This is a genomic window from Lentzea alba, assembly GCF_011067745.1.
Classification (GTDB): Bacteria; Actinomycetota; Actinomycetes; order Mycobacteriales; family Pseudonocardiaceae; genus Lentzea; species Lentzea alba.
The window spans coordinates 1-56,034 of record NZ_JAAMPJ010000018.1; the positions used below are offsets into that span (position 1 = coordinate 1).

Annotated in this window: 58 protein-coding genes, 1 tRNA gene and 1 pseudogene (1 of these 60 only partly in view); 33 read left to right on the forward strand and 27 right to left on the reverse strand. The window is 69.1% G+C overall.

The window, feature by feature from the left end; translation table 11 throughout:
- Positions 1–136 precede the first annotated feature (136 nt).
- Positions 137–991 (forward strand): hypothetical protein, encoded by an 855-nt coding sequence (locus tag G7043_RS43590; RefSeq protein ID WP_166054906.1) that lies wholly within the window; start codon positions 137–139, stop codon positions 989–991.
- Complete coding sequence (locus G7043_RS43595; protein ID WP_166054908.1) at positions 988–1,818, forward strand: hypothetical protein; 831 nt, start codon at positions 988–990, stop codon at positions 1,816–1,818. The genes G7043_RS43590 and G7043_RS43595 overlap by 4 nt, the downstream gene beginning before the upstream one ends.
- On the opposite strand, the gene G7043_RS43600 is transcribed toward G7043_RS43595, so the two are convergent.
- A complete protein-coding gene (locus G7043_RS43600; protein WP_166054910.1) occupies positions 1,806–2,387 on the reverse strand; it encodes an acetoacetate decarboxylase family protein in 582 nt (193 codons plus the stop codon). The genes G7043_RS43595 and G7043_RS43600 overlap by 13 nt on opposite strands.
- Before the next feature lie 120 nt (positions 2,388–2,507).
- Between G7043_RS43600 and G7043_RS43605 the strand changes: the two genes are divergently transcribed.
- A complete protein-coding gene (locus G7043_RS43605; protein WP_166054912.1) occupies positions 2,508–3,779 on the forward strand; it encodes a hypothetical protein in 1,272 nt (423 codons plus the stop codon).
- A 50-nt stretch (positions 3,780–3,829) separates the two neighbouring features.
- Complete coding sequence (locus G7043_RS43610) at positions 3,830–4,222, forward strand: SgcJ/EcaC family oxidoreductase (RefSeq protein WP_166054914.1); 393 nt, start codon at positions 3,830–3,832, stop codon at positions 4,220–4,222.
- A gap of 85 nt (positions 4,223–4,307) precedes the next feature.
- Here G7043_RS43610 and G7043_RS43615 read toward each other — a convergent pair whose 3' ends face one another.
- Entirely contained in the window at positions 4,308–4,514 is a 207-nt protein-coding gene (locus G7043_RS43615; RefSeq protein ID WP_166044524.1) for a hypothetical protein, read from the reverse strand.
- A 165-nt stretch (positions 4,515–4,679) separates the two neighbouring features.
- Positions 4,680–5,723 carry a chitinase gene (locus tag G7043_RS43620; RefSeq protein ID WP_166054916.1) on the reverse strand — a complete coding sequence of 348 codons (1,044 nt, stop codon included), beginning with the start codon at positions 5,721–5,723 and terminating at the stop codon, positions 4,680–4,682.
- A 227-nt stretch (positions 5,724–5,950) separates the two neighbouring features.
- On the opposite strand from G7043_RS43620, the gene G7043_RS43625 reads away from it, so the two are divergent.
- Positions 5,951–6,289 carry a VOC family protein gene (locus G7043_RS43625; protein ID WP_313888382.1) on the forward strand — a complete coding sequence of 113 codons (339 nt, stop codon included), beginning with the start codon at positions 5,951–5,953 and terminating at the stop codon, positions 6,287–6,289.
- Between the two features lie 33 nt (positions 6,290–6,322).
- Positions 6,323–6,463, forward strand: a pseudogene (locus G7043_RS43630) (IS481 family transposase); the annotation flags it as partial.
- Here the strand turns inward: G7043_RS43630 and G7043_RS43635 are convergent.
- Together G7043_RS43635 and G7043_RS43640 are read right to left on the reverse strand one after the other, a co-directional pair.
- Positions 6,460–7,404 (reverse strand): SDR family NAD(P)-dependent oxidoreductase, encoded by a 945-nt coding sequence (locus G7043_RS43635; protein ID WP_166054918.1) that lies wholly within the window; start codon positions 7,402–7,404, stop codon positions 6,460–6,462. The pseudogene G7043_RS43630 and the gene G7043_RS43635 overlap by 4 nt on opposite strands.
- Complete coding sequence (locus G7043_RS43640; RefSeq protein ID WP_166054919.1) at positions 7,401–8,345, reverse strand: SDR family NAD(P)-dependent oxidoreductase; 945 nt, start codon at positions 8,343–8,345, stop codon at positions 7,401–7,403. Before G7043_RS43640 ends, G7043_RS43635 begins: the two co-directional genes overlap by 4 nt.
- A gap of 108 nt (positions 8,346–8,453) precedes the next feature.
- Here G7043_RS43640 and G7043_RS43645 point away from each other — a divergent pair, with 108 nt between their 5' ends.
- On the forward strand, positions 8,454–9,014 hold the full coding sequence (locus G7043_RS43645; RefSeq protein WP_313888383.1) for a TetR/AcrR family transcriptional regulator: 561 nt from the start codon (positions 8,454–8,456) through the stop codon (positions 9,012–9,014).
- On the opposite strand, the gene G7043_RS43650 is transcribed toward G7043_RS43645, so the two are convergent.
- On the reverse strand, positions 8,941–9,420 hold the full coding sequence (locus tag G7043_RS43650; protein WP_313888384.1) for a GbsR/MarR family transcriptional regulator: 480 nt from the start codon (positions 9,418–9,420) through the stop codon (positions 8,941–8,943). The genes G7043_RS43645 and G7043_RS43650 overlap by 74 nt on opposite strands.
- A gap of 66 nt (positions 9,421–9,486) precedes the next feature.
- On the opposite strand from G7043_RS43650, the gene G7043_RS47915 reads away from it, so the two are divergent.
- Genes G7043_RS47915 through G7043_RS43665 form a run of 3 tightly spaced genes read left to right on the forward strand, consistent with a single transcriptional unit; the run spans position 9,487 to position 12,664 of the window.
- Positions 9,487–10,020 (forward strand): FAD-dependent oxidoreductase, encoded by a 534-nt coding sequence (locus G7043_RS47915; RefSeq protein ID WP_207312539.1) that lies wholly within the window; start codon positions 9,487–9,489, stop codon positions 10,018–10,020.
- Between the two features lie 11 nt (positions 10,021–10,031).
- Positions 10,032–11,546, forward strand: coding sequence for an alkaline phosphatase D family protein (locus G7043_RS43660; protein ID WP_166054924.1), 1,515 nt, complete (start codon positions 10,032–10,034; stop codon positions 11,544–11,546).
- Positions 11,543–12,664 carry a hypothetical protein gene (locus tag G7043_RS43665; RefSeq protein ID WP_313888385.1) on the forward strand — a complete coding sequence of 374 codons (1,122 nt, stop codon included), beginning with the start codon at positions 11,543–11,545 and terminating at the stop codon, positions 12,662–12,664. Before G7043_RS43660 ends, G7043_RS43665 begins: the two co-directional genes overlap by 4 nt.
- 15 nt (positions 12,665–12,679) lie before the next feature.
- On the opposite strand, the gene G7043_RS43670 is transcribed toward G7043_RS43665, so the two are convergent.
- Positions 12,680–13,714 (reverse strand): aldo/keto reductase, encoded by a 1,035-nt coding sequence (locus G7043_RS43670; protein WP_166055209.1) that lies wholly within the window; start codon positions 13,712–13,714, stop codon positions 12,680–12,682.
- Positions 13,715–13,775: 61 nt separating this feature from the next.
- Between G7043_RS43670 and G7043_RS43675 the strand changes: the two genes are divergently transcribed.
- From G7043_RS43675 to G7043_RS43700, 6 genes are all read left to right on the forward strand, one after another.
- Complete coding sequence (locus G7043_RS43675) at positions 13,776–14,165, forward strand: MerR family transcriptional regulator (RefSeq protein ID WP_166054926.1); 390 nt, start codon at positions 13,776–13,778, stop codon at positions 14,163–14,165.
- A 10-nt stretch (positions 14,166–14,175) separates the two neighbouring features.
- Positions 14,176–14,844, forward strand: a complete 669-nt coding sequence (locus tag G7043_RS43680; protein WP_166054928.1) for an MOSC domain-containing protein — start codon at positions 14,176–14,178, stop codon at positions 14,842–14,844.
- A gap of 90 nt (positions 14,845–14,934) precedes the next feature.
- Positions 14,935–15,144 carry a hypothetical protein gene (locus tag G7043_RS43685; RefSeq protein WP_166054930.1) on the forward strand — a complete coding sequence of 70 codons (210 nt, stop codon included), beginning with the start codon at positions 14,935–14,937 and terminating at the stop codon, positions 15,142–15,144.
- 6 nt (positions 15,145–15,150) lie between these two features.
- Positions 15,151–17,679, forward strand: a complete 2,529-nt coding sequence (locus G7043_RS50245) for a histidine kinase (RefSeq protein WP_166054932.1) — start codon at positions 15,151–15,153, stop codon at positions 17,677–17,679.
- Positions 17,676–18,344 carry a response regulator gene (locus tag G7043_RS43695; protein WP_166054934.1) on the forward strand — a complete coding sequence of 223 codons (669 nt, stop codon included), beginning with the start codon at positions 17,676–17,678 and terminating at the stop codon, positions 18,342–18,344. Before G7043_RS50245 ends, G7043_RS43695 begins: the two co-directional genes overlap by 4 nt.
- The gene (locus G7043_RS43700) at positions 18,341–18,874 is read left to right on the forward strand and encodes an SMI1/KNR4 family protein (RefSeq protein ID WP_166054936.1); all 534 of its coding nucleotides are present in this window, start codon (positions 18,341–18,343) and stop codon (positions 18,872–18,874) included. The genes G7043_RS43695 and G7043_RS43700 overlap by 4 nt, the downstream gene beginning before the upstream one ends.
- Here G7043_RS43700 and G7043_RS43705 read toward each other — a convergent pair.
- Both G7043_RS43705 and G7043_RS43710 read right to left on the reverse strand, forming a co-directional pair.
- On the reverse strand, positions 18,863–19,252 hold the full coding sequence (locus G7043_RS43705) for a DUF1304 family protein (RefSeq protein ID WP_166054938.1): 390 nt from the start codon (positions 19,250–19,252) through the stop codon (positions 18,863–18,865). The genes G7043_RS43700 and G7043_RS43705 overlap by 12 nt on opposite strands.
- Entirely contained in the window at positions 19,249–19,632 is a 384-nt protein-coding gene (locus G7043_RS43710; protein WP_166054940.1) for a cupin domain-containing protein, read from the reverse strand. The genes G7043_RS43705 and G7043_RS43710 overlap by 4 nt, the downstream gene beginning before the upstream one ends.
- 89 nt (positions 19,633–19,721) lie before the next feature.
- On the opposite strand from G7043_RS43710, the gene G7043_RS43715 reads away from it, so the two are divergent.
- Both G7043_RS43715 and G7043_RS43720 read left to right on the forward strand, forming a co-directional pair.
- Positions 19,722–20,708, forward strand: coding sequence for a helix-turn-helix transcriptional regulator (locus G7043_RS43715; protein WP_166054942.1), 987 nt, complete (start codon positions 19,722–19,724; stop codon positions 20,706–20,708).
- A 69-nt stretch (positions 20,709–20,777) separates the two neighbouring features.
- Positions 20,778–22,166 (forward strand): FAD-dependent oxidoreductase, encoded by a 1,389-nt coding sequence (locus G7043_RS43720; RefSeq protein WP_166054944.1) that lies wholly within the window; start codon positions 20,778–20,780, stop codon positions 22,164–22,166.
- Here G7043_RS43720 and G7043_RS43725 read toward each other — a convergent pair.
- From G7043_RS43725 to G7043_RS43740, 4 genes are all read right to left on the reverse strand, one after another.
- Positions 22,132–22,605 carry a hypothetical protein gene (locus G7043_RS43725; protein ID WP_166054946.1) on the reverse strand — a complete coding sequence of 158 codons (474 nt, stop codon included), beginning with the start codon at positions 22,603–22,605 and terminating at the stop codon, positions 22,132–22,134. The two genes, G7043_RS43720 and G7043_RS43725, sit on opposite strands and share 35 nt — an antisense overlap.
- Before the next feature lie 56 nt (positions 22,606–22,661).
- Positions 22,662–23,201: a sigma-70 family RNA polymerase sigma factor gene (locus G7043_RS43730; RefSeq protein WP_166054948.1), complete on the reverse strand. Its 540-nt coding sequence runs from the start codon at positions 23,199–23,201 to the stop codon at positions 22,662–22,664.
- A gap of 109 nt (positions 23,202–23,310) precedes the next feature.
- The gene (locus G7043_RS43735; RefSeq protein ID WP_207312540.1) at positions 23,311–23,691 is read right to left on the reverse strand and encodes a response regulator; all 381 of its coding nucleotides are present in this window, start codon (positions 23,689–23,691) and stop codon (positions 23,311–23,313) included.
- A gap of 81 nt (positions 23,692–23,772) precedes the next feature.
- Positions 23,773–24,186 carry a VOC family protein gene (locus G7043_RS43740; protein WP_242643343.1) on the reverse strand — a complete coding sequence of 138 codons (414 nt, stop codon included), beginning with the start codon at positions 24,184–24,186 and terminating at the stop codon, positions 23,773–23,775.
- Between the two features lie 104 nt (positions 24,187–24,290).
- On the opposite strand from G7043_RS43740, the gene G7043_RS43745 reads away from it, so the two are divergent.
- On the forward strand, positions 24,291–25,259 hold the full coding sequence (locus G7043_RS43745; protein ID WP_166054954.1) for a helix-turn-helix transcriptional regulator: 969 nt from the start codon (positions 24,291–24,293) through the stop codon (positions 25,257–25,259).
- On the opposite strand, the gene G7043_RS43750 is transcribed toward G7043_RS43745, so the two are convergent.
- Positions 25,213–25,863: a Clp protease N-terminal domain-containing protein gene (locus tag G7043_RS43750; protein WP_166054957.1), complete on the reverse strand. Its 651-nt coding sequence runs from the start codon at positions 25,861–25,863 to the stop codon at positions 25,213–25,215. The two genes, G7043_RS43745 and G7043_RS43750, sit on opposite strands and share 47 nt — an antisense overlap.
- Before the next feature lie 93 nt (positions 25,864–25,956).
- On the opposite strand from G7043_RS43750, the gene G7043_RS49060 reads away from it, so the two are divergent.
- The 4 genes from G7043_RS49060 (at position 25,957) to G7043_RS43770 (ending at position 30,776) form a co-directional block, all read left to right on the forward strand.
- Positions 25,957–27,675 (forward strand): serine/threonine-protein kinase, encoded by a 1,719-nt coding sequence (locus G7043_RS49060; RefSeq protein ID WP_313888386.1) that lies wholly within the window; start codon positions 25,957–25,959, stop codon positions 27,673–27,675.
- Between the two features lie 5 nt (positions 27,676–27,680).
- The gene (locus tag G7043_RS43760; RefSeq protein WP_166054959.1) at positions 27,681–28,418 is read left to right on the forward strand and encodes an SDR family NAD(P)-dependent oxidoreductase; all 738 of its coding nucleotides are present in this window, start codon (positions 27,681–27,683) and stop codon (positions 28,416–28,418) included.
- A 177-nt stretch (positions 28,419–28,595) separates the two neighbouring features.
- Entirely contained in the window at positions 28,596–29,861 is a 1,266-nt protein-coding gene (locus tag G7043_RS43765; protein WP_207312541.1) for a glycosyl hydrolase family 18 protein, read from the forward strand.
- Between the two features lie 42 nt (positions 29,862–29,903).
- A complete protein-coding gene (locus G7043_RS43770) occupies positions 29,904–30,776 on the forward strand; it encodes a 5'-nucleotidase (protein ID WP_166054963.1) in 873 nt (290 codons plus the stop codon).
- 73 nt (positions 30,777–30,849) lie between these two features.
- Here the strand turns inward: G7043_RS43770 and G7043_RS43775 are convergent, their stop codons facing one another.
- The 4 genes from G7043_RS43775 to G7043_RS43790 all read right to left on the reverse strand — a co-directional run bounded on the left by G7043_RS43775 (position 30,850) and on the right by G7043_RS43790 (position 38,358).
- Positions 30,850–36,315, reverse strand: coding sequence for an ATP-binding protein (locus G7043_RS43775; protein ID WP_166054965.1), 5,466 nt, complete (start codon positions 36,313–36,315; stop codon positions 30,850–30,852).
- Positions 36,316–36,475: 160 nt separating this feature from the next.
- Entirely contained in the window at positions 36,476–37,702 is a 1,227-nt protein-coding gene (locus tag G7043_RS43780) for an MFS transporter (RefSeq protein ID WP_313888400.1), read from the reverse strand.
- 1 nt (position 37,703) lies between these two features.
- Positions 37,704–38,195 (reverse strand): Gmad2 immunoglobulin-like domain-containing protein, encoded by a 492-nt coding sequence (locus G7043_RS43785; RefSeq protein WP_166054969.1) that lies wholly within the window; start codon positions 38,193–38,195, stop codon positions 37,704–37,706.
- Positions 38,196–38,274: 79 nt separating this feature from the next.
- A tRNA-Tyr gene (locus G7043_RS43790) sits at positions 38,275–38,358 on the reverse strand.
- Positions 38,359–38,480: 122 nt separating this feature from the next.
- Between G7043_RS43790 and G7043_RS43795 the strand changes: the two genes are divergently transcribed.
- Genes G7043_RS43795 through G7043_RS43805 form a run of 3 tightly spaced genes read left to right on the forward strand, consistent with a single transcriptional unit; the run spans position 38,481 to position 41,821 of the window.
- Positions 38,481–41,051: an ATP-binding protein gene (locus G7043_RS43795; protein WP_207312542.1), complete on the forward strand. Its 2,571-nt coding sequence runs from the start codon at positions 38,481–38,483 to the stop codon at positions 41,049–41,051.
- A gap of 50 nt (positions 41,052–41,101) precedes the next feature.
- Positions 41,102–41,383 (forward strand): hypothetical protein, encoded by a 282-nt coding sequence (locus G7043_RS43800; protein ID WP_166054971.1) that lies wholly within the window; start codon positions 41,102–41,104, stop codon positions 41,381–41,383.
- Between the two features lie 9 nt (positions 41,384–41,392).
- On the forward strand, positions 41,393–41,821 hold the full coding sequence (locus G7043_RS43805; RefSeq protein ID WP_166054973.1) for a DUF4383 domain-containing protein: 429 nt from the start codon (positions 41,393–41,395) through the stop codon (positions 41,819–41,821).
- Here the strand turns inward: G7043_RS43805 and G7043_RS43810 are convergent.
- From G7043_RS43810 to lnt, 5 genes are all read right to left on the reverse strand, one after another.
- Positions 41,814–42,311 (reverse strand): TspO/MBR family protein, encoded by a 498-nt coding sequence (locus G7043_RS43810; RefSeq protein ID WP_390829582.1) that lies wholly within the window; start codon positions 42,309–42,311, stop codon positions 41,814–41,816. The two genes, G7043_RS43805 and G7043_RS43810, sit on opposite strands and share 8 nt — an antisense overlap.
- Positions 42,312–42,320: 9 nt before the next feature.
- Positions 42,321–43,106, reverse strand: coding sequence for a MerR family transcriptional regulator (locus tag G7043_RS43815; RefSeq protein WP_313888387.1), 786 nt, complete (start codon positions 43,104–43,106; stop codon positions 42,321–42,323).
- A gap of 155 nt (positions 43,107–43,261) precedes the next feature.
- Positions 43,262–44,227: an aldo/keto reductase gene (locus G7043_RS43820; protein ID WP_313888388.1), complete on the reverse strand. Its 966-nt coding sequence runs from the start codon at positions 44,225–44,227 to the stop codon at positions 43,262–43,264.
- 76 nt (positions 44,228–44,303) lie between these two features.
- Positions 44,304–45,071: a polyprenol monophosphomannose synthase gene (locus tag G7043_RS43825; RefSeq protein ID WP_166054975.1), complete on the reverse strand. Its 768-nt coding sequence runs from the start codon at positions 45,069–45,071 to the stop codon at positions 44,304–44,306.
- On the reverse strand, positions 45,055–46,611 hold the full coding sequence (lnt, locus tag G7043_RS43830; RefSeq protein WP_313888389.1) for an apolipoprotein N-acyltransferase: 1,557 nt from the start codon (positions 46,609–46,611) through the stop codon (positions 45,055–45,057). Before lnt ends, G7043_RS43825 begins: the two co-directional genes overlap by 17 nt.
- Positions 46,612–46,648: 37 nt before the next feature.
- Here lnt and G7043_RS43835 point away from each other — a divergent pair, with 37 nt between their 5' ends.
- Together G7043_RS43835 and G7043_RS43840 are read left to right on the forward strand one after the other, a co-directional pair.
- Positions 46,649–48,022, forward strand: a complete 1,374-nt coding sequence (locus tag G7043_RS43835; protein ID WP_166054977.1) for a class I adenylate-forming enzyme family protein — start codon at positions 46,649–46,651, stop codon at positions 48,020–48,022.
- Between the two features lie 27 nt (positions 48,023–48,049).
- Positions 48,050–48,655, forward strand: a complete 606-nt coding sequence (locus G7043_RS43840; RefSeq protein ID WP_166054979.1) for a TetR/AcrR family transcriptional regulator — start codon at positions 48,050–48,052, stop codon at positions 48,653–48,655.
- On the opposite strand, the gene G7043_RS43845 is transcribed toward G7043_RS43840, so the two are convergent.
- Positions 48,559–49,821, reverse strand: coding sequence for a hypothetical protein (locus tag G7043_RS43845; RefSeq protein ID WP_166054981.1), 1,263 nt, complete (start codon positions 49,819–49,821; stop codon positions 48,559–48,561). The two genes, G7043_RS43840 and G7043_RS43845, sit on opposite strands and share 97 nt — an antisense overlap.
- 134 nt (positions 49,822–49,955) lie before the next feature.
- On the opposite strand from G7043_RS43845, the gene G7043_RS43850 reads away from it, so the two are divergent.
- Positions 49,956–50,150 carry a PspC domain-containing protein gene (locus G7043_RS43850; protein ID WP_166054983.1) on the forward strand — a complete coding sequence of 65 codons (195 nt, stop codon included), beginning with the start codon at positions 49,956–49,958 and terminating at the stop codon, positions 50,148–50,150.
- Here G7043_RS43850 and G7043_RS43855 read toward each other — a convergent pair.
- From G7043_RS43855 to G7043_RS43865, 3 genes are all read right to left on the reverse strand, one after another.
- Positions 50,128–50,295, reverse strand: a complete 168-nt coding sequence (locus tag G7043_RS43855; protein ID WP_166054985.1) for a DUF397 domain-containing protein — start codon at positions 50,293–50,295, stop codon at positions 50,128–50,130. The two genes, G7043_RS43850 and G7043_RS43855, sit on opposite strands and share 23 nt — an antisense overlap.
- 13 nt (positions 50,296–50,308) lie before the next feature.
- A complete protein-coding gene (locus G7043_RS43860) occupies positions 50,309–51,127 on the reverse strand; it encodes a helix-turn-helix domain-containing protein (protein WP_166054987.1) in 819 nt (272 codons plus the stop codon).
- 84 nt (positions 51,128–51,211) lie between these two features.
- Positions 51,212–51,976: a bestrophin-like domain gene (locus G7043_RS43865; RefSeq protein WP_166054989.1), complete on the reverse strand. Its 765-nt coding sequence runs from the start codon at positions 51,974–51,976 to the stop codon at positions 51,212–51,214.
- A gap of 263 nt (positions 51,977–52,239) precedes the next feature.
- On the opposite strand from G7043_RS43865, the gene G7043_RS43870 reads away from it, so the two are divergent.
- The 4 genes from G7043_RS43870 to G7043_RS43885 all read left to right on the forward strand — a co-directional run.
- Positions 52,240–54,303 (forward strand): hypothetical protein, encoded by a 2,064-nt coding sequence (locus G7043_RS43870; RefSeq protein WP_166054991.1) that lies wholly within the window; start codon positions 52,240–52,242, stop codon positions 54,301–54,303.
- 73 nt (positions 54,304–54,376) lie between these two features.
- Positions 54,377–54,931, forward strand: coding sequence for an EF-hand domain-containing protein (locus tag G7043_RS43875; RefSeq protein WP_166054993.1), 555 nt, complete (start codon positions 54,377–54,379; stop codon positions 54,929–54,931).
- 1 nt (position 54,932) lies between these two features.
- Entirely contained in the window at positions 54,933–55,649 is a 717-nt protein-coding gene (locus tag G7043_RS43880) for a GNAT family N-acetyltransferase (protein ID WP_166054995.1), read from the forward strand.
- 195 nt (positions 55,650–55,844) lie between these two features.
- A protein-coding gene (locus tag G7043_RS43885; protein ID WP_166054997.1) for an ATP-binding cassette domain-containing protein crosses the window boundary here: on the forward strand, positions 55,845–56,034 show its 5' end (the start). It continues 2,189 nt past the right edge of the window; only the first 190 of its 2,379 coding nucleotides appear in the window; it begins with the start codon at positions 55,845–55,847; the stop codon falls past the right edge of the window.

Here is a 56,034-nt window from a genome sequence, read left to right on the forward strand (position 1 = left end):
CGCCGCGCCCACCGCTGCAGCGTCTCCCGCTCCTGCTCGGTCAACGTCACCACAGCAGGAGGACGTCCAATCCGCGCCATCAACCCACACTAGACTTACCTGGCGGATTTCCGGCGCACGACACTAGCATGCCCGCATGACCGTCCAATGCGGATGCTGCGGAGCCGAGATTCCTTCTACGGACCGCATCGACTACCGGTTGAACCGCCCGGAGCAACTGATCGGCGTACCCGGCGAGCAGCTCGGTGCCCCGACAGGCGGGCTGCTCGTCGGACCGGGCGGCGACTCCTACCTCCGTTGCCTGCTCCCGGTTCGGCTGACCGGCGGAACCGAGCTCGTGTTCGGCGCGTGGATGAAAATCAGCAAGGTCGACGCGATGTACGCACACGCCGTGTGGGACAACGACGCGGAATACACGAATCTGCGCGTGTGCGGCTCGTTCGCGAACATCATCCGGCCGTGGGACCTGTTCGGCGTCCCGGTCGAGGCCGCGGTCCTCAACGCCGACGAGCTGCCGTACTACACCTCGCACCCGGTGCTGGACGGCGAGTGGGACCGCGACGAGGTGCTGTGCCGCATCCGGCAGCCGTTGCCGGTCCCCGTCCGCGAGACGCTCGGCGAGGTCTGGACCGTGGAACGCACCCAGGGCATGCGCTGTGTGGTGGAGGGCCACACCGTCTGGTTCTCGAGCCCCGGCCGCAAGGTGAGCCTCGACGTCTACGCCGACCGCACCGGCGGCAGCCCGAGCGACTTCCTGGGCGCGGTGCTCGACGGCTACCCCGCGAGCGCCGAGCACTCCGTCACGCACGACGGTGAGGAACTGCGGCACGCGTTCTGGCTGAGCGAGGTCATCGACGGCCACGAGGAGCAGGTGTTCCACGGACACGTCGTCCGCCGCGGCACCATGCTTTCCGTGCGCTGCGTGCACCGCTACCCGGCAGACCGCGCGTGGGCGCAGCACGTGCTGAACAGCGTGCGGTACATCGGATGACGGCCTGCCAGTGCTGCGGCGCCGAGATCGACGAGTCCGGCGCGCTCGACCTGAACCTCGGGCTACCTCCAGGTTCGGAGGGCTTCGAACGACTGGCGGGCGGCAAGGTGCTGCTGTCCGGCGACGCCGCGTTCGCCCGGTGCCTGCTACCCGTCGAGCTGACCGGTGACCTGGAGCTGTGGTTCGGCGCGTGGATGCGGGTGAGCGCGGCCGAGGCGCGGCGGGCGGCGGCCGCCTGGGGTGGGCCCGAGTACGCGTCACTGCGGCTGACCGGCACGTTCGCGCACGACCTCAAGCCGTGGGACGGCCTGCACGGCGCTCCGGTCGTCGCCGAGGTGCGCGAGCCCGACTACCTGCCCGAACTCGTGGAACACCCGCTGCTCGGCACGACCTGGGACCGCGATCACGTGCTCAGCGCGTTCCTCGTCGAGCTGCCGGTCTCGATCCGGCAGAAGCTGATCGGCACGTGGAGCATCGAGCGCACCGCCGGCCTCACCCCGCACCTGCTCGACGACGGCCTGCGGTTCGCGGGACCCGGCCGCACGGTGTTCGTCGACATCCGCCGCGCGCAGGGAACGCCCGCGGAGCGCTTCCTGGAGATGGCCCTGGACGGCGCGCCTGCTGTACCCGCTGACCAGCAGTTTCTCGTCCGGGACGGGGTCGAGCTGCGACACGGTTTGTGGCTCACGACAGAAACGGGGCGGCACGAGTTCTACGGGCACGTCGCGCGGTTCGGCGAGCTGCTGCTCGTGACGTGCGTTCACGACGATCCCGCTGACCACGCGTGGGCGCGACACGTGCTCAACAGCGTGCGCTACCGGTCCTGACCGAACGTCAGCCGCATGTCCTTCATCGTGAAGCTGACCAGCGGCGTTCGCCCGGTCAGGTAACCCAGCGGACCGCCGGCCGGGAACAACCACGCGGACCTGGCCACGCTGACGCGTCCGGACATGCGCATCCGCGTGCGCACGTCACGGCCGTCCAAGCGTTGCGCGGTCCAGCCCGCCGCGGTCCACCGGCCCGGCAGTCGCACGCCACCGGCCACCGCGACGGCGGCGATCGACGAGCCTTCACCGAATCGGGCGAGTTTCTTCGGGATCCCCCACATTTCCCGGCCCCCGTCCCGGGACGCCTCGCTGTCGACCCAGATCTGGGGCACCGACACGGCCACGCGGCCCTCGTCGAGCACCGGTGTGGCGACGAGCAGTTCCTCGTAGGTGAGCTCGCTGCCCGGTTCGTACGAAACGAACGCGACGGCCACCAAAGCGTTGCCCGCCAAGGTGATCAGTCGCGCGGTGGACGGCAGGTGAGCGTCCGGTACCAGCTTGCGCGGCACCCGGAACAAGGAGATCACGAGCGAGCCCTGCATGTGCCACGGTTCGGCGGGATACTGCATGCGACGACCGTATCGGGTCGGGTAGACGCCCACCCGCGCACCACGATCACAACGTCAGGGAAATCCCAAGTTTGCGCGAGTGAGCTGGACCACTAATCGAGGTGGACTCACGATTCCGCCATGAACGTCCTGCTGGCATTCGCACTCACCGCGAGTCTCACGACGCCGGTGCACCTCCCCCCGGCCGCACCGTGCCCGGAGAACGTCCCCGCCGGCACCACCTGTTACGAGGGCCGGGACGCCAACGGCGCGTACTACACGATCGCCGTGCCGAAGAGGTGGAACAAGACGCTGGTCGTGCACTCGCACGGCGGCCCAGACCTGGGCGACCCCACGCCCGAGCGCACGCGTGACGACCTGAACCGCTGGGCGGTGATGGTCAAGGAGGGCTACGCGTGGGCGGGCACTTCGTACCGGCGCGGTGGTTACGGCACGCGGATGGCGGCAGAGGACACCGACAACCTGCGCAGGATGGTCAGCGCGATGCTCAAGCCGCACAAGGTCTACCTCCACGGGCAGTCGTGGGGCGGCAACGTCGCGGCCAAGACCATCGAGCTGTACCGGGGTTATGACGCGGCGCTGTTCACCAGCGGCGTGCTGGCCGGCGGCTCGCGCGGCTACGACTACCGCGTCGACCTGCGCGTGGTCTACCAGTACTACTGCGGCAACCACCCGCGGCCGTCCGAGGTGCAGTACCCGCTGTGGCAGGGCCTGCGACCGGGTTCCACGATGACCACCGCCGGGCTGCGCAGCCGGATCGAGGAATGCCTTGGTGTCGTGGGAAACCGCACGCTCGCGCAGCAGCAGAAGCTCGAGGACATCCTCACGGTGACCAAGATTCCCGAGGAAACGCTGAACTCGCACCTGAACTTCGCGACGTTCACGTTCCGCGACATCGTGCACAACCGCCTGGGCGACCGGAACCCGTGGAGCAACGCGGGTGTCGTCTACCAGGGTTCGCACGACGACGTCGCGCTGAACGCCGGTGTCGAACGGTTCGCCGCGGACCCGGCGGCCCGCGCGGAACTGGCCTACGACAGCGACCTCACCGGCAAGATCGACATCCCGGTGCTGACAGTGCACGCGATCGGTGACCCGACGGCGTTCGTCGAACACGAGTCGGCCTACCGCGACACGGTGCTGAAGGCCGGTCGTTGGTACAACCTCGTGCAGACCTTCACCACCGAGGCCACGCACAGCGCTTTCAGCGACTCCGAGTACGCCGCGGCAATGCAGTCGTTGCAGGCGTGGGAGAAGTGGGGTGTGCGCTCGAACCCCTTCCTGATCGCGGCCTCCTGCCCCGCCCACGACCGGAAGTACGGCACGGGTTGCTTCTACCACCCCTGGTACAAGCCGAATTCGTACGAGTCCCGGGTCGCACCCCGCACGTGATCCAACTCGCGCTTGACCTCAAGCATGGTCGAGGTTGCACGATCTTGACCATGACCATCACACAGGACACCACCGAAATCGAGAAGCTCGTCGCCACCGTTCAGCACGCCCAGCAGAACGAACTCCCCGAGGAGTTCATCGGCCTGTTCAGAGAGGACGCCATCTGGACCACCGCACACGGCAAGCGGTTGACCGGGCGGGACGAGATCGCCTCCTTCACCCGCCAGGTCCTGCCCGGCGCCGGAGCGGAGGCGCTTGCCTCCTACGAGGTGGCGCACGTGCTGTTCATCCGGCCCGACGTGGCCGCGGTGAAGGTCCGCCAGCGCCGGGTCGCGCCCGACGGCTCCTACCTCGACGTGGCCGAGGGCTCGCCGCTCTACGTGCTGTCCAGGGAGGACGGTACGTGGCGGATCGCCGCCGGGCAGAACACCGTCGTGCTCTAGCCCGTTTCACCATCGGCCGCGAACACGAAGAACCCCCGTCCCGAGGGGCATCAGGACGGGGGTTCGTCAGGGGGTCGAGCCGGGTTCACCAGTGGGTGTCCTCGACGCAGATCTGGAGCTCGGCGTTCCAGTGGGTGTCGGCGGGGCAGTCGGTCGGGCCCTGGGTGGTGACGGGGACGGACTTCCAGTGGGTGTCGGCGGAGGCAGTTCCGCTCGCGATTCCGAGGATGGCGAGCGTCGCGATGATGAGCGAAACCAGCGTCGAGGCGGCGGACTTGCGGCTGGTGAACATTTCTACCTCCGGTTTTGTCGGGGGCGTTCCCCCTGGCTGACACCAGTTCAGCCACCGGCTCCTTCGGTCCTCGTTCCATGTTCTGTCGGTGTGTGCAGAGCGCTTCGATAGCGACTCGATAGCGGGAGCGACGGGCCCTTTTCTCTCCGAAAAAGGGGGACGAAACTAGCGCCCCTGCAGCGACTTCACCTTGTCGCCGAAGGTCCAGTTCTTCGCGCCGTCCCAGTTGATCGACCAGGTCATCAGGCCCTTGAGCTGACCGCCGAAGCTGTTCCACGCCTGACCGACCAGGGACGGGCTCATGTACCCGCCACCGGCGCCCGGTTGCGCGGGCAGCCCGGGCACCTGCTTGTCGTAGGGCACCTTGATCGTGGTGTCCTGCACGACCAGCCCCTTGTTCAGGCACTGGGTCTGCGCGACGAAGCCCTGCACGGTGCCGGCCTGATAGCTGTCGCCCGAGCACCCGTACATGGACCCGTTGTAGTACTGCATGTTCAGCCACCAAAGACGGCCGTTGTCAGCGTATTTCTTGATGATCGGCAGATAGGCACCCCAAATGGAGCCGTACACGATGCTGCCGCCCGTCACGTACGCGGTCTCCGGCGCCATCGTCAGACCGAACCCCGCGGGCATGGCGGCCAGCACGCCGTCGATGATGCGGATCAGGTTGGCCTGCGAGGCGGACAACTGGTTGATGTTGCCGCTGCCCACCAGCCCGGTCTCGATGTCGATGTCGATCCCGTCGAAGTTGTACTTCTTCAGGATCGGCACGACGGTGGCCACGAACCGGTTGGCCACAGCCGCCGAACTCAGGTCGATGCCCGCCGCGGCACCACCGATCGACAGCAGAATCGTGGCCCCGGCCGCCTTCGCCGCGCACATCTCGGCGGGCGTGGCGACCTTGACGCCGGCGTCCATGCCGTCCTCCCACAGCACCGTGCCGTCGGACCGGATGACGGGGAACGCCGCGTTGATCACGTTGTAGCCGTGCTGCTTGATGCGGCTGTCGGTGATCGGCGTCCACCCGAACGGCGGATGCACCCCGTTCGAGGCGCCGTCCCAGTTCTCCCAGTACCCGTGCAGAACCTTGCCGGCCGGACGGGACTTGAGCGCGCAGGTGTCGGCTGCCTGCGCGGTGGACGGGACGAGCACGGTGCTCACGAGCAGAAGCAGGGCGGTCAGTGCCCTCAGCAACAAGCGGGCAGACATTCGCTCACCTTTCGCTTACAGGCGGCGACCCTTGGTCATTGAAGCACGAAATGGTCCAGACCTCTACAACCCTGACGCGCTCTGCGGCAGGGTTAAACCGCTACTTCAGCAGTGCGGGTGGCGAGTACGGTGCGGCCGTGGCCGGTGACCACGTGCGGGCGGCGGCTCACGGAGACAGCCACGCGGACGCGAAGGAGCGAATGGTGCCAGACGCTGTACTGCGAGGCGTGACTCTGGACTGTGCCGACCCGCGGACGCTGGCGAACTTCTACGGTGCACTGACCGGGATGCGCGAACTCTTCAGCACGGACGAGTTCGTCGCTCTGACGAACGACTCCGGATGCGATCTGGGATTTCAGCGGGTCGACGGATACCGGGCGCCGCAGTGGCCGGGCCAGGACGTGCCACAACAGTTCCACCTGGATTTCCGCGCTGACGACCTCGATGCGACGGAAGAACTGGCCCTGGAACTCGGCGCGGCCAAACCGGACCACCAGCCCGGCGACGGACGCTGGCGGGTACTCCTGGATCCGGCCGGCCACCCCTTCTGCCTGACGTCGTCCTAAGCCCAAGTGGATGCGCTGCTGGCGCACCGACAACGGCCCTGCACCAGCAACGACGACCGCGCCCACGCCCTGGCAGGATTTCTGCACACCTACAACCACCACCGCAGCCACACCGCGCTCGGCGGCCGCTCACCCATCAGCCGAGTCAGCAACCCCGCGAGTCACTACACCTAGGCCGCTTTCAGGGACCAGAGCGTTTCTTCGGTCAGCTTCCAGAGTTGAGCTGCGGCCTCCGGGTCCTGGGCGTAGGCGGCGACGCCGCGCCGGGGGTCGCCGGCGATGTGCGGGGCCGCCTCGTTGCAGTCGTCGAAGTACTTGCCCGAGACGCCTTCGAGGAGCGGGCTGGTGGCTACCACGAGGGTGGTGGCGGCGCCCTGTTCCGGCGTCTTCATGCGGCGGCCCGAGGCGCCGCCGCTCATCCGGATGCGCTCCTGCAGTTCCTCCTGGGTGAGGTGGCGCTGGAGGTTGGTGGCGATGCTGCCGGGCATCAGGGCGTTCATGGTGATGCCCTCGGAGGCCCAGCGGCGGCCTGCTTCGATGCCGAACAGGATGTTCGCGGTCTTGGACTGGCCGTAGGCCTGCCAGCGGTCGTACTCGCGGCGGTCGTAGTGGATGTCCTGGAACACGACCTCCCCCATCAGGTGTGCGGACGAGCTCACGTTCACCACGCGGGCGCCTTCGGCTCGCAGCGAGTTGAACAGGCCGAGGGTCAGGGCGAAGTGGCCGAAGTGGTTGGTGGCGAACTGGAGTTCCCAGCCCTCCGCCGTGCGGGTGAGCGGGGTGGCCATCACGCCCGCGTTGTTGATCAGTAAGTGGAGCGGGCCGTCCCAGTTGCGCGCGAAGGCAGTGACCGACGCCTGGGAGGAGAGGTCGAGCTTGGCCACCGTGATCTTCTTGTTGCCGGTGGCGGCGCACAGTGCGGACGCGACCCGCTGGCCCGCGTCGACGTCGCGGGCGGCGATGGTGACCTCGGCGCCGGCCGTGGCCAGTGCTCGCACGGTTTCCACGCCGATGCCCGACGCTCCGCCGGTGACGATGGCGCGGCGGCCGCTGAGGTCGACGCCCTCGACTGCTTCCAGGGCGGTCGTGTCGAATCCGAATCCAGTGGTGATCATGCCTGCACCTTCAGAGTTTCCTCGGAGACCTTCCACAGCTGGGCGGCTGCTTCGGGGTCGGTCGCGTAGGCGGCGAGGCCGCCGGTCATGCCGGGGGTGTGCGGCAGGGCCTCTTCGCAGTCTTCGAAGTAGAGGCCGGAGCGGCCCTCGACGAGCGGGGACACGGCCAGCACCAGCGTGGTGGCGGCGCCCTGCTCCGGCGTCTTGAGTCGCACCGGCACGGTGTCGCCGCGCTGCCGGCGGCGTTCCGCCAACTCCTCCGGAGTGACGTGGCGCTGCAGGGCCGTCAGGATGACGCCCGGCATCAGGGCGTTCATCGTGATGCCGTCGGACGCCCAGCGCCGGCCGGCCTCGACGCCGAAGAGGACGTTCGCGGTCTTGGACTGGCCGTAGGCCGCCCAGCGGTCGTACTCGCGGCGCTCGAAGTGGATGTCGTCGAACACCACGGGGCTGATCAGGTGGCCGCCCGAGCTGACGTTGACGACACGGGCACCCTCGGCGCGCAGCGCGTCGAACAGGCCGGTGGTCAGCGTGAAGTGGCCGAAGTGGTTCGTGGCGAACTGGAGCTCCCAGCCCTCCGGCGTGCGGGTCAGCGGGGTGGCCATCACGCCCGCGTTGTTGATCAGCAGGTGCAGCGGGCCGTCCCACGAGCGGACGAACTCCTTCACCGAGTCCTGCGAGGTCAGCTCCAGCGGAGCGACGAAGATGCTCTTGTTGCCCGTGGCGGCGGACAGCTCGGCGGCGACCTGCTGCCCCGCCTCGACGTTCCGCGCCGCGATGGTGACCTCGGCGCCCGCGGCGGCCAGCGCCCGCACGGTCTCGACGCCGATGCCCGACGCTCCACCGGTGACCACGGCGCGACGGCCCGAGAGGTCGACGCCCTCGACGACCTCGAGCGCGGTGCTCTCGAAGCCGAACGGGGTGGTGATGCGCTCGCTCATCTCAAATCCCCAACCTGTGTCGTACACTGAAACGGAGGTTCCTCCGGTTCGAGTTCCACACTAAACGGAGGGTCCTCCGTTTGGCAAGTGACTCGATGGAGTGATGAAGTGCGTGCTGACGCTGTCCGCAACCGCGGGTTGTTGCTCGAGGTGGCGCTCGACGCCTTCACCCACGAGAAGGACGTGACGCTCGGCGCCATCGCCAAGAAGGCCGGCGTCGGGATCGGCACGCTGTACCGGCACTTCCCCACCCGCGAGGCCCTGATCGAGGCCGTCTACCGCACGGAGCTGGAGAAGCTCTGCGACGCCGCGCCCGAACTCCTGCAGACCCACGAGCCGGAAGCCGCGCTGCGGGAGTGGATGAACCGCTTCATCGCCTACGTCGCGACGAAGCGCGACCTCAAGGACGCCCTGCAGGCCGTGATCGCACTGGGCATCAACCCGTTCGAGCACAGCCGCGCCAAGATGACGACCGCCCTGCACCAGCTGCTGACCCCGCTCGGCGCGACCGCGGAACCCGTGGACGTGCTGACGATGCTCATCGCCGTCGGGCAGAACGGTGACGCGGATCAGGCGAAGCGGATGCTGAACCTGATCATGGACGGGATTCTCCACGGCGCCCGGAACGCTGCTCCTCGAAGCGCTCCACCAGCGCCGGAACCTCGTTGAGCAGGTACGTGTAGAAGTCGCGCATGTAGGTCAGCCGGCCGTACGCGGGCCCCGCCCCGACCGCGTCGACACCCCGCTCGACCGCCGACAGCACGTCGTCGATGATCGAGTGCTGCCGCGAGTACAGCGTGGTCCAGGCGTTGTCGCGCATCCGGAAGTGCTCGCGCCGGCTCCCCGCCACGAAACTGCGCTCGATCAACCCCATCTGCGCGACCATCTTGATGGCGCCGGACACCGACCCGGCGCTCACGCCCAGCTCCTCCGCCAGGTCTCCCGCGGTCAGCGACTCCTTGTCGGAGAACAGGAACGCCGCCAGCGCCCGCGCCGCCATCCGCTGCATCCCGGCGCCGACCAGCGCCAGCGCGAGGCTCTCGGCCGCTTCCCTGCGATCTGTCTCGCCCGTCACAGTCACCCAGTCTTCAGAAATTTCTGAACGTTCGCTAGCCTCGATCCTAGGGGGAAGGGGCTGGTTATGGCCACCAGTACAGCGGGCACAGCACTCGTCGTCGGCGCCGGGGTCGCGGGCCTCGCGACCGCACTTCGGCTGAGCCGCAGCACGTGGGAGGTCGTCGTGCTCGACCACGGCACGCGCCCGGCACCCGTGCGACTCAAAGGTCCCGATCTGCAGGCCGCGAAACGGCTCGCCGCCCTGCCCTGGCCGCTGCACTACGAGACCCGGCACAGCAAGGTCACCGCGCTGCACCCCGACCGGTTCGGCGTCACGGTCGCGTTCAACGACCACGAAGACGAGTGGTTCGACGTCGTCGTGTGCGCCCAACCGTGCTGCGAGGCCGAGCGATTACCCGGCCTGCGCCTCGAATCCTGGTCCCGCGACCACGTCGCGCTGCTCTACCGGGCCGTCCGGGACACCGGCATCCCGCTCTCCGCGGCCGAACTGCTCGCCGACGCGTTCGACATCCACCCGGACGACCACGCCGCCTTTGCTTGGTGGGAAGCCACCCTGAAGCCGCACACGATTAGGCGCGCCTTTACCCGCGTTCGGTAAGCCTGCTGGTCATGACCACGTTACGGAGACGTACCTTCATCGTGGGCAGCCTCGTGGGAGCAAGCGCCGGAGTCCTCACCTCCAGTCCGGCCAACGCCATCGGCTACCCCTTCACCCTGGGCATCGCGTCCGGCGAACCGGCCGCCGACGGATTCGTGATCTGGACCCGGCTCGCCCCCAACCCCCTCGCCGCCGACGGTCTCGGTGGCATGCCGAACACCAACACGGCGGTCGACTGGCAGGTGGCCACCGACGAACGCTTCACCGCCGTCGTCCGGACCGGCACGTTCACCACCCAGCAGGCGAGCGCGCACTCCGTCCACGTCACCCTCACCGGCCTCGAACCCGGCCGCGAGTACTGGTACCGCTTCCGCACCGGCGGTCACCTCTCCCCCGTCGGCCGCGCCCTCACCGCACCGGCCGTCGGCACCTCCCCCGAACTGACCATGCTCTTCGCGTCGTGCGCGCACTACGAGGAGGGCTACTTCACGGCCTACCGCCGGATGGCCGAGGAGCACCCCGACCTGATCCTGCACCTCGGCGACTACATCTACGAAGGCGCCGCCACCACCACGAAGGTCCGCGAGTTCGCGCCCGACGCCGAGATCAGCTCGCTCGCCAACTACCGGGTCCGCCACGCCCAGTACAAGGCCGACCCGGACCTGCAGGCAGCGCACGCCACCGCACCGTGGCTGGTCGTCTGGGACGACCACGAGGTCGAGAACAACTACGCCAACCTGATCCGCAACGACACGAACCCCGCCGGTGACTTCAAAGCCCGGCGCGCGGCCGCGTACAAGGCGTACTACGAGCACATGCCGCTGCGCAGCGCCCAGGCCCCCACCGCCGAGAACATGTTGCTGCACCGCAGGGTCCGCTGGGGCAGCCTCGCCACGTTCCACATGCTCGACACCCGCCAGTACCGCAACGACCAGGCGTGCGGCGACGGCTCGAAGGTCTGCCCGGAAGCCGACGCAGCGAACCGCACGCTCACCGGCACCTCGCAGGAGACGTGGCTGATCGACGGCCTCCGCCAGAAGCTCGGCACGTGGGACTTCCTGGGCCAGCAGGTGTTCTTCGCCCAGAGGCTCAACAGCGCGGACGGTGCCAGGAGCATGGACGCGTGGGACGGCTATACCGCCAACCGCACCCGCATCCAGAACGCGTGGGACACCAACGGCAACAAGGGCACCGTGGTGCTCACCGGTGACGTGCACCGCAGCTGGGCCGCGAACCTCATGCAGAACTACCAGTCGCAGAACCGGATCATCGGCACCGAGCTCGTCACGACGTCGATCACGTCCGGCGCTGACGGCAACGCGGCCGACAACAGCCTCAACCCGACGCTGAACCCGCACGTGAAGTACTTCAAGAACCTGCGCGGCTACGTCAAGACCCGCACGAACTCCACGCAGATGCGCGTCGACTTCCGCGCCGTCGACAAGGTCACCGTCCGCGACTACCCGGTGAAGACCGTCGGCAGCTACGTGGTCGAGGCCACCAACCCCGGATTGCAGGCGCCGTGAAGACTCTGCTGATCGCCAGCCTGCTGCTGGCCCCCGCGCCCATGACGTGGTCCACGGTCAACAGCGAGTCGACCGGCGACCAGGACAACGCGTCCGTCTCGGCCACCCGCAACGGCTACACGGCCGTCGTGTGGGAGGACGACCGCGACACCACCGACCCCGCCGACCCGGTCCACTCGGACGTCTGGATCCGGCTCTACAAGGAGGGCGCCTCCGTCTACGAGAAGAAGCTGAGCACCGGCGGCACCGGCAACTGGCGCCACTGGCAGCCGGACGTGGCACTGCACGAGAACGGCAGCGCCGTCGTCGTGTGGTCGGAAGACCCGGACGGCAACGGTTTCTACAACATCGCGGTCCGCTCGGTCAGCGCCTCCGGCACCGTCTCGGGTTCCGGCACGGCCAACGCCAGTGCCGACGGCCAGCAGCACTTCCCCAGCATCGCGGCGGATCCGGACACCGGCGGCTTCGCGGTCGCGTGGGAGGACAAGCAGGGCACGAACCCGTCCACCGTGCGGGTGAGCGGGTTCGCGTCGATCTCCAGCAAGACCTACGAGGCACAGGTCAACAACGCCGGCGGCACCCACGCGAAGCCCCAGGTCGCGATGGGTGCCGCAGGCAACGCGATCGTGGCTTGGGAGGCGGACGCGAACGTAGCCCGCAAGATCCTCACCCCGTCCGGCGGCGTGAAGCTGGCGCAAACCACCACGGGACAAGGAAAACGCCCCGCCGTGGCCGCCAACTTCAACGGTGACTTCGCCGTCGCCTGGGAACAGGCCGGTGTCCGCACCCAGTCGTTCACCGCGGCCGGAGCGGCCAGGACCGGAACGGCCCAGACCACCGGCACCGACCCGCAGGTCGGCATCGACGACCAGCTCGGCGTCGCGGTGACCACGGCGGAGGCGCAGGACGTCTACACCCAGGTCTACAACCCGGACGGCACCACCACCGGCCGGCCGGAGCGACAGCTCACGGTCTCGAAGGCCGACGGCAGGCAGGACGAGCCCGCCGTCGGTGTCGACCCGTGGGGCCGCGTCACCGTCGTCTACACCGACGACAACGACGGCAACGGACACGACCAGGTCTACCTCGGCACCGGACTGACCACCCAGGCCTGGTGACCTGGTGCCACCGCACTAGCGCTGATCGAGAGGCCTGCGTCGCTGGTGGACGTCCAGCAGCGACGCGGGCTTCCAGAACCCGTTCACGTCGTAGGTGTCGGTACCGGGCGGCACGATCTCGTCGATCCGGTCCAGCACGTCGTCGGTCAGCACCAGCGAGGCGCCCTCCAGCAACGACTCCAGGTGCTCCATCGTGCGCGGCCCGGTGATCGCCGAGGTCACCGCCGGATGCGACGTCACGAACGCGATCGCCAGCGCGGGCAACGACACCCCGATCTCGTCGGCGAGCTTCGCGAACTGCTCCACCGCGTCGAACTTCGCCGCGTTCTTCGGTAGCGACTCGTCGAACCGGTCCGGGGTCAGCGTCGCCCGGAACGCCTCGGCCGACGCGCCCCGCCGGTGCTTGCCCGACAGGAACCCGCTGGCCAGCGGGCTCCACACCAGCACACCCATCCCGAGCCGCTGCGCCGTCGGCAGCACCGACCGCTCGATCCCGCGCGCCAGCATCGAGTACGGCGGCTGCTCGGTCCGGAACCGCATCAGCCCGCGGTCGAGCGCCACGTGGTGCGCCTCGACGATCTCCTCGGCCGGGAACGTCGAGCACCCGAACGCCCGGATCTTCCCGTCCCGCACCAGATCCGTGAGCACCGACAGCGTTTCCTCGACGTCGGTCGTGTAGTCCGGCCGGTGCACCTGGTAGAGGTCGATCCAGTCGGTGTCCAACCGCCGCAGGCTGTCCTCGACGGCGCGCACGATGTAGCGGCGCGAGTTGCCGCTGCGGTTGCGGCCCTCGCCGAGCGGGAAGTGCACCTTCGTGGCCAGCACGACGTCGTCGCGGCGGCCGGCGAGAGCCTTGCCGACGATCTCCTCGGACTCCCCCGCCGAGTACATGTCGGCGGTGTCCACGAAGTTGATGCCGGCGTCGAGCGCGCGGTGGATGATCCGCACACCCTCGTCGTGGTCGGAGTTGGCGACATCGCCGAACATCATGGCGCCGAGGCAGTGGTGGCTGACCTCGATGCCCGTTCCCCCGAGTACGCGATAGCGCATGTTCATGAGCGAAAACCTACGAACTAGAGTCGACTCTAGGTCAAGAACATATGATCGAAGCATGCAGTTGAGCATCGGACAGGTCGCCGAACGCACCGGGCTGAGCGTGCACGCGCTGCGCTTCTACGAGAAGGAAGGCATCCTCGCCCACCAGGTCCACAGAGGACCGGGCGGCCGCCGGGTGTACACGCAGCAGGACGTCGACTGGCTGCGCATGTGCATCATGCTGCGCATGTCCGGGATGCCGGTGCCGGAGATCCGCCGCTACACCGAGCTGGTCCGCCAGGGCGACGGCAACGAACCGCAGCGCCTGGACATCCTCAAGGAGCACCAGGAACGCGTCCGGCAGCAGATGGTCCAGCTGCAGGAGTGCCTGGACACCATCACCTACAAGGTCGGAATCTACGAGGAATACGTAAATTCGATCGCCGCGAAGGCGGTCGGCCAATAGCCTCGGGCGCATGCCCGTCGTGCTCTCGCTGAACATCGCCCGCCAGACGGTTCCGGTGGACTACGCCAAGACGGGCGTCACCGCCATCGACAAGCGGCCCGTCGACGGACCGCTCGAGGTCAGCCCGCCCGGCCCGAAGGGCAGCGGGGGCAGCGGCATCCACGGCGACCTGATCGGCGACTGGAACCACCACGGCGGCGACTACCAGGCGGTGTACGGCTACGCCCGCGAGGACCTGGACTTCTGGCAGGCCGAACTGGGCGTCGACCTGGACAACGGCCAGTTCGGCGAGAACCTGACCACGCAGGGCATCGACCAGACGCACGCCCTCGTCGGCGAACGCTGGCGCGTCGGCACCGCGCTGCTGGAGGTCACCGGGCCGCGCGTGCCGTGCCGGACTTTCGCAGGCTTCTTGGGGCAGCGCGGCTGGGTGAAACGGTTCACGCAGGTCAATCGGCCCGGCGCCTACTTCCGCGTGCTGGAGGCCGGGCTGATCGCCTCCGGTGACGAGATCACCGTCGTGCACCGGCCGGACCACGACGTCACCGTCGAGATGTACTTCCGGGCCGTCCTCACCGAAGCCGACCTGCTCCCCCGCCTGCTGGAGGCGGGAGATTCGGTGTCACCCGGGGTGATCGAGCTCGTGCACAAGCGCAAGACCGTCGAACTCGATTCCTGACCGAGCACGCCCTGTGACCCCGGCCCCATTCGTATTACGCTCGCAAACCTGCTGACTGGTGAGTCGACCACGTTCGACAGGTGGTGGCGGGTGCGACGAGGCGCCAAGGATGACAAGCGGTTCACCGGCCTGACCATCCTCGCGGCGACCACCGGCTTCGTGCTCTTCCTGCCCCCTCTGCTCACCGTCGCGAAGAACGCGGGCACCATCGCGGGCGTGCCCGCCGTGGCGGCCTACCTGTTCGGCGCGTGGCTCGTGATGATCGCGCTGGTCGCGCTGCTCGTCCGCCGGTCGGGATGATCCGGCGTGCTCCAGACGTGGTTCCTCGTCGGTGTGTCCGTCGCCTACCTCGCCGTGCTGTTCGCGATCGCGTTCTACGGCGACCGCCGCGCCGACGCCGGCCGCAGCATCGTCGGCCGCGGCACGATCTACGCGCTCTCGCTGGCCGTCTACGCGACGTCGTGGACCTACTACGGCAGCGTCGGGCGAGCGGCGTCGACCGGCGTCGGCTTCCTGTCGATCTACCTCGGACCGACGATCATGCTCGCGCTCGGATGGCTGGTGCTGCGCCGGATCATCCACATCAGCCACCGGCACCGCATCACGAGCCTCGCCGACTTCGTGTCCGCCCGCTACGGCAAGAGCGTGCGGCTCGGTGGCCTCGTGGCGGCGATCGCCGTGGTCGGCGTCGTGCCGTACATCGCCCTGCAGCTCAAGGCGGTGTCCAACACCTTCGAGATCATCCGCCGCGCCCCGGCGGTCACGCCGTCCTCCGCGCTCGGCCAGGTGCCGGTCCTGGAGGACACCGCGCTGTACGTGGCGCTCCTGCTGGCCGGCTTCACGATCCTGTTCGGCACCAGGCATCTCGACGCGACCGAACGCCACGAGGGCATGGTCACCGCGATCGCGTTCGAGTCGGTGGTGAAGCTGGTGGCGTTCGTCGCGGCCGGCATCACCGTCACCTGGGGCCTGTACAACGGTTTCGGCGACCTGTTCAGCCAGGCGGCGCAAGCCGGACACACCGCGTTGTTCACCCTCGGCGACTCGACCGGCACGTGGGTGTGGCTGAACGTGTTGTCGCTCTTCGCGATCGTGCTGCTGCCGCGCCAGTGGCAGGTGGGCGTGGTGGAGAACGTCGACGAACGGCACGTCAAGCAGGCGATGTGGATGACGCCGCTGTACATGCTGCTGATCAGCGTGTTCGTGCTGCCGATCGCGGCCGCGGGCCTGCTGCGGTTCGGCTCCGGCGCCGAAGCGGACACGTTCGTGCTGACCGTGCCGATGGCGGCGGGCCTGGACGCGTTGGCACTGCTGGTGTTCGTCGGCGGTCTGAGCGCGGCGACCGGCATGATCATCGTCGAGACGGTGGCGCTGTCCACCATGGTGTCGAACTCGATCGTCGTGCCGACGCTGCTGCGCCGCGGCTACCGGGGCAGGCTGGCGCGCCTGATCCTCGTCACCCGGCGACTGTCGATCGTCGCGATCCTGCTGCTCGGCTACGCGTACTTCCGGCTGGCCGGCGAGAGCGCCGCGCTGGTGTCGATGGGCCTGGTGTCGTTCGCGGCGGTCGCGCAGTTCGCCCCGGCGATCATCGGCGGCCTGTACTGGAAGGGCGGCACCCGCGACGGCGTCATGGCGGGCCTCGTCGGCGGGTTCGCCGTGTGGACCTACACGTTGCTGCTGCCCAACTTCGCGGTGACGGGCTGGCTGCCGCGCGGTTTCCTCGACCACGGCCCGTTCGGCGTCGAGGCGCTGCGTCCCGAACACCTGCTCGGCATCACCGGCATGGACAACATCAGCCACGGCATGTTCTGGAGCATGCTCGTCAACGTCGGCTGCTACGTCGTGGTCTCGCTGCTCGGCCGCCCGCAGGCCCGCGAACAGGCCCAGGCGGTGCTGTTCGTCGACGCCCTCGACGACCCGACCCGCCCACGCCTGTGGCGCAGCCACGTCCCGGTGCCGGCGCTGCACGACCTGCTCGTCCGCTCCCTGGGCCACCGCGCGGCCGCGAAAGCGCTCGACGGCGTGGACCTGGAGTCCGACCAGGACGCCGACCCGGACCTGGTGCACCACGTGGAAACCGTGCTGGCCGGCGCGGTCGGTGCCGCGTCCGCCCGGATGATGCTCACCTCGATCGCCGGCGAGGAACAGCTCGGCGTCGAGGAGGTCATGGAGATGCTCGACGAGGCCTCCCAGGTGGCGGCGCTGGAGGAACGGCACCGGCTGGCACGCGAGCTGCACGACTCGGTCTCCCAGGCGTTGTTCTCGATGACCCTGCACGCTCGAGCCGTCGAACTCGCGCTGCACAAACAGGGCGGCGACCCCGACGGCCCGGTCGCGCGCGGCATCACCGAACTGCGCGGCCTCACCCAGGACGCCCTCGCCGAGATGCGCGCCTCGCTCTTCCAGCTCCGCCCCGACGCGCTGCGCGAAGACGGCCTGGCCGAGGCGATCCGCAAGCAGTCGGCCGCCATCGCCTCCCGCGAGGACGTGGTCATCGCCGTGGAAGCCCCCGGCTACCGCCTCTCGCTCGACGACCGCGCCGAGGAGGAGCTGTTCCGCGTCGTGCAGGAAGCCGTGCACAACGCGATCAAGCACGCCCGTCCCGGCCGCATCGACATCACCCTGTTCGAAGACGACGGCTTGATCATCGAAGTGTCCGACGACGGCACGGGATTCGACCCCGCTACGGTCTCCTCCAGCGGCATGGGCCTGGTGAGCATGCGGGAGCGGATGAGAAGAATCGGTGGCGGACTCGTCATCGACAGCACCCCGGCGGGTTCCACGACGGTCCGCGCGGTGCTCCCCTCGGCAGCGGCAGGAGAGGCACGGTGACTGCGGTGACGGCGCCCCCGATCCGGGTGTTCCTCGTCGACGACCACGCGGTGGTGCGACGCGGCATGCGGGCGTTCTTCGAGATGCTCGACGACATCGAGGTGATCGGCGAGGCGGGCGACGGCCAGGCGGCCCTCGACGAGCTCGCGGCCCGCGCCACCGCGGCCGACCTGCCGGACGTGGTGCTGATGGACCTGCTGATGCCCCGCCTCGACGGCATCGGCGCCACGAGGGCCATCAAACAGCTGTATCCCCAGGTGGAGGTCGTGGCGCTGACCTCATTCTCGGAAGCCGAACGCGTCCACGTGGCCCTGGAAGCCGGTGCCGCCGGGTACCTGTTGAAGGACGCCGAGGCCGACCAGGTGGGAGCAGCGGTGCGCGCGGCCGTGCGGGGGCAGGTCCACCTCGACCCGGCCGTCGCCCGCACCTTGACCCGGTCCCTGGTGGCGCCGCAGCGGACGGCTACCGCGCTCACCCCTCGCGAGCGCGAGATCCTGGTGCTGGTGGCGCACGGGAAGTCGAACCGCGACATCGCCGAGGTGCTCGTGATCTCCGAACGGACCGCGCGCACGCACGTGTCGAACGTGCTCAACAAGCTCGGGCTGGCGTCGCGGACTCAGGCGGCGTTGTGGGCGGTGCGCGAAGGACTGGTGACCGGGCAGTGAGCACCACGGAGGCGTTGGCGACGCAGCTGGCCGAACTGCGCGCCCTGGACCCGGACCTGCCACCCAGCACACCGGTGACCGAGCCGGAGCTGGCCGGGCTGGAACGTGCTCTCGGAGCCGCTCTGCCCAAGGCGTACCGGGACTTCCTGCTCCACGTAGGCACCGGGCCAGGCCCCTACTACGGGTTGCACCGCGTCGCCGACCTCCACCTCAACGCGACTGACCGAGACACCGCGGGGACGTTCCCGCTCACCCCAGCTGACTTCGAGGAGCACTTCCTCACGGCGCGGGCGAAGTCGATCGAGCTGGACTTCGACGCCCCCGGCTGCCTGGAGATCGGGCACCAGGGCTGTGCGAACTCCACCGTCCTGATCCTCACCGGCGACCTGGCCGGCACGGTGTGCGACGTCTGGGAGAACGAGTGGAGCCCCGCGCGCACGCCCGGCGTGCAGCCGCTCGGCCTCACGCCGACGTTCGACGAGTGGTACGGCGAGTGGCTCACCGGCCGCCTCGCCGCGCTACAGGAATAGCAGCACGACCAGCGGTGGGACGCCTTCTGCCGCGACGCCTCCCCACGCCTGGTTGCGCGGCCTGCTCATGGCCAGCTGGTCGGCGACGGCCAGCACCACGCTGCCCAGCAGCATGAACCAGGACACGTAGATCACCAACGTGCGCCCGACCAGCTCGTGGCCGGAGTGCACGGCGATGAGGCCGGCGATCAGCCCGCACGCCAGGAACAGGTTGTAGAAGCCGACGCCGAACGCCCACAACCTGATCGCCGGCACGTCCGAGGCGGGTTGCCCGAACACGCTCTGGTGCACCCGGTGGATCAGGAACGCCTCCCACACCCACACGACCAGATGCACGAGAACGGCGACGACCGCCGCGATCTGGGCGACGACGCTCACAGGGTCACCCCGTGGCGCGGCAGTGCTTCCAGACCGTGCGCGGACAGGTCGCGGAAGAAGGCGCCCATGGCGTCCCCGACGGCGAACGCCAGGAACTGCGCGGACGGCGTGTGCACGGTGAACGTGTGCGGTGCGTTGGGCGGGATGGCGATCGCGTCGCCCGGTGAGAGGTCGTGGAGTTCGCCGTCGAGCAGCACGGCCATGCGTCCGTGCAGCACGTAGTAGCACTTGGGCCACGGGGTGCGGTGGGGCGGTGCACCCTCGCCGCGGGGTGCGTCGACCTCGAACAACTCGTAGGCGCCGTCGGTGTGCTTGCCGGAAATGCGGACGGTGATGATCGCATCAGGTGCGGTCAGCTCTTCGCTCGTCGTAGTCGTCATGCGAACAAGGGTCTGCGCGACACACCAGCGAGGACATCCCGGAAAACTGGGATGCGCGGACCCGTCGGGAGCGGCGCATACTGCCAACCATGTGGGAGGGCCGGGCGCTGGGCGTGCGGCGCGACGTCACGGCACTCGCGTCGGCGGGGCTCGACGTCGCCGAACTGCACGCGGCGGCCATCGCGCTGGTGGACCGGGTGGTGCCGTGCGAGCTCACCTGCTGGGCGTCGATGGACCCCGACTCGGGCGCGATCAGCTCGATGACCAGCGGCGTCAACCGCATCCCGCAGCAGTACGAGCCGCTGCTCGCGGCCTGCGAGTACACGCCGGGCGAGCCGCACACGTTCACGCAGCTGGCCCGGCGCGGCGACACGGTGGCGCGGCTGGAGGACAAGCGGTCGGCCCGTCTCAACGAGGTCTGGCGGCCGCTGGGACTCAGCCACGAGCTGCGCGCGCTGTTCCGCGCCGACGACACCTGCTGGGGTGCCGCGGGCATGGTGCGCACCAGCGACTTCAGCGAGCGCGAGACCGAGTTCATGGCCTCGGTGGCACCCGCGCTGGGCGCCGCCACCCGAGTCGCGGCGCGCACGGCCGCGACCAGGTCCGGGGTGCCCGCGATCGTCGTGGTGGCGCGGGACGGGACCATCAGGGCGTCGACGGCCTCGGCCGCGCGGTGGCGGGACGAGCTGGAAGAGGTCGCGCCGGGACGGTTCGCGGTGATGCTGCGAGCAGCCGCCGCGGGAGCCAGGACAGGCCCGTTCAAAGCCAGAGTCCGGGACGCGCACGGCGGCTGGATCCTGCTGGAGGCGAGCGAGCTCGTCTCCGACGACGACTTCGAAGCGGCCGTGACGATCAGCCGGGCGTCCAAGGCGGAGCTGATGGGTCTGCTGCTCAAGGCGCACGGGGTGACCGCCCGTGAGCAGGACGTCTGCCACGAGGTGCTGGCCGGGCAGCCGACGTCGGAGATCGCCGCACGGCTCGCCATCTCGCCGTACACCGTGCAGGACCATCTCAAATCGCTCTTCGCGAAGTTCGGTGTCCGCAGCCGCGCGGAACTTGTCGCCAAGCTGTCATAACGGGCTCGTGCGCAACTAGGGACGTTAGAGGGATCGTTCCGGGAGTCCGGCTCTGCCAGCATGTCCGCCATGTACTCCGACCGCGCCCTCGTCATCGGCGCCGGCTTCGCGGGACTGCTGGCGGCCAGGGTGCTGTCCGAGTCGTACGGCGACGTGGTCCTGGTGGAACGCGACCAGATCACGACCGACACCGCGAGCAACATCCCCGCGAGCAAATGCGCCGTGCACAGCACCACCGGCTACCGCCCCGGCATCCCCCAGGCCCACCACCCGCACGCGCTGCTGGCGCGCGGCGCTGAAGTGCTGGAGACGCTCTTCCCCCGGCTCGGCGCCGAGCTGGAGGACGCGGGCGCGGTCCGCGCGGACCTCGGCAGCGACGTCATCAGCCGCGTCCCGGCCGGCTGGGCGCCGCGCGACCACCTCGGCCTGAGCGTGCTCTCGACGACGCGCGTGACGATCGAGCGGATCATCCGCCGCCGGGTCCTGAAGCTGCCCAACGTGTCCCTTGTGGACGGCGTCACGATCGACGGCCTGATGCACGACCGCGGCACGGTCACCGGCATCCAGGGCCGGCGCGACGGCGAGCCCTACACCGACTACGCGGACCTCGTGGTCGACGCCTCCGGCCGCAACAGCAAGCTGGTGTCGTGGCTCGCGGAACACGGCGTCCACTGCCCGGCACCGATGATCGTCAACGGCCATCTCGCCTGCACCTCGCGCCTCTACGAGGTGAACCACGACCTGAAGCTCGACTGGAAGACCGCCTCCGAGATCACCCACCCGCCCACCACGAAACGCGGCGGCGCCGTGTCCTCGGTGGACGGCGGACTGTGGTTCGTGACGCTCTTCGGCGCGGGCGGCGACGTGGCCCCGACCGACGAGGACGGCTTCCTCGCCTACGCCGCCACGCTCGAGTGCCAGGACATCGCGGAGATCATCAAAACCGCCACCCCGGCGGGGCAGATCCACAAGGCCGCCAACCTGCGCAGCCGCTGGAACAGGTTCCACAAGGTGCCCAACTGGCCACGCGGCCTGCTCGCGCTCGGCGACTCCGTGGTCTCGCTCAACCCCGTCTACGGCCACGGCATGACGCTCGCCGCCCTGAACGCCGCGGAACTCCGCCACCTCCTGCAGGAACACGACCTGGCCAAGGAACCGCTCACGTTCCAGCACGCCGTCGCCAAGACCTCGCGGATCCCCTGGACGTCCGCGACGACCACCGACCTGGGCTGGAGCACCAGAAAGCTGCCGCTGAGAACGCGGCTCAGGCAGTGGTACGGGAAGCGCCTGTTCGAGGTCATGCCCGGCAACCGGCAGGTCTACCGGTCGTACGTCCGGGTCTCGCAGATGGTCGACCACCCGGCGGCGCTGTTCCGCCCGGCAGTGCTGTTGCGGGTGTTGTTCCGTGCGCTGTTCCGTTTGGTCAGCGGTCGACGCCCTCGGGCCAAACAACGGTGACCGGCACCCCGCGCGACCGCGCGTAGGCGACGACGTCGGCCGTCCCGCCGGGCCCACGACCGGGCTGCCCGTCCCACACCGCGAGCAGCGAGTCCGACTCGTCGATCATCCGCTTGCCCGCCTCCATGTAGGCGTGCGAGTCGGGTGTGACGTACGGCAGTTGCACGACCTTGCCCGCCCGAGCGAGCAACCGGTCGTAGACGGGCCGGTAGTCCTCGGGCAACGCCTCGCGGTACCTCGCCGCGGGCAACACCGCGACGAGCGACCCACCCGCGTCCAGCACGGCCTGCGCGAACACCGCGTCCGCGCCGTCGGCCAGGCAGGACACCCCGACCAGCGAGCCGTTCTGAGCCACCACGGCACGGATCATCCGGTCGACCTCTGCCTCGAGTTCGGCGGAGAGGCCGCGATGTCCGGTGATGGCGAGCTGTGTCGGCATCTGTGCAGGATAGGTCGCCGAAGACGAACCACGCCCGCAGATCGATCCAGCTGTGATCAGGCAGCCAGGCAGAGCTCCGAGGCCGCGAGATGCGACCGCAGCGCGCGCAACGCCGAGTGGACGCGCGACTTCACCGTGCCGACCGGGATGCCGAGCACCGCGGAGACCTCGTCCGGACTGCGGCCGTGCAGGTACATGTGCACGACGACCTCACGCCGGCTCGGGGTCAGCTTCGCCATCGCCTCGGCGAGCGTGATCGAGTCGACGACCCGGGAGATCTCGCAGCGCGCCACGGGAAGGTGCGCCAGCGCGCCGTCTCCGGCCTCCTTCGGGCGCCGGTTGCGGTGCCGGACGCGGTCGATGACGAGGTGACGCGCGACGGTCACGAGCCACGGTCTGGCCGCCTCCGGCCGGTGCGCGAGCCGCGGCGTGCGCCAGGCCCGCAGGAACGTCTCCTGCAGGAGGTCCTCGGCCAACTGCACATCGCCGTTCGTGAGCGTGCGCAGGTACTTGTGCACCGAACGGCCGTGCATGCGATACAGCTCCGCGAGAGCCCTGCCGTCCATTGGTCCCGCGTCGATGCCCACGATGGTCATGTCACAGAACTGTGCTCCGTGCCACACCGGTCCGAATCGGTCGGCCGACCGAACCTGCCCGCGTAGTTGCGGAACCCCTGACCGGGACCGAAGTCCAGCCCCGGCTACGTCATCTGTCGTGCACCGCGAGCAAAGCGCTCACCAGGAGCTCCGAACAGCCGTCCTTCGCGAGGAACACCTGGGCCCCAGCCGCGATCGCACCGTCCGCGCACGCGTTGTCCAGACTCATCGCCACCACCGGAATCCCGTGCTGCTCGGCGAAAACCCTGAGCAACGACAGGCCTTCCCGCTCGGTGGGCAGCAGCACGTCGACGATCGCGACACCCGGCGCGGTCTCCAGCGCGAGGCGCACCGCGGACTCCGCGCAACCAGCTTCCCCGACCACCTCGAACCCCTGATGCGCCACCAGAAACGTGCGCAGGGCGGCGCGCACCCGCGGGTCGTCGTCGACGATCAGCACGCGGATGGGCCCTCGCCCGTCGTTCACCATCAACGGGCCTCCTACGAACACGGTGTCACCGAGAAGTAGAACGCCCGGTGACACCGTGGTTGCAGCGGCGAATGACGGCACTCACCCGCGACGTTTGTCGCGGTTCTGTTCGGCGATCGACAGGTAGTGGGTGTTCGTCATGACGCCGAGGATGTTGCCGAACGGGTCGATCACCGACGCCGTCACGAACCCCTCCCCGCGCACCCGCGGTTCGTCGTGCACCTGAGCGCCCAGCTCGAACAACCGGGCCAGCGTCGCGTCCAGATCGTCCACCGCCCAGTACAAAACCGATCCCGCCGGCTTCTCCGAAGGCGTCACTTCGAACCGGCGGTGAACGATCCCGAGCTCCGCCGAGTAGTCGCCGATCCGGAACTCGGCGTACGCGAGCACGCCGTCCGGAGTGCTCCGCTCGAAGTAGGCCGGGACCCCGAGGAACGACGCGTACCAGGCCCGCGCCTCCTCCACGTCGTCGGCAAAGTAGGTCACGGTCGACATGCCTCGCAACATCGCTGACTCCCTCAAATTTCTCGGTCGGTGTGGTTTCAGCTTCGGCCGTAAAGTGCTCATCCAGTGAGCACTTTTGCCAGAAACCTGGAGACATGCGCGCAGACCGTCTAGTCGCCACCTTGTTGCTGATGCAGGCCCGCGGCCGGGTGACCGCCGCTGAACTCGCCGAGGAGCTGGAGATCTCCAAAGCCACCGCCAGGCGCGACCTGGAGGCACTCTCAACAGCCGGCGTGCCCGTCTACCCCCAACCGGGACGAGGTGGCGGCTGGCAGCTCGTCGGCGGCGCGAGAACCGACCTCAGCGGCCTGACCTCGGCGGAAGCCCAGGCGCTGTTCCTGATCGCCGGCCCGGCCGCGTCCGTCGCACCGGAGATCAAGTCGGCGCTGCGAAAGCTCGTCAAAGCACTGCCGCAGACGTTCAGGGCCGACGCGGAAGCCGCCGCGGAAGCAACGATCGTCGACACCGCGGCGTGGGGCGAGGACACCAAGGACCGGCCCGTGCTGGTCGCCGTCCTTCAGGAAGCCGTGGTGAAGCAGATCCAGGTCCGCCTGACCTACCAGAAACGCGGCGAGGCACCGAAAGGCCGCACGGTCGACCCGTGGGGGCTCGTCGACAAGGACGGCACCTGGTACTTCATCGCCGGCACGCGCGACGGCCAGCGCACGTTCCGCATCGACCGGATCATGGGCGCCACGCTGACCGGCCGTCCGGCGTCGAAACCGGCCGACTTCGAACTGGCGGGCGCCTGGGACGCGGTCGTCACCAGAATGGAAGAACGCCGGTCCGAGACAACCGCTGTGATCGTCGTGCCCAATCGGTTTCTGAAAATCTTCCAGGGCCAGCACGGCCGTCACTGCACGGTCGTGGAAACGCTCGAAGATCACACACGGGTCGAGCTGACCGCCCCGCGCCCGCTCGACATCGCCCGCAACGTCGCCGGCTGGGGCGGCCTGATCATCGTCGAATCACCCCGGGAAGTGCAGGAACACCTCACGGACATCGGCACCGAACTGGTCAGCCGATACCGGCGTGCTTCTCCAGCCGGTCCAACCGAGCCATGATCATCTCCAGGATCTTCGCCGCGTCCGGAGTCGCCGCCTGCTGTTTCTTCAGGTGAACGATGCCGGCCAGCGCGGTCTGCACGGCCCGGCGAACCCCCTTGAGATCCGCACCAAGAGACCGGAGCACCTCACCGCCGGGGCCGTCCGGCTCCGCCACCAGCCCGAGCAACAGGTGCTCGCAGCCCACGTAGTTGTGCCCCAACGCCATCGCCTCGACCACGGCCAGCTCCAGCGCGTTGACCGCATCAGGAGCGAACCCGGACCCCGAGGCCTCCACCGACGGGAACCGCAGCGTCCGCGGGTCGATGTCGATCGCGCGCAGCACGTCCAGCGCCAGGTTGCCGCCCTCGTCGACGAGCGCCTGCGCCAGCGTTGCCGTCGTCACCACCGGCGACTCCGCGGCTATCCGGATCACCGTGCGCATCCGCTGGGTGAGCTGGGCCCCCCGCTCACCGTCGAGGTCTTCGGGAGTCAGCCCGCGAACCGACGTGATCCTCTTCACGGAGACCTCGAGAGCGCGCTGACAGATCGCCGAGATCGGAAGGTTGAGCTCTTTGACGGTTTCCGCCAGGTCATCGGGCAGGTACACGTTGATTTTCGGCATAACCCCATATATACCCCCAGGTGGGGTTACAGTCAACGGAGAACGCGGCAACCGTCACACTTGTGAGTGATCAAAGGGGACGGGAGCACAGGCGTGGAGGAGAGCAGCAGGCTCATCGCGAGCCGCTATCGGTTGCGGGAGAAGGTCGGCCAGGGTGCGATGGGGGTCGTCTGGCAGGCCTACGACGAACAGCTCCACCGCGTCGTCGCGGCCAAGGAACTGCTCGCGCTCGACGGTCTCGACGAGGCCAAGATCGAGCGCGCCAAGGCCAGAGCCATGCGCGAGGCCCGCCTCGCCGCCCGTCTCGAACACCCGAACGCCATCCGCGTCTACGACGTCGTGGAGGAGGACGGGCAGCCGTGGCTGATCATGGAATACCTCCCCTCCCGCAGCCTCGCCGCCGTCATCGCCGAACAGGGCACGCTGCCACCCCGTGAGGTGGCGCGCATCGGTTGCTACACCGCCGCCGCCCTGGCCGCCGCGCACCGCCACGGCATCCAGCACCGCGACGTGAAGCCCGGCAACGTCCTGATCGGCGACCAGGAAGTCAAGATCACGGACTTCGGCATCTCGCGCGCCACCGACGACGGCACGGCCACCATGACCGGCACCGTCGGTACCCCTGCCTACTTCTCCCCCGAGGTCGCGCGCGGCGAGGACGCCGGTCTCCCCTCCGACGTCTACTCGCTCGGCGCCACGCTCTACACCGCCGTCGAGGGCGGTCCGCCGTTCGGCACCGCCGACAACCACATCGCAATGCTGCACCGCGTCGCCAGCGGGTCGATCATGCCGCCGGCCAACGCGGGCCCGCTGCTGTCCCCCGTGCTGTTCCGGCTGCTGTCCAACGAGCCCGAGCGTCGCCCGTCCATGGAGGAGACAGTCCACCTGCTGGCCGCGGTGGTGAACGAGTCGCCGCAGGTCTCCGCGGCGACCGTGGTCATCCCCGCCACGGTGGAACTGCCGGCCGAGGCGCAGCCGGAGGAGAAGTCGAAGCAGGAGGCCGCGGCGGCCGCCGCCGGCCTGGTCGCGGGTGCCGCCGCGGTGGAGGCGGCCGAGCTGACCTCGCCGCCCGCACAGTCTGAGCCGGAACCGGAAGCCACGCCGGAACCAGAACCGCAGCCGGAGCCGACCCCTGAACCCGAACCGGAACCCACGCCGGAGCCGGTGCCGGAACCCACGCCCGTCCTCGCCCCGCCTCCCACCGCGCCGGAACCCCAGCCGCAACCCGAGGAGAACCGCCGCAAGTTCCCGCTGGTCCCCATCGCGATCGTGCTCCTCGTCATCGCGGTCGGTGTCGGCTCGTTCCTGTTGTGGCCCAAGGGCGGCACCCAGAACAACAACGCCGGGCCGTCCAACGCGAACCCACCCGCCAGCAACTCCAGCACCAGCCCGCCCGCCACCGATCAGTCGCAGCCCCAGTCGCAGCCGACGTCGGCCTCCCCGACGCCGCCGCAGAGCACCCCGGCGAACACCCCGAGCCAGGGCCAGACGCAACAACCGCCTGCGGCCCCTCCACAGACCGCGGCACAGGCGGTCGTGGCGTACTACGCGCTGATCCCGGGCGACCTCCAGTCCGGTTACGCGACGCTCACCGACCGCTTCAAGGCCGCTCGCTCCAAAACCTTCCAGGAATACCAGCAGTGGTGGAGCCAGTACACGGGCGTCAACGTGCTGAACACCGCCCCGCAGGGCGACAACGTGGTGACCGCGACGCTGCAGTACATGCAGGGCAACAGCGTCGCCACCACTGAGACGCTCACGTTCACGCTGGTGCAGGTGAACGGCAAATGGATGTTCGACAGTCAGGCTTAGGGATCATGACTCGACGCGCACTCGTCACCGGAGCTTCCCGCGGCATCGGTGCCGCCATCGCCCACGCCCTCGCCGAGAGCGGCCACCGGGTCGCCGTCCACTACCGCTCCGGCGCGGACGAGGCTCAGGAAGTGGCCGAAAGCCTGCCGGGCGACGGGCACGTCACCGTCCAGGGCGACCTCGGCGCGAACCAGGCCGAGCAGGTCGTCACCGGCACCGTCGAGCAGCTCGGCGGCCTCGACGTCCTGGTCAACAACGCGGGCATCTACTTCCACCACCCGATCGCGACGACCGGCTTCGACGAGTGGCAGCAGGCCTGGCGCCGCACCATCGAGCTCAACCTGTACGGCCCAGCCGACCTCGCCTGGCACGCGGTCCGGCACATGACGAGCGGGGCCAGGATCATCAACATCGGTTCGCGGGGCGCTTTCCGCGGCGAGCCGGACGCCCCCGCGTACGGCGCCGCGAAGGCCGGGCTGCACGCCATGACCCAGTCGCTGGCGCAATCGCTTGCCCCGCAAGGCATCGCGGTCGCCGGTGTCGCACCGGGATTCGTGCGCACCGACATGGTCACGGACTTCCTGGCCGGTCCGGAAGGCGACGCGATCCGGGCGCAGAGCCCGTTCGGCCGCGTCGCCGAACCGGAGGAGGTCGCCGCCGCCGTCGCGTGGCTGGCGACCGAGAAGGCCGTCTGGGCCAGCGGAACGATCATCGACGTGAACGGGGCGTCGCACCTGCGGTGAGTTCCCGACCGGAACCAGTTCCGGTACCGAGTTGATCTTCCAGCAACCGGTCTAGACCACTAACGTCGCGGTGGGCGCTCGACGAAGTGGAAGGCAACCCCTGCAATGCGTTCACTCCGATCACGCCTCGGTGCAGCCGGCCTTGCGCTGGCCGCCGCCGCGGCGACGATGACTGTCATGGCGCCTGCCGCGCAGGCCGCCTATCCCGCCGGGTTCAAGAGCGTCGGTTACATGCCGTCGTGGGCCGGCAACGTGAGCACCATCCAGTACAGCAAGCTGACCCACATCAACTACTCGTTCGTGCTGCCGAACTCCAACGGCACGCTCCAGGGCCTTCCCGATCCCGGCAAGCTGCAGCAGCTGGTGAGCCTCGGCCACCAGAACGGCGTCAAGGTCTCGATCGCGGTCGGCGGCTGGAACAACGGCAACGACGACAACTTCGAGATCCTCGCGGCCAGCGCCAACGGCCGCACGACGTTCGTCAACGCGCTGATCAACCTCGTCAACCAGTACAACCTCGACGGCGTCGACATCGACTGGGAGTACCCGGATCCGGGCGCCGAGGGCGACAACTACACCCTGCTGATGCGGCAGCTGGGCGACCAGCTGCACAGCCGCGGCAAGCTGCTCACGGCCGCGGTCGTGAGTGAGGGCGGCACGGCGAACGGCGTGCAGCCCGCGGTGTTCGGCATCGTCGACTGGCTGAACATCATGGCCTACGACGGCGGCAGCCCGCACGCGAACTACGACTGGTCGATCGCCTCGGTCAACTTCTGGAAGAGCCGCGGACTGCCGGCGAGCAAGGCCGTTCTCGGGGTGCCGTTCTACAGCCGGCCGACCTACATCTCCTACGCGGACCTGGTCCGCCAGGACCCGGCCAACGCCAACCGCGACTGCTACAACGGCAACTGCTACAACGGACTGCCGACGATCCGCCGCAAGACGACGTGGGCGCTGTCCAACGCGGGCGGCATCATGAACTGGGAGCTGTCGCAGGACACCACCGGCGCCACCAGCCTGCTCAACGCCATCTGGGAGACCGCGTCCGGCGGCAACCCGAACCCGCCCACCGGCGGCACCATCACCGGTTTCGGCGGCAAGTGCGTGGACGTGGCCGGCGCCAACGCGACCAACGGCACCGCCGTGCAGCTCTGGACGTGCAACGGCACGAACGCCCAGCAGTGGACCCGCAACGGCAACACGTTGCGCGCCTTGGGCAAGTGCCTCGACGCGTCCGGCACCGCCAACGGCGCCGTGACACAGCTGTGGGACTGCACCGGTGCGGGCAACCAGCAGTGGACCGCGGAGGCCAACGGCCAGCTGCGCAACGCGGCGTCCGGAAGATGCCTCGACGCCACCGGCAACAGCTCGGCCGACGGCACCAGGCTCCAGCTCTGGGACTGCGCCGGCACCGCCAACCAGCGGTGGACCCACAACAGCTAGTCCAGCAGAAACGCTCGACGCGGCCGCTACGATCTACGACACATGGGCCCCAGCCTGGAGAACCTGCTGGTCGTAGGAGTCGCGTCGAGCGCGCTGTTCGACCTCGCGGAGTCCGACGCCGTCTTCTCGTCCGAGGGCGAACAGGCCTACCGCGAGTACCAGGAAGCGCACCTCGACGAACCGTTCGCCGCGGGTGTCGCGTTCCCGTTCATCCGGCGGCTCCTGCAGCTCAACTCGCTCGGCCCGCTGGTCGAGGTGATCGTGCTGTCGCGCAACTCCCCCGACACCGGCCTGCGCATCATGAGATCGGCCGCGCACCACGGACTCGCGATCTCGCGCGCGATCTTCACCCAGGGCCGGGCACCGCACGAGTTCATGCCGGCGCTGAACATGTCGCTCTTCTTGTCCGCCAACGAGAACGACGTCCGCAAGGCCACCGCGGCCGGGCTTCCCGCCGGCCAGGTCCTGAAGTCCTCGTTCCAGGACGACGACGATCCGGCGCTGCGGATCGCGTTCGACTTCGACGGCGTGCTGGCGGACGACGCGTCCGAGCGGATCTACCAGAGCGGCGGACTCGACCAGTTCCAGCAGCACGAGGCCACGAACGTCGTCACGCCGCTCGATCCCGGGCCGCTGCGGGACTTCCTCGCCGGGGTCAACCGGATCCAGCGCGTCGCCGAGGACCGCGTCCGGGTCTCCGTGGTGACCGCTCGCAGTGCCCCCGCGCACGAGCGGGCGATCAACAGCCTCAAGGCGTGGGGGCTGACCGTGAACGACGCGTTCTTCCTGGGAGGGCTGAAGAAAGCGCCGATTCTCGATGTGTTGAAGCCGCACATCTTCTTCGACGACCAGCGCGGGCACCTGATCCAGACGGTGCCGTGCGTGCACATCCCGTTCGGCGTCACCAACGAGTGATACGCGTGCCATGGGGGGCACATTCATGGACCACAGGTCCATGAATGTGCCCCCCATGGATCACTCGATCGGGTTAGCGAACGAGACCGTCCTCGATCGCCTTGATGATCGCCGGCCGCAGCTCCGCCGCCGAGATGATCGCGTCCACCGACCCGACCTCGACCGCGCGCTGCACGCTGTGCACCCGGTCGAACTCGGCGGCCATCTCGTTCAGCTTCTCCGTCCGCACGGACTGCCGCGTCGCGGCCAGCTCGGCGGTCAGCGCGGCCCGCTCGGCACCGGAAGCCTCGGCGACAGCGGACTCCAGCTTCTTCACCCGCGGGTCGTTGGCCGTGCGGCCGTCGACCTCACGGGCGAACACGACGGCCGCGGCGGGCGCGCCGCCGATGACCGACGCGAACGAGCCTTCGACCGCCAGCACCGTCATCGACGGGTTGAGGGCCTTCGAGAACACCACGAACGCGCCGCCGTGGTACCGCGAGATCACGGTGAACACGATGGGGCCGCGGAAGTTCACGATCGCGCGGCCGATCTCCGCGCCGTACTCCAGCTGCAGTTCGCGCATCGACTCCGGCGAGCCGTCGAAGCCGGACAGGTTCGCCAGCACCACCAGCGGGCGGTTGCCCGAGGCCGCGTTGATCGCGCGGGCCGCCTTCTTCGACGACTTCGGGAACAGCGTGCCGGCGGTGTAGGTGTCCGGGCCGTCGGTGGGCGGGAAGCCGGTGCGGGCCACGCCGCGCGACTCGATGCCCAGCAACGTCACCGGGATGCCGCCGAGGTGCACGTCCTGGACGACCGCGGTGTCGGCGTCGGCCATGCCCGCCCAGCGCTCCAGGACGTCGTGGTCCTGGTCGGACAGCGCGCGCATCACCGTGCGGATGTCGAACGGCTTCTTGCGGTCCGGGTTCGACTCCACCGAGAAGATCTCGCCGACCGTCGCGAACGGACTGTCGCCGACCACGTGCGGGTAGGACGACACGTCACGAGAGACCGGGTCCGACGAAGGAACTCGGCGCGGGCCGACCTCGCCCGGAGCGATGTAGCTGTGCTCGTAGTGGGCCAGCAGCACGTCGAACGCCGACCGCAGGTTCGGGGCCCAGTACTGCGCCTGGCCGTTCGGGCCCATGACGCGGTCGTAGCCGCCGATGCCGTAGTTGTCCTCGGCCGAGACGCCGCCGGAGAAGTCCAGCGCCTGCTTGCCGGTCAGCACCATGGCCGAGTCCGGCGTCATCACCAGGATGCCCTTGGTGTGCATGAGCATCGTGGCCTCGGCGTTCCAGTACGGCTGGGCGCCGACGTTGATGCCGTTGACCACCACGTTGATCTCGCCACCGGCCTGGGTGAACTCGACGATCCGCTTCAGCGCGGCCGCGACCCAGTCCATGTTCTCGACACCGGAGCTCATCGAGATCTTCGCGCCGGACGACAGCGAGAACCATTCCAGCGGAACGGAAAGCTCCGTGGCCAGGTCCAGCGCGTGGATCACCCGCGAGCACTCGGGCTCGGCCAGGGCACCCAGCGACTTGGTCGGGTCGCCGAGCAGCACCACGCGCTTCATGCCCTCGGGGTAAGCCGGAGTGGGCGTCGTCACCACACCGACGACGATGCCGGCCTTGTTGCCACCGCGCGGGCGGTCGACCGGCACCAGGGCGCCGTCGACCAGGTCGTGCTCCACAAAGGACCCGCCGTCGCCGACGAGCATGTCGACCAGCTCGTACGGGTAGATCGTGCCGCGGGACTGGGCGCGCAGGACGTTCTGGCGGTAGTCGTCGAGCGGCTGGATCGGCTCGGTCGGCGGCTGCACGAACGAGAACGAGACGCCGGCTCCCGCGTCGTTGGCGATCCGGACGCCGATGTCGGTCAGCTCACCGGTGACGGAGTCCTTGCGGCGCGCCAGGAACAGGACCTCCTCCAGGTCCAGGCCGGTCGTCGTCGGCCCCACGCGGGTGGCGACCGCGTCGAGGTCCTTCGAGGACAGGTCGGTGGGCGGCCACGCGTACAGCACGACCCGGTTGGTGGCGAGGCGGGTCCGGCCACCGGCCTGGGCGCGGGCCCGGCGGATGCCGTCCAGACAGGCCGCGAGAACGTCCTCGGCCGCGGGCAGGGCGACGATCCGGCCCTCGTCGTCGCGCAACGGCGTCAGGTCGCGAACCTGGCCCAGCGCCACCAGACGCTCGTCGGAGGAGTTGGACTTGGCCACCGCGCGGAACAGGTACACGTCCTCGTCCACCGCGGGCAGGCGCGTGAGGTCGAACTCCCGCAACCGTTCCAGCTGCATGCGTTCGGCGATGCGCGGGTGCAGCCCGCGCACCAGCCTCTCCTCGGCGAACCCGTTCGAAGACGGGCGGAACGTGAAGTGGTGGTGCATCGACTCGCCGCGCCGGCCCGCCACCGTGGTGGTGATGCGGGTGAGGGTCGGCGGCAGCTGGTGCGCGGCCAGGGCGGCACCCAGACCGGCGGCCATCTCGTCCTGGTCGGACGGGCCGTCGGTCCAGTTGACGTAGAGGTCCGCGACGACCGCGCTGCCGTTGCCGTGCTTGACGACGTCACCGACGGCGTCAGCGAGCGCCGGGAACTCCACCGCGGTCGACACCAGCCGGGTCTGTTCCGGCTCGTTCTCGGCGAGGAAGAACGCACCCTGCACGCGCGGGTTCTCCAGCGCCTTGTTGGTGTAGTAGCGGCGGGCCAGCACTTCCAGCAACGGCGTGTTGTCCGCGCCGGGCTTGCCGATGCGCTGGCCGAGCAGGCGCACCAGCGGTTCGGCCGACGCCACCATCTCCGCGATCCGCTCCTCGCGGTCGGCGGCCTGGGGCTCGGCGTCCAGGTGGATCAGCTGCTTGCGGACCTCGCTGTGCACGCGGGCGCGGGTGCGGCGCAGCAACGGCTGCGCGAACCAGGTGAACACGACGCTGCGGGCCAGGTCGGCGACCGCCGGGTAGCGGACCTGGGTGGCGGCGACGATGTGCTCCAGCACCAGGCCGACCCGGACCCGCTCGGACTCGACCGGCGGCGCCTCCTGCACCCACTGGCGCAGCAGGGTCGTCGCGACGACCGCGTCGAACACGCCGCGGCGCAGCGCCACGAAGACGCGGAAGACGGCCTGCTCCAGCTCCGGCGTGCGGTCGAGTTCGGTGATGCCGTAGTGGCCGATCACGTTCTGCAGGCGGGCGCGGAAGCTCTCCGGCAGGGCCGCGCGGTCCGCGTCCAGCGTCTTCAGATAGGTGTGGAAGTGCTCGCGCGGGGAGTGGATGTGGTTCTCCGGCTTGGTCTCCTCGCCGGCCGGGCGGTTGCGCGAGAGGTCGCACACGTCGGCGAAGATGCCGAGCAGCTCGGCCTCCTCGACCAGCGGCCGCTCCTGCAGGTCGTGCCGCGCGCCCATGTAGTTCGACAGCACCCGCTCGGTGTCGGCGGCGGTGGTGTCGAAGCCGAGCAGCAACGCGCGCAGGTCGTCGAGACCGCGGGCGGCCAGTTCCTCGGGACGAACGTCCGTGCGCGGCGCGGGCAGCTCCAGTTCGACCGCGGACTCGGACTTCTGCACCTCGGCGGCGCCGGTCGCGTCCTCGATCTCTTCCAGCTTCAGCAACGCGCCACCGGCGGGCACCTGGGTGCCGACGACGACGTTGAGCTCCTTCAGGCGTGCGCGGAACGGCGCGCGCAGCACCGTCTCCATCTTCATCGCCTCGAGGACCAGGACCGGCGCACCGGCCTCGACCTCGGCGCCGAGGGCCAGCGGGGTCGCGACGACCAGCGCGGGCATCGGCGAGCGCAGCACGCCGCCCTCGTCGCGGGTGACGCGGTGGGTGACGCCGTCGACCTCGACCTGGTGGACCGGGCCGTGCGTGCCGGTGACGACGCGGAACCGCGTGCCGTTGACGGTGATCTGGCCGACGTGGTGGTCGAACCGCTCGACGTCGACGTCACCGTGCAGCACGACGTCCGAGTCGGCCGCGGAGACGCCCACGCGGTACTTCGCGGCACCGATGCGCGCGACCCGCACCACGTACGGCTGGCCGCGCAGCATGAACTCCAGCTTGCTCGCACCCTCGTGGTTCGTGCGCGGCTGGCCGCCACGCGCGGACACCAGCAGCTGGGTGCGGTTGATCTGCTCCTCGTCCTCGTACACCTCGATGGCGGCCGCGGCCAGCGCGATCGCGGAGTGGCGGTGCGAGATCAGGCCGCCGTCGGCGCGGACGCGGTCGATCCACGAGGTGTCGGCCGAGCCGTCGATCACGGCGGGCTCGTCCAGCAGGTCGAGCACGAAGCTCTTGTTGGTCGTGCCGCCCTCGATGATGACGGTCGTCTCGGCCATCGCGCGGCGCAGCTTGCCCAGCGCCTCGTCGCGGTCGCGGCCGTACGCGATGATCTTCGCGATCATCGAGTCGAAGTCGGCGGGGATCTGCGAGCCCTCGGCCACCCCGGTGTCCACGCGGATGCCGGGGCCGGCGGGCAGCTCCAGCCGGACGATCGTGCCGGGGCACGGCGCGAAGTCGCGGTCCGGGTCCTCGGCGTTCAGGCGGGCCTCGACGGCGTGGCCGAGCTCGACTGGCTTGGTGCCCTCCAGCTTGCCGCCGCCCGCGACGTGCAGCTGCGCCTTGACCAGGTCGAAGCCGGTGGTGATCTCGGTGATCGGGTGCTCGACCTGCAGACGGGTGTTGACCTCGAGGAACGCGAAGAGCTTCTCGCCGGGGTGGTAGAGGAACTCGACGGTGCACGCGCCGCGGTAGCCCACCGCGTTCGCGAGCCGTTCCGCCGACGCCTTCAGCTCGTCGACCTGGTGCTGCTCCAGCACGCAGGACGCCGACTCCTCGATGATCTTCTGGTTGCGCCGCTGCACCGAGCAGTCGCGGACGCCGAGCGCCCACGCCGTGCCCTGGCCGTCGGCGATGACCTGCACCTCGACGTGCCGGGCGCCGGTGACCAGGCGCTCCAGGAACATCACGCCGGAGCCGAACGCGCGCGCGGCCTCCAGGCTGGTGCGCTCGAAGTTCTCCTCCATCTCCGCGGGAGAAGTGATCTTGCGGATGCCACGGCCACCACCACCGGCGGTCGCCTTCAGCATCAACGGGTAGGTGACCTCCTCGGCCACCCGCAGAGCGTGCTCGAGGTTCTCGACGGCACCGCGCGACCACGGCGCGACCGGAACGCCAACCTCCTCGGCGATCAGCTTCGAGCCGATCTTGTCCCCGAGCTTGCGCATGGCCTCGGCGGACGGGCCGACGAAGGTGACCCCGACCTTCTCGCACAGCTCCGCGAACTCCGGGATCTCGGCGACGAAGCCCCAGCCGACCCACGCGGCGTCGGCCTTCGTCTCCACGAGGGCGGTCTCCAGCACCTCCAGGTTGAGGTACGGACGATCGGCCGCCAGGCCGAGGTTGTAGGCGAGGTCGGCCTCCCTGACGAAGGGCGCGGACTTGTCGACATCGGTGTACAGGGCGACGGTCTCGATCCGTTCCCCTGACTCGGCGGCGAGCTCACGGACGGCGTGGATCAGCCGCATAGCGGCTTCCCCGCGGTTGACGATCGCTACACGACTGAACAACGACTTGGCTCCTCGCGGACATGACGACCTCAGCGGCAGACGCCGCCCAATCGATGTACACACTCTCGTCTACTACCCGGTAGCAAAACCGCTAGATCGAAGCGAGTTGAGCAGCGTGCTTTGTATGAAACCAACAAGGACCCAGGTCCTCGGCACAGCTTCACTTGAGCCCGTGTCCCAACTCACGGTGGGGCGTCTTGTTCAGTTGGGACCACCCGATCCCGGCCGCCAACACGAGCGGTAACGCCGTGATCACCAAAGCGGTGCGAACGGACTGCGCGTCGGCCAGCAGTCCCCCGGCCATCGCCCCCAGGGGTTGCCCCACGCCGAACGACACCATGCGCCCCACCAGGTTGACCCGCCCCTGCAGGTGGTCAGGCGTCACCAGCTGACGCACGGTCAGCCCGTTGACGATCACGATCGTCGAGGTCAGGCCCCACAACGCCACGCCGAGCACCGCGAGCCACCACACCCTCGCCCCGGCCAGCAGCCCCATCACCACGACCCCGGCGGACAGCCCGGTCACGGCGACGTGGCGCGGCTCGTAGAGGTCGCTGATCGTGGGCATGACGACGGCCGCGGCGAACGACCCGAAGGCCAGCGCGCTGAACAACACCCCGATCTTCGGGTCGTGCTCGGGGACGTCGAACACCCGGAAGGCGTAGACGACCAGGAGTCCCGACACGGCACCGCCCGCGACGGCCTGACCGACGCCCAAGGCGGTGAAGAGCCGGACTGTGGGTTCCCTCCAGAGGAACTCGAGTCCTTCCCGGATGTCCGCTTTGAGGGAGATCCGGGGTTCGCGTTGCCGGTTCAACGGCCGCAGGATCGTCCGGACGAGTGCCGCGGACACCGCGAAGCTCACCGCGTCGAGCGCCATCGTCCCGGCCGGCCCGATCACCGAGATCAGCACGCCCGCGACGGGCGGCGCGACGACGTGCACAGCGGTGGACGCGCTCCAGATCGCGCTGTTGGCCCGCACGAGCTGGTCGGTGCCCACCAGCGCGGGCACCGCGCCGAAGTTGGCCGCGTCGAACCACACGGTGGCGCTCGCGACTCCCCCGGCCACGACCAGCAGGTGCACCGGGGTCAGCGCGTCCGACACGGCCGCCACGGGCACGCTCACCAGCAGCCCGGCGCTGACGAGGTCGGTGACGACCATGACCGTGCGCCGGTGCATGCGGTCGACGAGCGCGCCCGCGAGCAACCCGAACACGAGGTAGGGCGCCGCGGTGAGGGCCGCGAGCGCTCCCGTGTGCACGGCGCTGCCGGTGAGCGAGTACATGAGGACGGGCAGCGCGACGCCCGACACCGCGGACCCGGCGGTCGAGATCACCCTGGCGAGCCAGAGCTTCCCGAACTCGCGGTCGGTGCGCAGCGTCCGCAGGTCAGGATTGCGGAATTCGGATCACATCCCCGGGGTGGATCACGTTGGGGTTCGTGATCACGTGCGGGTTCGCGCGCACCAGCCGCGTGTAGAGGTTGCCGTTGCCGTAGAAGTCCGCGGCGATGCCGAACAACGTGTCGCCGGACTTGATCGTGTACTCCTGGTAGAAGCGGTAGCCGGGCACGATCCGCGGCCCGTACACGACCGGCACGATGATCTTGTCGAGCTCCGCGTTGTTCTCCGGCGACACCCAGAACACCTCGACGAAGAGCCGGTCGAGCGCGAACGACGCGCCGGACACGTCGACGCTCACCTGGAACTGGCCATGGCCTCCGACCCCGTCGCCGGCCACGAACCCGCCGACGACCTCGTCGTGCCCCTCGTGGATCCGGTAGTTGAACTGCGCCTCGAACGCGCCGCCCGCGGTGCCGGCGATCTGGACGTGGCTCCCGACGAGACCGAGCGGCCTCGGCTGCTGGACATCGATCGACATGGTGAATCCCCTTCCTCGCCTACTAGGTCGTAGCGAGGGAAGGGGTCGTTGCCGAAGGTCACCCCGGTGGCGCAACGCGTGGTGGTGGAGGACGGAGTCGAACCGCCTTTGCGCGAGGCTCCTGTTTTACAGACAGGCGGGGCTCCACAGCCCCGTCTCCACCATTGTCGCAACCCATTTTCTTGGCCCCTGAGCTGCGATGACACCGATATCTTGACTTCTCGCGGCGCCTTCGTTCAATCGATTTTCGGAAACGCGGTCAGGCACGGGTGCGATATCCGGGTTGTGAAGGTGGTGGGGCGCGCCCGCGAGCTCGCGATGATCCGGTCGCGGCTGGCGGCGGAGACCGGCGGGCTGGTGCTGTGCGGCGGTGAGCCCGGCATCGGCAAGACCAGGCTGGCCCAGGAACTGGCCGGGCACGCGCTCGCGCTGGGCCGTGAGGTCGTGTGGGGGCACTGCGTCGAAACCGAGGGCGCGCCGGCGTTCTGGCCGTGGCGCCAGGTGCTGAAGGCGGCGGGCACCGATCCGGACGAGGTGCTCGCGCACGACGCCGAGGTGCCGCAGGACAGGTTCCGGGTGTTCGACGCGGTCGCGACCGCGCTGGACCGCGACGGCCTGGTGATCATCGTCGAGGACGTGCACTGGGCCGACCGGGCGTCGTTGCTCGTGCTCGCGCATCTGGCCACGAACCTGCGGCGCGTGCTGCTGTTCGCCACCTTCCGCGACCCCTGTCCGGCGGTCGCGGACCTCATGCGCTCGGCCGTCCGCATCGACCTGCACGGCCTGTCCGCCGACGAGGTCGCCGAACTGACCGGGGCCGGACCCGCTGCCACGATTCATGAGCTGACCAGCGGAAACCCGTTGTTCGTCACGGAGATCGCCCGCGCGGTGCAGGACGGCACCTGGCGGGCGGACCAGCCACCGCGCAGCGTCCGGGACATCGTCACCGCCCGCCTCGACCGGCTCGGCCCGGACGCCCGCGAACTGGTCAGGACCGCCGCGTTGATCGGCCGCGACTTCGACCTCGATCTGGCAGCCGAGGCCTCCGGACTGCCGATCAGCGCACTGGACGAGGCCACGACCCTCATCGACGCGACGGGACACCGGTTCGTGCACGCGCTGACCCGCGACGCTGTCGAGGCCTCGCTCACCACCGCCGAACGCCGCACGATCCACCGCCGGATCGCCGAGGCGATGGCGGACAGCACCCGGTACGCGGACGTCGCCCGGCACTGGAACGCTTGCGGCGCACCGGAAGCAGCACGCGCGTGGACGATTCGGGCAGCCGAGGACGCGGTGGCCCGGCTGGCTTACGAGGAGGGTGCCCGCCTCTACGCGACGGCCGCGGCCTTCGAGGACAGCTGCGAAATCCAGGTGGCGCTGGGGAAAGCCGCGTACTTCGCCGGCGATCTGGCAACCTGCGTCCAAGCCGCCCAGCGCGCCGCCGAACTGGCGCGCACCCCGGAACAGATCGCGGAAGCCGCCCTGGTGCTCGAAGCGGCACCCGGTGCGGGCGTGAACGCGATCGCGACCCCGTTGTGCGACAACGCGTTGCGCCACGACGTCAGCCCCGCGACCCGAGCCCGCCTGCTCGCCCAGCGCAGCCATCTCGCGTTCTACCGGGGCGAGCAGCACCGCCTCGACGACCTCAGCCGCGAATCCTTGCACCTGGCCCGGCAGAGCCACGACGACCGTGCGCTCGCCGAGGCCCTGCACGCCCGGCAGGAGGCGTGCCCCGGTCCGGCCGGTCGCGCCGAACGGTTGCGGCTCGCCACTGAGATGATCGACCTCGCCCACCGCACGCACAGTCCGCGCGGGGCGATGTGGGGGTCGCTGTGGCGCATCCACGCGTTGGTCGAAAGCGGTGAACTCGCTGCCGCACAAGAAGAACTACCGGCGTTGCAACTGGCCTGCGAGCGTGTCGGCGGCCAGGTCCCGTGGTGGCACCTCGAAGTCGTGACGGCGTGCCTGGCCCAGGCGCAGGGCCGGTTCGCCGAGGCCCAGGAGGTCGGGCGGCGGGCGTTCGACCGCATGCGCGTCATCGAACGCGAACCCGCGGGCGGCGCCTACTTCGGCCTGCAGTGCGGGCTCGCGTGCCACCTCGGCGTCACCGAGGACGGCCTGACGCTGGCCCGCCACTTCCACGACCCGCCACCGCGGTTCCGCCTGATGTCCAAGCTCACGCGGGCGTTCCTGCTGGAGCGCGCGGGTTTCCGTGACGAGGCACTGGAATGGTTCCGCCGCACCGGCCCGATCGCCGAGTGGGACCTGCCCGCGTTCTTCGTGCTGCCGGGCCTGGTCGACGCCGTCCTGGTGGCGTCGAGCCTGGGCCTGACCGACGATCTCGCGCTGATCCTTCCCTGGCTGGCGGAGTTCCGCGGCGCGCACGCGGCCGGCAACGGTGTCGCCTACATGGGCCCGGTCTCGCTCGCGCTGGGCCGCGGGCACCTCGCGCTCGGGAACCTCGAGCAGGCCGTGACCGACCTGAACGCCGCCGTCGACGAAGCCTCCCGAGCGGGCGCGCCCGCGTTCGCCGCCGAAGCCCGCTGGCACCTGGCTTCGGCGTTGCGCGCGCTGGGCAAGGACGCCGACGCCGTGCACCACGCCGCCGACCGCGCCATCCGCGCACTGGGCATGACGGCGTTCACGACGACCGAGCTGAGCAGCCGCGAGCACGAGGTCGCCTGCCTCGTCACCGACGGCCTCACGAACCGCCAGATCGCCCGGCGGCTGGTGATCTCCGAACGCACCGCCCAGAACCACGTCCAGCACATCCTGACCAAGCTCGGCTTCAGCACCCGCAGCCAGATCGCGGCGTGGATGAGTACCCGACCGAGTACTCCGGCGGATGGCTGACCAGCGCGAACTTCCTAGGTTTGAGCCACCACGACTTCAGGAGGAACACCATGTGGCTCACCATCGCGACCCCGCCCACCACGTCCCTCGACCAGCTCGACGAGGTCATGGGCTCCGCCGTCCCGGACGGCCTGCGCGCCCGTTACGCCTGCCAGGCCGACGGCGAGTTCCGGATCATCGCCGTCTGGGAGTCGAAGGACCACGCCGACCGCTTCTTCCGCGAGGTGCTCGGCCCGATCCTGGCCCGCGTGCTCGGCCCGACTCCTTCCGGCGCACCCGCGGTCACCGGCATGGAGGTGCTCAGGGAGTTCACTCCGGCCGTGACCGGGTAGTCATCCCGCATGCGACCAGTACAGAGGGCCGCGGCAGCGGTCGGCGCGGCGTTTCTCGTCGTCGGTGTGCTCGGCTTCATCCCCGGCATCACCTCGCGTTACGACGAGATGAGCTTCGCCGGCCACTCCGGCGCCCTGCTCTTCGGCCTCTTCGCGGTCTCGATCCTGCACAACCTGGTGCACCTGCTGTTCGGCGTCGCGGGCCTGCTCGGCGCCAGGAACACGCAGTTCTCGCGCGCCTTCCTGGTGGTCGGCGGCGGGATCTACGTGTTCCTGTGGGTCTACGGCTCGGCGATCGGCGAGCACAGCAATTCGAACGTCCTGCCGGTCAACACCGCCGACAACTGGCTGCACCTGGGCCTCGGCGCCGCGATGATCCTGCTCGGCGTCGTGACCACCGCGGTCGAACGCGCCCGCAGCACCTCACCCGTCAATTGAGCGCGGTGATCGACAGGTTGAGCGCCGCCGCGAAGCTCACCCACGCCAGATAAGGCACGAGGAGCAGCGCGGCGGCCTTGCTGCGCCACGAGAACACGACGATCAGCACCACGATCGCCAGCCACAGCACCAGGATCTCGACGAACGCGAACCCGTACCAGCCGAGCCCGAAGAACAACGGCGTCCACAGCGCGTTCAACACCAGCTGCGCGCCGAACAACGTCAGCTCGCCGCGCCCGGCACCGCTGCGCCACGCGAGCCAGCCGGACAACGCGATCATCCCGTACAGGACCGTCCACACCGGACCGAACAACCACGCGGGCGGCGCCCACGACGGCCGTCGCAGGCTCAGGTACTCGTCGCCCGCCGACACCGAGAACAGCGACCCCACCACCGCCGTCACGACCACCGCCGCGACGAACACGAACAGGACCCGCACGGGGTGGTGGCGCATCGGCAACGCGGTCAGGGAACGGTCGGCGAGGCTCATGCCTGAAGTCTAGATTCGATTCAAAATCGTTTCAATAGCATCGGTGAGCGTCCGAGCCCTCGTAACACCGTCCGGCAACGGCACGTCGTCCCACCCCTGCCCGCCGACCAGCACCGGAACCCCCAGCTCGGCCAGCGGGACCTGCTCGGCATATACCCGGTCGTGCGCCCACACGAACACCACGCGCGGCTCCAACCGTGCCGCGGCGCTGACCAGCGCGGCGGCGGGCACGCGGGCACCGAGGTTGCGGGACACGCAATCCTTCTCGGCCAGCGCGGCCGCCAGCACGTCGAGGGGCAGGCTGTGCTGCTCGTCCGGCGCACAGGCCAGCAACACCGCCGGCGTGCCGACCGCCGCCCCGGACACCCGCATCGCGTCCGAGATCGTGCCGCTCGCGACGTGCTCGACGTCGACCCCGGCAGCGGTCAACGAGACCCGTTCGCCGAGCTCGATCAGGAACGGCATCAGCACCGCGTCCCACGTGTGCACGACGCCGTGGCGGGCGATCAGGCCCACGGCCACCCTGCGCATCTGGGCCGCGTCCAGCCGATCGGCGGCGGCCCCGAAGTCCAGGTCACCGGACGGCGCCAGGGAAGCGGCCGCCGACGCGGGCGAGACACCTGACCCGGTCAGTTCAAGCATGCGCTTGAGGCGCGCGAGGTCATCGTCGTTGTAACGACGATGCTTGCCCTCCTGACGCGTGCTGGGCCCCAGCCCGTACCGGCGGTCCCACGTGCGCAGGGTCGTGGGCGAGATGCCGAGCATCCGCGCCACCGCACCGGCACTCCACTCCACCGCTCACCTCCGCCGCACCGATTTTGAATCGTAATGCAAGTGCACGCGGGGAGCTTTCGTACTGTCTGACCGCACGCGGGGCCCCCGCGTGCGGTCAGACAGTACGCGGGGCCCCCGCGTGTCGTCTGGCGGTACGCGGGGCGCCCGCGTAACCCTCAAAGCGGAGTGGGGGCGGTGTTGAGGCGGCGGCGTTGTTCGTCGTCTAGGGCGAGGGTGAGGGCGTCCAGGCACTCGTCGAGTTGGGCCACCGAGCTGACGCCCAGCACTGGTAGCACCGGTGGGTCGCCGCCTAGAAGCCACGCTAGGACCACCTGGTTCGGGGTCGCCCCCAGTTCGGCGGCCACGTCGGCCAGCACGGCCAACCGACGACGGCTGTCCTCGTGGTCGTACTGCTCGGGCAACGGCCGGTCAGAGCGGGTGTACGCGCCGGACAGCAGCACCGAGTAGCCGAGCACGGTCAGATCGGGTTCCGTGCGCGCGTAGTCCAGCATCTCGTCGCTGATGTGCGGGTTCGCCCCGAACTCCGCGCCCGGTTGCGGCCGCAGATAGGTGTGGCGCTGCTGGACGCAGGTGAACCCCGGCAGCCCCGAGGCCTTGGCGATCTCCCGCGCCGCGGCGACGCGCCACGCTGCGTGGTTGCTGCACCCGACGACGCGCACCAGGCCATCGGTCACCAACGACGCGAAGGTTGTCACGGTGTCGTGCAACGACGTACGGCGGTCTTCGATGTGCGCGTAGTACACGTCGAGGTGGTCGGTGCCCAGACGGCGCATGCTGGCCGTGGCCTGGGCACGCACCACCTCGTGGGACAACCCTTCCGCGTGCTCCGGCCACGCGGCACCGGGCGGGTCGGGCAACGCGCCGACCTTGGTCGCCAGCACGACATCGTCACGGACGCCGCGCGAGGCCAGCCACCGGCCCAGCAGCTCCTCGCTCTCCACGCCGGTGCCGCCGGGCACCCAGAACGAGTAGGTGTTGGCGGTGTCGATGAACGTGCCGCCGGCTTCCACGAACCGGTCGAGGACGGCGAACGCCCGTTGCTCGTCCACGGTCGTGCCGAAGTACATGGTGCCCAGGCACAACGCACTCACGCCGAGTCCTGACAGCTGTCGCTGTTCCACGCTGATCCACTCCCCCAGTGATCGAACGCAAAAAGATCTCGGGCCGTCCGAAGTGGACGGCCCGAGACCAGAAGAACTACCTCTTCTTACCGGTGAGCAGGTCCTTGACCTGGTTCCCGCGCCGGCGCAGACCCCACTTCGTCACGCGGATCAGCGCCTCGCGGACGATGTTGCCGCTCATCTTCGACTCGCCGAACTCGCGCTCCAGGAACGTGATCGGCACCTCGCGCACGCGGAAGCCGAGCTCCAGCGTCCGCCACAGCAGGTCGATCTGGAAGCAGTACCCGGCCGACGCGACCGAGACGAGGTTCAGCTTGCGCAGGGTGTCCGCGCGGAACGCCCGGTAGCCGCCGGTCATGTCACGGATCGACGCGCCCAGCGCGAGCCGCGAGTACAGCGAGCCGCCCAGCGACAGGAACTTGCGCTTCGCGGGCCAGTTCACGACCTCGCCGCCGGGGACCCAGCGCGAACCCAGGACCAGATCGGCCTGAGGCAGCGCGTCCAGCAGGCGGTGCAGCTGCTCCGGCGCGTGCGAGCCGTCGGCGTCCATCTCGCAGATGACGCCGTACTCCCGCTCCAGCGCCCACTGGAAACCGGCGACGTACGCGGCACCGAGGCCGGCCTTCTCCGTGCGGTGCATCACGTGGACGCGCTCGTCAGCGGCCGCCATCTCGTCGGCGAGCTGGCCGGTGCCATCGGGGCTGCCGTCGTCGACCACCAGGACGTGCACGTCGGGCAGTGCCGTGTGCAGCCTCTTGACGATCTTTCCGATGTTGTCCCGCTCGTTGTAGGTCGGGATCACCACCAGCACCTGCCCGAGTTCCTGGTCAGGCTGCTGCGCCATTCGAGTCCTTCCGTCGTCGTGCGAAGCCCAGCGCCAACGCGGCAAGGCCCGCAGCGGTCATCACCCACTCGGGCCAGGCTCCTAGCCAAGTCGCCAGCGTAGTCTGCGACCGAAGTGGCAGCTCCGCGACCAGGGCACCGGGCACGAACAAGCCAGTCTTCTGAGTGACGGAACCGTCAGGCTGGACGATCGCGCTCACCCCCGAAGTGGCCGCCACGATCACCGCCCGGCCGTGCTCCACCGCCCGCACCCGGGACATGGAAAGCTGCTGGTAGGTCATTTCTGTGTACCCGAACGTGGCGTTGTTCGTCGGGATCGCGATGATCGTCGCGCCGGCCGTCACGGTGTCGCGGACCACTGAGTCGAACGCCACTTCGTAACATGTGTCAATCGCGACCTTCGCGGGCCCCATGACGAAACCGTCCGGGTCCGAACCGGCCTGGAACACCCCCGCGCGGTCCACGTCGGAGGTGAACAGCCGGAAGAACGACCGCATCGGCATCGTCTCGCCGAACGGCTGCAGCTTGCGCTTCGTGTAGGTGTCCGTCGGCCCCTTCTCCGGGTCCCACAGCACCACCTGGTTGCGCGGCAGCCCGTCGCCCCGGTCGACCACCACGGCCCCCACCGCGATCGGCGCCTTGATCGCCTTCGCGGCCGTGTCGAGCACCGCGGCGGCGTCGCGGTTGCGGAACGGGTCGATGTCGGACGAGTTCTCCGGCCAGATCACGATGTCCGGCTGCTTGACCTTGCCCGCGGCGACCTCGTCCGCGAGTTCGACGGTCCGCCGGACGTGGTTGTCGAGCACGGCGCGGCGCTGCGCGTTGAAGTCGAGCCCGGCGCGCGGCACGTTGCCCTGGATCGCGGCGACGGTCACGGTCCCGGCAGAGGCGTCCACCCCCACCGGCACGACGAACCCGACCAGCAGCGGCGCCACGACCAGCGGCACGCCGAGCTTCCAGTTCTTGACCACCCAGAACAGCCCGAACCCGGTCAGCACCACCGCGAACGACACCAGCGGCGCCCCGCCCAGCGACGCGAGCGGCAGGTACCAGCCCTCCGGCTGACCGAACGCGATCTTGCCCCAGGTGAAGCCGCCGAACGGGAACACCCCGCGCAGCGCCTCGTCCGCCACCCAGAGGAACGCCGCCCAGAGCGGCCACCCCGGCACCCGTGACGCGAACGCCATCGCGGCCGTGCCGATCGAGATCATCAGCGCGCACGCCAGCGCCAGCGGCAGCCACGCGATCAGCCCGACGAACTCCCCGGTCCAGCGCAGCAACGGCACCATGAACCCGAGCCCGAACAGCAGCCCGTAGCCGAACCCGGCCCGCGCCCGCCGCTCGTGGATCGTCCAGGCCAGCAGTGCGAACCCGACCGGTGCCAGGAACCACAGCGGCCGCGGCGGAAAGCTCAGGTAAATCAGCACGCCGCCGGCGACGGCGAGTGCCATCCGCAGCAGCACCGGACGGCTCAACCGCCGTCTGCGAGCGGGCAGTTCCGGCGTTTCCGGCGATTCCGGCGCAATGGGGGGTGCGACCACCCGATCAGCCTACGAGGCCCGGGAGTACACAGGACGTATGACCTATGTCGATCTAGTTCTGGAACGCCTGGCGGCCGATCCAGATCGCGAGGCGGTGATCGGCGGCGACACCCGGCTGACCCGCGCCCAAGCCCGTGACCTGCTCTTCCGACTGGCCGACGGTCTGGTCCGCCGCGGCATCAAGCCCGGTGACGGCGTGGCGGTGTACGTCGGCAACACCCCCGAGGCGGTGCTGCTGAACCTGGCCGTCCACCTGCTCGGCGGCCGGCTGGTGTACGTGCCGCCGGAGCCGGGCACCGCCGAGCTCAAAGCCCTCGTCGAGCGCGCCGAGGTCGCCGCGGTCGTGGTCGACCCGTCGTTCGGCACGCAGATCGACGGCTGGCACCTCCAGGACCTCCCCGGCGACCTCGTCGAACGCGCCCCGGCGCGAGAGTTCGCCACGGTCTACTACACCGGCGGCACGACCGGGCTGCCCAAGCTCGCGGTGCACCGCTCCGACGATCTCTGGGAAACGCGCGCGAGCCTGCCTCCCACGAACCTGCTCTCCAACACCCTCATCACCCACGGCAGCGGCGCCGGTGCGGTGCAGACCGCGCTGCTCACCGGGTCGAAGCTCGTGCTGGGCCCGTCGACGTTCGACGCGGACACGTTCGTGCGCCTGGCCCGCGACGAGCAGATCACCATGACGGTCTTCGTGCCGCCGATGATGTACGAGGTCCTCGACCACCCGGACTGCCCGGGCCCGCAGTTCCACGTGATCGTCGGCGGGTCCCCGCTCGCCCCGAAGCGGCTGCGGCAGGCGATCGAGAAGTGGGGCCCGGTCGTCAACCAGGGCTACGGCATGACCGAGGCCCACGCCATCACGCTGATGCGCTCCGCCGAGGTCGACCTCTCCCGGCCGGACACGCTGCGCACAGTCGGCAAGGCGAACCCGCTGATGGAGGTCGAGACCCGCGACGGTGACGTGTGGGTGCGCGGCCCGTTCGTCATGGAGGGCTACTGGGGCGAGCCGCCGTTGAAGGAGACCAGCGACGGCTGGTTCAACACCGGCGACATGGGCTACTTCGACGACGACGGCTACCTGTACCTCAACGACCGCAGCAAGGACGTGATCGTCACCGGCCGGACCTCGGACAACGTCTACTCACGCCTGCTCGACGACTTCCTCATCACGCTTCCCGGCATCCGGCAGGCGGCGGCCGTCGCACGACCGGACGAGGCGCTCGGTGAGGTCGTCCACGTGTTCCTGGTGACGGACGGACAGGAAGTCGACATCGATCGACTTCGGGATTCGGTGGTTGCCGAACTGGGTGAGCTTTACCAGCCCAGAGGCGTCACGATCGTCCCCGAACTCCCTCTGACCAAAGTGGGAAAGGTCGACAAGCGCAAGTTGCGTTCCCACTTTCGGTAAGGTTCGAGCTAAATCAGGAGGTGACGGATGCCCCGTCCAAGCGTGGAAGCCGAACGCAAGGCGCAGATCCTCGCGTCCACCTGCAAGGTGATCGCATCCGAGGGCTTCCGCCACCTCCGGGTGTCCGACGTGGCCAAGGACGCCGGCGTCTCCGGTGGCACGGTCCACTACTACTTCGAGACCAAGCGCGAGCTCACCGACGCCGCGTTCGCGCACTGCTTCGAGCAGTCGCTCACCCGGCGCCGCTGGATCCTCGACTCCGACGAGCCCCCGCTGTCGAGGCTGCGGCTGGTCGTCGAGTCGTACCTGCCGCAGGGCGCCGAGACGGTCGAGGCGTGGAAGGTCTGGGCCGAGCTCTGGGTCGAGGCCATCCGCAACCCCGAGCTGCAGGAGCTCAACGAGCGCTTCTACGGCGAGTGGCGCGACATCGTGGCGAGCATCTTCCGCGACGGCCAGGCCACCGGCGAGATCCACGCGTCCGGCAACCCGGTGGAGCTGGCGAACATGCTGGTCAGCATGCTCGACGGCCTCGCGCTTCAGGTGCTGGCCGGCTCGAAGGCCATGACCGTGGACGTCATGCGCACCACCTGCCTGAGGTTCGTCGACCAGCTCTCCACCGCGTCCGTCGGGTAGCTCAACCCGCCGGCCAGCACGCAGGTCGCGAGCAGCAACGCGACCGGCGTGCGGGTGAAACCGAGGAACAGCAACCCCTTCGGCACCGGCACGGTCTCCGCGAACCGCTGTGCCTCGCTCAGCAACAGCCCGGCGAACATCAGGAACACCACCGCGAGCGGCAACGTGCGCCCGAGCGCGCCCACCGCGACCAGACTGGTGATCGACACCGCCACCACCGCGGCGGTGAACCACCAGTGGTGCGGCGTGTGCTCAGGCCCTTTCGCGCTGCGGGCCATCAGCCAGTCGCCGAACAACACCGCGACGCCGGTGAGCACCAGCACCCGCATCGCCGTGAGCACGCTCGCGCCGTCCGGCTCGTACGCCATCGACAGGTAGGCGACCGCGAGAGCGACGAGTGGCGTGACCGCGAGCCCACGCGCGACCCGCATCACCGCGGGCCTCTGGCGCGGGCTGGGCCTCATCGCTGCCTTCGCCCGGATCCGGTCCGCCTCACCGCGCTTGCTCTCGGCGGCGGCCTCGTCCTCCAACTCCCAGACCACCCACACCAGCCCGAGCAACACGACCAGCCCGAACACCACCGCGTACCCGGTCAGCTCGCGCGGCCCGTAGACCCACCCGATCACCCCGACCAGCACGCACAACGCCAGCCTGATCAACGACCCCAGCTCCGGCCGCGCGCTGCGCCAGGTCTTCTGCGGCCACGACGTCAGCACCAGCCGCCGCGTCACGAACCACACGCTCGCCCCCATCGCGACCGCCGCCATCCACGTCGCCAGCCCGACCCCCGGCTGTCCCAGCGACCTCGTGTCACCGAACAGCAGAATCGCCGCGGTCAGGGCCACGATCACGGCCGGAACCCTGAGACGCCCCAACGCCCACAGGTGGTCCCGCACCCACCTGTCCCGGTTGCGCCAGGCCGACTCCACGGCCACCAGCGCCAGAAACCCGAGCGCGACCAGGCCCGTCGTGTTGCCCGCCAGGTGCGCCACCGCCAGCACCGTGATCGGTACCGCCCGCGGGTACGGGCTGTCCGCCAGCGTCAGGCTGCGCAGCGGCGACGGCGGCCCCGCCTGCTCTTTGGTGCGCAACCACTGCCAGGCGTGCCACAGCAGCGGCGCGTAGATCGCGATGAACACCGTGTCGACGAGAAAATCAACGCGCATCTCGGCTCCCCAAGGTTCGGGACAACCGTGGAGTCGCAGGTCACAGCCCCCGGGTTACCTGCTGTAACACGTCCGGGTGAAATCAGGGTTCATCCCCGATGCAACAGATGGACGAAAATGGGCATTCTCTGTATATGACCACGACAGTTGCTTTGAGCCGGCCCAGGACCAACCGGAGGATCGCGGGTGTGTGCGCGGGGCTCGCCCAGCGCTGGGGCATGAAGGCGAGCACCGTGCGCCTTCTGTTCCTGCTGTCCTGCCTTCTGCCCGGACCGCAGTTCGTCGTCTACCTCGTGCTCTGGGTGATCATGCCCGACCGCGGTTACTGACCGACCGCAAGAACGCTGCCCACGCTGCCGGGGCAACCGGCACGTGGGCGGCGGGCGCCTTGGAGTCCCGGATGCCGACGCCGCGCCCGATCTCGACACAATCCTGGTCAGTCGGGCTGTAGCTGCTCTTGCGCCACTCGGCCATCCGAGTCGCCTCCTCAGGACACGATGTTGGTGATCAACTCCCTGGATTCTTCCTTACTCAGGGCGACGCGGTCCATCATCTTCAGCACGTCCTGGTAGAGCCCGACCGATGCCTTGTCATCGAGAAACAGCGCCGAGTTCAAGCCACCTTGGTAGGCGACCGGTTCGTACTTGTCGAACTTCATCAGGGTGAAGTCGCCGGTCAGCGCCCGTCCGGAGGGCAGTACTCGCAGGCTGATGTACGGGCGAACCAACATCCTCAGCAGTTCGTGCAACTGCTCGGTCAGCACCTCAGTGCCACCGACTGGCGAATACAGCACCGGCTCGTACACGTAGAAGACAAACTTCTTGTGCCCGGCCACGATGCTTTGCCGCTCGATTCGAGCCGCGACCCACTCAGCGATGTCCTCCTTCTTGACGAAGGGCGAGTCCTCGGCAGCGGCGCGGGCGTACGACTCGATCTGCAGAAGTCCCGGAAGGAACAGCGAACTCCAGATCACGATCTCTTTGGCCATCCGCTCGTGCTGGATCAACGTCCGGACGTGAGGTGGCAGCACCGAGTCGTACAACTGGAGCCAGCCCTTCTCCCGCGACTCCAGGAAGAGCGCCTTCAGGTGCTCGCGCTCGTCCGGCGGGGTCTGGCACATGCCGAGCAGGTACATGAACTCTTCCAGGCTCACCCCGCCCTTGCCGTTGACGAGGTCCGACAACTTGGGCGGATCCCAGCCGATCCGCCGCGCGAGTTCGGCATCCTTCAGACCGGTTCGGGTGATCATGGCGCGGAGGCTCTCGCCGAACTCGCGTCCCAGCACAGTGGACACTCTCTTTGGCATGTCGGCGAAACTAGCGCCGCAGACAGCCGCCCCTCCATCATTTCGGGCCCAAAATGACCTGAAAGTATCAGGGTTAGAAGGCTTCTACGGAATTCCGCCAATCTCGTCCGAGACGGTCGTGAACGCCTCCGGCTCCACACGCAACATGCCGGTGAACGGCTGTGTCATCCCAACGCACAACACACACACGAAGGCCAACACGGCCGCAGTGAGGCTCAACTGCAAGACGTGCCGCACGCGCGCTGTGAACCCGATCAGCAACGGGAACAGGACCATCCCCACCGCCCCGACGATGGTCCCGATCAACGTGAGCTTCCCGGTGTTGTCCAACCCACCGGCCTGATCCAGCCGATCGCGCCGGAGGTCCGTGATCTCCCGCAACCGCTCCAACGACCGTTCGCGCGCGCTCTTCACCTGATCCGGCGTGGCGGGCAGCGACAGGATCTCCGAGTGCAGCGAGTTCAGCGTCGAGGTCGTCCGTTCATCCGACTCCCCCACCGCCAGCTGAGCCCATTCCTTGTCCGCCACCAGTTTCGGATACTCGGTCAGCAGCGCGCGGATGTGATCACGTTGCGGCTGCGGCATGACGGCCGTCTGCCAGTAGGCGTCCGCGACGGCGGCGGCCTCGCGGGCGGCGTTGTCCTCGGCGTCGCCGTTCGCCTCCCACACGATCACCACGTAGAACGCCAGCGCGACGATGAACAGGCCGCTGATCACCGCGCCCAGGAACCCGCGCGAGTCCGCGTCGCGGTCGTCGGACTGTTCGTGCGCACGCGAACGCCCGAACAACAGACAAGCGACGACGGTGACAACCACCGCCGCGAGCACGACGACAAACGCGGTCCACATGGCCTCCATCTCCCCACAGCGGCCACCGTTTGACCACCAACACCACGCTTCCCGGCGGTCTCACCCGCCCATCAAGAGCAACCGTGGTTGATCAAGCCCACCGCCGGTCCACATGGGACCGTTCCCAGAAAGTCCCTTTGACACGAACAGGAGAACCAACGCCCCACGGTCCTCGACGGAGAGTGAGGACGCGGCGATCAACGCGCGGTGACAAGCACGATCAGGCGTGCCAACCTGTGCCGACCCCGACCGAGAGGCGTGGCATGCGCGTACCGATCCTCATCGCCGTCGTGCTGCTGGTTCCGCTGTTCACGCCAGGCCCTCCGTCGCAGGCGGCCGAGGTGTGGCGCACTCAGTTCAACGAGGCGGTGTACGGAGACGTCACGGTCGTCGGCAACGCCGTGCTGACCTGCCCGACCGCCGAGCAGGCCGGACCCGACCCGAAGTACTCACCGCAGTCCTGTGTGGACGCCCTGAACCGCAAGGGCCACGGCCCATCCGCTCAGAACAACGCCCACCGCATGTCCTATGCCGACATCGACGACGACCCGCGGACGTTCAACTCCTCCAGCGCGAACCTCACCATCCCCGCCGGCGCGACCATCGCGTACGCCAAGCTCGGCTGGGCCGGCAACGCGATCTGCCGCGACGCGACCGCCCCACCCGGCAAGCCCCAGGACCCGGTCACTCTCAACGGATCGAGCATCAGCCCGGGCCAGTTCGCTCAAGACGCCGCCGACGAGCTCTCCGGCACCGACAACACCTTCTACAGCGCCGAAGCCGACGTCACCCAGCACGTGAAGAACGGAACCAACACCGTCGGGAACGTCTGGACGCCCCAAGGTTTCGACTGCTTCGGAGGCTGGTCGCTGACCGTCGTCTGGAAGTTCGCGAACGCCACCCCGGTCGCCCCGGCGCGCAGACACGTTGCGGTGCACGGAGGTCACGTCCGCCTCCCCACCGCGAAGCCGATCACCAGCACCCCGATCGCACCCACGCATCCCGCGGGCGGGGTCATCCGCCTGGGAATCACCGCCTACGAAGGTGACTGGGCCAGCGACGGCGACCAGATGCTGGTCAACGGCACGTCGATCGCCGGCCGCAACGCGTTCGTGTCGTCCGCACAGGGTGCCGCGCACTCCAACAACATGAGCGTCGACGCGCGCACGATCACCCTCGACGAAAAGGTCCTCAAGCCCGGCACCAAGGCCGCGGAGCTGACGTTCAAACGGGACGACGACGCGTTTCTGATGCAGAGCGTCGCGTGGTCGTTCGCGCTGCCGGAACTCACCCTCGTCGTCGACCCGGCACAACCCGCCGCGCATCCCAAGGACAACGTCCGGCAAACCGCCACCATCACCAACGTCGGCGACGCACCCGCAACCGACGTGAAGGTCTGCGGCCAGCACATCGGCACGATCGCCCCGCACGCCACCACGACCCGCACGTGCACGTCCGTGGCCGCCGACAACGACTACCCGACCACCGTCGCGGCGAGCGGCATCAGCCTCGCCGGCGACCCGCTCGCCACCGACCGGACCTCGACCGTCGATGTGCTGCACCCGAGCCTGAAAGCCACGACAGAGGCCGGACCGATGACCGCGCTCCCAGGTCAGGCCGTCAAGTTCACGACGACGGTCACGAACACCGGCGACACCCCGCTCTACGGCCTCAACGCCCGCGCGACCGGTGGATGCGCTCCCATGCAGGGCCAACTCGACCCCGGCGCGACCACCGCGGTGGAGTGCACGGCCCCGGCGGGCGCCGAGACCGGCCGGCTGACCTCCACGGTCGCCGCGGCCGACAAGATCGGCGGCCACGTCGAGGCGAGCGCGTCCGTGCAGGTCAAGGTGATCTACCCGAGACTGACCATCAGCGCGCTCTGGTCGAAGGACCGCGCGGAGGACGGTGAGCTCGTCACGGTCACGATCACGGTCGGCAACCCGTCCGAGTACCCGATCAAAGACGTGCGGGTCGACGGCGAGCCCGCCTCGTGCCGCAAGACGCTCCCTCTCCTGCCACCACGCGAGCGCCTCACCTACACCTGTCAGGTCGCCGCGCCGGTGAACTCCCGGTTGACGGTCTCCGGTGCGGGCGCCGGGCAGGCGATCAGTGAAAGCGCCGTCGTGCGGATCGCGTCGACGACCACGCCACTGCCGCCCGAGCCCGGTCAGCCGACATCGACGTTCGACGAACCAGCACCTCCGCGCCCGGTCGCGCACGTGCAGCAGGTGTCGAAACCGGCGGTCGGCGGGGTCGCCGCGGTAATTGGCGTGATCGGCATCGTCGTGGTCGCGAGCGCGATTTCCGGGTTCGGCCGGCGGTGAATCCTGAACCGTTTGCACACACAATTTCGAGACAGGCGTGTTCCTTCAGTCCGGAATGCGGTAGAAGGACCTCATGGAGATCACCGCCTTCCTGAGCCGCAAGCTGGCTCGCCGGTTCCGGACGTACGACTCGGACGGTGACGGGTTCATCGAGCGCGAGGACTTCACGCAGGCGGGCGAGCGCACCACGAAGGCATTCGGACTGGCCGACGACGACCCGAAAGCGGTCAGGTTCCAGCACTCGCTGATCGGGCTGTGGGACCGGCTTTCGTCGGCCGCCGACCTGGACTGCAACGGGCGGATCAGCGTCGACGAGTACAAGAAGGCGTTCACGAACCGGCTGTTGGAGACGCAGGAGTCGTTCGACGAGGGTTATGGGCCGTTCCTCGACGCGCTGATGGCGATCGCGGACGAGGACGGCGACGGCAAGGTCACTCTCGAGGACCACGTCGCCTGGACCGGCGCGTTGATGAACATCTCGGAACGCAACTCGCGCAGCATTCACGACATGCTGTCGGATGAGGACGGGTTGCTGGCCACTCAGGCAATGCTGGACGTGATCCGCGAGTACTACTTCTCCGAGGATCCGGCGTCGTCGGGCAACTGGCTGCTCGGACCGCTGGACTGACGTGCTGCTGAAAACGCTGCAGGAGTACGCGGCCCGCGCCCAGCCCGCCGCCCACGTCGAGGAGGCCGGCGGCTGGTGGCTGCGGCACTCCCCCGGCGACGCCTGGTGGGTGAGCGCGGTGCTGCCACACGACCAGGAGGACCGCGTCGCGCGCGCTGAGGAGTTCTGCGCCGAACGCGCGTGCGAGGTGCGGTTCCAGATCACGCCGGGTGTGTGTGCGGACGACCTGGACGCGCGGCTGCACGACAGGGGGTACGAGCGGGGACACGCCATGTCCCTGCAGATCGCCTCCACGGCCGAGGTGCTGCGGCACGCCCAGGCCGACGCCGGCGAGGTCACGACCCGGCCGACCGACGCGTGGCTGGCGGCGTGGCGCGCGGTGACCACGCGGGACGTCAGCGCCGAACGCGACCTGCTCAGCCGGGTCGAGCACCCGAGCGCCTACGCGTTCGCCGAGGTGGACGGCCAGGTGGTGGCCGTGGGGCGCGCGGTGGCCGAGAACGGGTGGGCCGGCGTGTTCGGCATGGCCACGTTGCCGCACGCACGGGGCCAAGGCGCCGCACGGTCCGTGCTAGCCGCCCTGGCGTCGTGGGCGGCTGCAAGAGAGACCGACCGCATGTACCTGCAGATGGAGAAGGCGAACAACAGCGCGTTCCGCCTCTACGAACGCACAGGCTTCCGCGAGGTCTGCACCTACCACTACCGCTTCCGCCCCTAACCCCTGCTCCGCACCCCCTCGTTGCCGGTCGGCACGCGGGGCCCTTTCGTACTGTCAGAGCGAACGAAAGCTCCCCGCGTGTCGCAAGATGGGGATGGTGGGGTTCGTGTGGGTGAACAGCGGTACGTCGACGCGCGGGTAACCAATCAGGAATCAAGAAGGCACGAGCGGGGTCGCGGAGCTAGGTTTTGCGCCATGACGCATGACGCCGACACTCACGATCTGATCCGCGTGCAGGGCGCGCGGGTGAACAACCTGCGCGACGTGGACGTGGAGATCCCCAAGCGCCGCCTGACGGTCTTCACCGGTGTCTCCGGTTCCGGCAAGAGCTCGCTGGTGTTCGGCACGATCGCCGCGGAGTCGCAGCGGCTGATCAACGAGACCT

Bases quoted from the DNA above. Each gene is read 5' to 3' on its own strand.
- G7043_RS43615 (WP_166044524.1), bottom strand. From the start codon at position 4,514: ATGTTCACCAGCCGCAAGTCCGCCGCCTCGACGCTGGTTTCGCTCATC.
- G7043_RS43635 (WP_166054918.1), bottom strand. From the start codon at position 7,404: ATGATCACCACTGGATTCGGATTCGACACGACCGCCCTGGAAGCAGTC.
- G7043_RS43835 (WP_166054977.1), top strand. From the start codon at position 46,649: ATGACCTATGTCGATCTAGTTCTGGAACGCCTGGCGGCCGATCCAGAT.
- G7043_RS43595 (WP_166054908.1), top strand. From the start codon at position 988: ATGACGGCCTGCCAGTGCTGCGGCGCCGAGATCGACGAGTCCGGCGCG.
- G7043_RS47915 (WP_207312539.1), top strand. From the start codon at position 9,487: ATGGCCACCAGTACAGCGGGCACAGCACTCGTCGTCGGCGCCGGGGTC.
- G7043_RS43725 (WP_166054946.1), bottom strand. From the start codon at position 22,605: ATGCCGACACAGCTCGCCATCACCGGACATCGCGGCCTCTCCGCCGAA.
- G7043_RS43810 (WP_390829582.1), bottom strand. From the start codon at position 42,311: ATGAGCCTCGCCGACCGTTCCCTGACCGCGTTGCCGATGCGCCACCAC.
- G7043_RS43715 (WP_166054942.1), top strand. From the start codon at position 19,722: ATGTGGGAGGGCCGGGCGCTGGGCGTGCGGCGCGACGTCACGGCACTC.
- G7043_RS43805 (WP_166054973.1), top strand. From the start codon at position 41,393: ATGCGACCAGTACAGAGGGCCGCGGCAGCGGTCGGCGCGGCGTTTCTC.
- G7043_RS43605 (WP_166054912.1), top strand. From the start codon at position 2,508: ATGAACGTCCTGCTGGCATTCGCACTCACCGCGAGTCTCACGACGCCG.
- G7043_RS43875 (WP_166054993.1), top strand. From the start codon at position 54,377: ATGGAGATCACCGCCTTCCTGAGCCGCAAGCTGGCTCGCCGGTTCCGG.
- G7043_RS43850 (WP_166054983.1), top strand. From the start codon at position 49,956: ATGACCACGACAGTTGCTTTGAGCCGGCCCAGGACCAACCGGAGGATC.
- G7043_RS43760 (WP_166054959.1), top strand. From the start codon at position 27,681: ATGACTCGACGCGCACTCGTCACCGGAGCTTCCCGCGGCATCGGTGCC.
- G7043_RS43640 (WP_166054919.1), bottom strand. From the start codon at position 8,345: ATGAGCGAGCGCATCACCACCCCGTTCGGCTTCGAGAGCACCGCGCTC.
- G7043_RS43840 (WP_166054979.1), top strand. From the start codon at position 48,050: ATGCCCCGTCCAAGCGTGGAAGCCGAACGCAAGGCGCAGATCCTCGCG.
- G7043_RS43660 (WP_166054924.1), top strand. From the start codon at position 10,032: ATGACCACGTTACGGAGACGTACCTTCATCGTGGGCAGCCTCGTGGGA.
- G7043_RS43610 (WP_166054914.1), top strand. From the start codon at position 3,830: ATGACCATCACACAGGACACCACCGAAATCGAGAAGCTCGTCGCCACC.
- G7043_RS43855 (WP_166054985.1), bottom strand. From the start codon at position 50,295: ATGGCCGAGTGGCGCAAGAGCAGCTACAGCCCGACTGACCAGGATTGT.
- G7043_RS43730 (WP_166054948.1), bottom strand. From the start codon at position 23,201: ATGACCATCGTGGGCATCGACGCGGGACCAATGGACGGCAGGGCTCTC.
- G7043_RS43825 (WP_166054975.1), bottom strand. From the start codon at position 45,071: ATGGCGCAGCAGCCTGACCAGGAACTCGGGCAGGTGCTGGTGGTGATC.
- G7043_RS43590 (WP_166054906.1), top strand. From the start codon at position 137: ATGACCGTCCAATGCGGATGCTGCGGAGCCGAGATTCCTTCTACGGAC.
- G7043_RS43800 (WP_166054971.1), top strand. From the start codon at position 41,102: ATGTGGCTCACCATCGCGACCCCGCCCACCACGTCCCTCGACCAGCTC.
- G7043_RS43620 (WP_166054916.1), bottom strand. From the start codon at position 5,723: ATGTCTGCCCGCTTGTTGCTGAGGGCACTGACCGCCCTGCTTCTGCTC.
- G7043_RS43675 (WP_166054926.1), top strand. From the start codon at position 13,776: ATGCAGTTGAGCATCGGACAGGTCGCCGAACGCACCGGGCTGAGCGTG.
- G7043_RS43745 (WP_166054954.1), top strand. From the start codon at position 24,291: ATGCGCGCAGACCGTCTAGTCGCCACCTTGTTGCTGATGCAGGCCCGC.
- G7043_RS43770 (WP_166054963.1), top strand. From the start codon at position 29,904: ATGGGCCCCAGCCTGGAGAACCTGCTGGTCGTAGGAGTCGCGTCGAGC.
- G7043_RS43750 (WP_166054957.1), bottom strand. From the start codon at position 25,863: ATGCCGAAAATCAACGTGTACCTGCCCGATGACCTGGCGGAAACCGTC.
- G7043_RS43710 (WP_166054940.1), bottom strand. From the start codon at position 19,632: ATGACGACTACGACGAGCGAAGAGCTGACCGCACCTGATGCGATCATC.
- G7043_RS43785 (WP_166054969.1), bottom strand. From the start codon at position 38,195: ATGTCGATCGATGTCCAGCAGCCGAGGCCGCTCGGTCTCGTCGGGAGC.
- G7043_RS43865 (WP_166054989.1), bottom strand. From the start codon at position 51,976: ATGTGGACCGCGTTTGTCGTCGTGCTCGCGGCGGTGGTTGTCACCGTC.
- G7043_RS43670 (WP_166055209.1), bottom strand. From the start codon at position 13,714: ATGCGCTATCGCGTACTCGGGGGAACGGGCATCGAGGTCAGCCACCAC.
- G7043_RS43860 (WP_166054987.1), bottom strand. From the start codon at position 51,127: ATGCCAAAGAGAGTGTCCACTGTGCTGGGACGCGAGTTCGGCGAGAGC.
- G7043_RS43845 (WP_166054981.1), bottom strand. From the start codon at position 49,821: ATGCGCGTTGATTTTCTCGTCGACACGGTGTTCATCGCGATCTACGCG.
- G7043_RS43765 (WP_207312541.1), top strand. From the start codon at position 28,596: ATGGCGCCTGCCGCGCAGGCCGCCTATCCCGCCGGGTTCAAGAGCGTC.
- G7043_RS43680 (WP_166054928.1), top strand. From the start codon at position 14,176: ATGCCCGTCGTGCTCTCGCTGAACATCGCCCGCCAGACGGTTCCGGTG.
- G7043_RS43600 (WP_166054910.1), bottom strand. From the start codon at position 2,387: ATGCAGTATCCCGCCGAACCGTGGCACATGCAGGGCTCGCTCGTGATC.
- G7043_RS43720 (WP_166054944.1), top strand. From the start codon at position 20,778: ATGTACTCCGACCGCGCCCTCGTCATCGGCGCCGGCTTCGCGGGACTG.
- G7043_RS43735 (WP_207312540.1), bottom strand. From the start codon at position 23,691: ATGGTGAACGACGGGCGAGGGCCCATCCGCGTGCTGATCGTCGACGAC.
- G7043_RS43740 (WP_242643343.1), bottom strand. From the start codon at position 24,186: ATGTCGACCGTGACCTACTTTGCCGACGACGTGGAGGAGGCGCGGGCC.
- G7043_RS43870 (WP_166054991.1), top strand. From the start codon at position 52,240: ATGCGCGTACCGATCCTCATCGCCGTCGTGCTGCTGGTTCCGCTGTTC.